At 66.3% G+C, this 56932-nt stretch carries 51 protein-coding genes (1 of these 51 cut by a window edge); 29 read left to right on the top strand and 22 right to left on the bottom strand.

The annotated features are described in order from the left end of the window. The 3 genes from O0K41_RS04630 to O0K41_RS04620 form a co-directional block, all read left to right on the top strand. Nucleotides 1-3787, top strand: partial view of an NAD-glutamate dehydrogenase domain-containing protein gene (locus O0K41_RS04630; protein ID WP_088436565.1) — the 3' portion only. Its footprint begins 1190 nt before the window's first position; the window shows 3787 of its 4977 coding nt (coding positions 1191-4977); its start codon lies beyond the left edge, outside the window; it ends in the stop codon at nucleotides 3785-3787. A gap of 291 nt (nucleotides 3788-4078) precedes the next feature. Then, nucleotides 4079-4852 carry an NAD kinase gene (locus O0K41_RS04625; protein ID WP_005410243.1) on the top strand — a complete coding sequence of 258 codons (774 nt, stop codon included), beginning with the start codon at nucleotides 4079-4081 and terminating at the stop codon, nucleotides 4850-4852. A 47-nt stretch (nucleotides 4853-4899) separates the two neighbouring features. After that, a complete protein-coding gene (locus O0K41_RS04620; protein WP_005410242.1) occupies nucleotides 4900-5844 on the top strand; it encodes a 5'-nucleotidase in 945 nt (314 codons plus the stop codon). A 180-nt stretch (nucleotides 5845-6024) separates the two neighbouring features. Here O0K41_RS04620 and O0K41_RS04615 read toward each other — a convergent pair whose 3' ends face one another. From O0K41_RS04615 to asnS, 11 genes are all read right to left on the bottom strand, one after another. Then, a complete protein-coding gene (locus O0K41_RS04615; RefSeq protein WP_049448993.1) occupies nucleotides 6025-6576 on the bottom strand; it encodes a DUF2939 domain-containing protein in 552 nt (183 codons plus the stop codon). Between the two features lie 55 nt (nucleotides 6577-6631). Continuing rightward, nucleotides 6632-7318, bottom strand: coding sequence for a DUF2461 domain-containing protein (locus O0K41_RS04610; RefSeq protein ID WP_005410240.1), 687 nt, complete (start codon nucleotides 7316-7318; stop codon nucleotides 6632-6634). After that, nucleotides 7315-8754: an exodeoxyribonuclease I gene (sbcB, locus tag O0K41_RS04605; protein ID WP_049403118.1), complete on the bottom strand. Its 1440-nt coding sequence runs from the start codon at nucleotides 8752-8754 to the stop codon at nucleotides 7315-7317. Before sbcB ends, O0K41_RS04610 begins: the two co-directional genes overlap by 4 nt. Further along, nucleotides 8754-10121: an NAD(P)/FAD-dependent oxidoreductase gene (locus O0K41_RS04600; protein ID WP_012480765.1), complete on the bottom strand. Its 1368-nt coding sequence runs from the start codon at nucleotides 10119-10121 to the stop codon at nucleotides 8754-8756. The genes sbcB and O0K41_RS04600 overlap by 1 nt, the downstream gene beginning before the upstream one ends. Nucleotides 10122-10152: 31 nt before the next feature. Continuing rightward, a complete protein-coding gene (gene kynU / locus O0K41_RS04595) occupies nucleotides 10153-11427 on the bottom strand; it encodes a kynureninase (RefSeq protein WP_012480764.1) in 1275 nt (424 codons plus the stop codon). 162 nt (nucleotides 11428-11589) lie between these two features. Then, nucleotides 11590-12111 carry a 3-hydroxyanthranilate 3,4-dioxygenase gene (locus O0K41_RS04590; RefSeq protein ID WP_005413911.1) on the bottom strand — a complete coding sequence of 174 codons (522 nt, stop codon included), beginning with the start codon at nucleotides 12109-12111 and terminating at the stop codon, nucleotides 11590-11592. A 20-nt stretch (nucleotides 12112-12131) separates the two neighbouring features. After that, nucleotides 12132-12794 carry a carbonate dehydratase gene (gene can, locus O0K41_RS04585; protein WP_005413910.1) on the bottom strand — a complete coding sequence of 221 codons (663 nt, stop codon included), beginning with the start codon at nucleotides 12792-12794 and terminating at the stop codon, nucleotides 12132-12134. A 74-nt stretch (nucleotides 12795-12868) separates the two neighbouring features. Then, nucleotides 12869-13507, bottom strand: a complete 639-nt coding sequence (locus O0K41_RS04580; RefSeq protein ID WP_049448997.1) for an FMN-binding negative transcriptional regulator — start codon at nucleotides 13505-13507, stop codon at nucleotides 12869-12871. 7 nt (nucleotides 13508-13514) lie between these two features. Further along, nucleotides 13515-13829, bottom strand: a complete 315-nt coding sequence (locus O0K41_RS04575) for a hypothetical protein (protein ID WP_006453002.1) — start codon at nucleotides 13827-13829, stop codon at nucleotides 13515-13517. 7 nt (nucleotides 13830-13836) lie between these two features. Then, nucleotides 13837-14136, bottom strand: a complete 300-nt coding sequence (locus O0K41_RS04570) for a hypothetical protein (protein WP_005410232.1) — start codon at nucleotides 14134-14136, stop codon at nucleotides 13837-13839. Between the two features lie 30 nt (nucleotides 14137-14166). Beyond that, nucleotides 14167-15561, bottom strand: a complete 1395-nt coding sequence (asnS, locus tag O0K41_RS04565) for an asparagine--tRNA ligase (protein WP_005410231.1) — start codon at nucleotides 15559-15561, stop codon at nucleotides 14167-14169. A 128-nt stretch (nucleotides 15562-15689) separates the two neighbouring features. Here asnS and O0K41_RS04560 point away from each other — a divergent pair, with 128 nt between their 5' ends. From O0K41_RS04560 to rplI, 5 genes are all read left to right on the top strand, one after another. Next, a complete protein-coding gene (locus O0K41_RS04560) occupies nucleotides 15690-16028 on the top strand; it encodes an iron-sulfur cluster assembly accessory protein (RefSeq protein WP_005410230.1) in 339 nt (112 codons plus the stop codon). Between the two features lie 66 nt (nucleotides 16029-16094). Continuing rightward, a complete protein-coding gene (locus O0K41_RS04555; RefSeq protein ID WP_164222184.1) occupies nucleotides 16095-16637 on the top strand; it encodes a CbrC family protein in 543 nt (180 codons plus the stop codon). Between the two features lie 168 nt (nucleotides 16638-16805). After that, nucleotides 16806-17243 (top strand): 30S ribosomal protein S6, encoded by a 438-nt coding sequence (gene rpsF / locus O0K41_RS04550; RefSeq protein ID WP_006452997.1) that lies wholly within the window; start codon nucleotides 16806-16808, stop codon nucleotides 17241-17243. 11 nt (nucleotides 17244-17254) lie between these two features. Continuing rightward, nucleotides 17255-17485 carry a 30S ribosomal protein S18 gene (gene rpsR, locus O0K41_RS04545; RefSeq protein WP_002804494.1) on the top strand — a complete coding sequence of 77 codons (231 nt, stop codon included), beginning with the start codon at nucleotides 17255-17257 and terminating at the stop codon, nucleotides 17483-17485. A gap of 105 nt (nucleotides 17486-17590) precedes the next feature. Continuing rightward, nucleotides 17591-18040 carry a 50S ribosomal protein L9 gene (gene rplI / locus O0K41_RS04540; RefSeq protein WP_005410227.1) on the top strand — a complete coding sequence of 150 codons (450 nt, stop codon included), beginning with the start codon at nucleotides 17591-17593 and terminating at the stop codon, nucleotides 18038-18040. Between the two features lie 130 nt (nucleotides 18041-18170). On the opposite strand, the gene O0K41_RS04535 is transcribed toward rplI, so the two are convergent. Next, complete coding sequence (locus O0K41_RS04535; protein ID WP_164222186.1) at nucleotides 18171-18605, bottom strand: hypothetical protein; 435 nt, start codon at nucleotides 18603-18605, stop codon at nucleotides 18171-18173. Nucleotides 18606-18614: 9 nt separating this feature from the next. Beyond that, nucleotides 18615-19223: a DUF1963 domain-containing protein gene (locus O0K41_RS04530; RefSeq protein ID WP_108270220.1), complete on the bottom strand. Its 609-nt coding sequence runs from the start codon at nucleotides 19221-19223 to the stop codon at nucleotides 18615-18617. A gap of 311 nt (nucleotides 19224-19534) precedes the next feature. On the opposite strand from O0K41_RS04530, the gene smc reads away from it, so the two are divergent. Both smc and zipA read left to right on the top strand, forming a co-directional pair. Then, entirely contained in the window at nucleotides 19535-23038 is a 3504-nt protein-coding gene (gene smc, locus O0K41_RS04525) for a chromosome segregation protein SMC (RefSeq protein ID WP_123958806.1), read from the top strand. Nucleotides 23039-23084: 46 nt separating this feature from the next. Beyond that, nucleotides 23085-23825, top strand: a complete 741-nt coding sequence (gene zipA, locus O0K41_RS04520; protein WP_005410225.1) for a cell division protein ZipA — start codon at nucleotides 23085-23087, stop codon at nucleotides 23823-23825. A 95-nt stretch (nucleotides 23826-23920) separates the two neighbouring features. Here zipA and O0K41_RS04515 read toward each other — a convergent pair whose 3' ends face one another. Further along, complete coding sequence (locus O0K41_RS04515; RefSeq protein WP_164222188.1) at nucleotides 23921-25045, bottom strand: pyridoxal phosphate-dependent aminotransferase; 1125 nt, start codon at nucleotides 25043-25045, stop codon at nucleotides 23921-23923. A gap of 294 nt (nucleotides 25046-25339) precedes the next feature. Here O0K41_RS04515 and ligA point away from each other — a divergent pair, with 294 nt between their 5' ends. The 7 genes from ligA to O0K41_RS04480 all read left to right on the top strand — a co-directional run bounded on the left by ligA (nucleotide 25340) and on the right by O0K41_RS04480 (nucleotide 36870). Then, nucleotides 25340-27811 carry an NAD-dependent DNA ligase LigA gene (ligA, locus tag O0K41_RS04510; RefSeq protein WP_172711800.1) on the top strand — a complete coding sequence of 824 codons (2472 nt, stop codon included), beginning with the start codon at nucleotides 25340-25342 and terminating at the stop codon, nucleotides 27809-27811. 49 nt (nucleotides 27812-27860) lie between these two features. Then, nucleotides 27861-28346 (top strand): GNAT family N-acetyltransferase, encoded by a 486-nt coding sequence (locus O0K41_RS04505; RefSeq protein WP_005413904.1) that lies wholly within the window; start codon nucleotides 27861-27863, stop codon nucleotides 28344-28346. Further along, nucleotides 28343-29299, top strand: coding sequence for an EF-P lysine aminoacylase EpmA (gene epmA / locus O0K41_RS04500; RefSeq protein ID WP_164222190.1), 957 nt, complete (start codon nucleotides 28343-28345; stop codon nucleotides 29297-29299). Before O0K41_RS04505 ends, epmA begins: the two co-directional genes overlap by 4 nt. Nucleotides 29300-29437: 138 nt before the next feature. Continuing rightward, nucleotides 29438-30166 (top strand): DUF3011 domain-containing protein, encoded by a 729-nt coding sequence (locus O0K41_RS04495; protein WP_164222192.1) that lies wholly within the window; start codon nucleotides 29438-29440, stop codon nucleotides 30164-30166. Between the two features lie 46 nt (nucleotides 30167-30212). Further along, nucleotides 30213-31277 carry an S-methyl-5-thioribose-1-phosphate isomerase gene (gene mtnA / locus O0K41_RS04490; RefSeq protein WP_049449007.1) on the top strand — a complete coding sequence of 355 codons (1065 nt, stop codon included), beginning with the start codon at nucleotides 30213-30215 and terminating at the stop codon, nucleotides 31275-31277. Nucleotides 31278-31495: 218 nt separating this feature from the next. Then, nucleotides 31496-34210 (top strand): DNA gyrase subunit A, encoded by a 2715-nt coding sequence (gyrA, locus tag O0K41_RS04485; RefSeq protein WP_088436572.1) that lies wholly within the window; start codon nucleotides 31496-31498, stop codon nucleotides 34208-34210. Between the two features lie 131 nt (nucleotides 34211-34341). Beyond that, entirely contained in the window at nucleotides 34342-36870 is a 2529-nt protein-coding gene (locus O0K41_RS04480; protein WP_088436573.1) for a membrane-bound PQQ-dependent dehydrogenase, glucose/quinate/shikimate family, read from the top strand. A 43-nt stretch (nucleotides 36871-36913) separates the two neighbouring features. On the opposite strand, the gene O0K41_RS04475 is transcribed toward O0K41_RS04480, so the two are convergent. Next, nucleotides 36914-37903, bottom strand: coding sequence for a zinc-dependent alcohol dehydrogenase family protein (locus tag O0K41_RS04475; protein WP_005413898.1), 990 nt, complete (start codon nucleotides 37901-37903; stop codon nucleotides 36914-36916). Nucleotides 37904-38022: 119 nt separating this feature from the next. On the opposite strand from O0K41_RS04475, the gene O0K41_RS04470 reads away from it, so the two are divergent. The 3 genes from O0K41_RS04470 to O0K41_RS04460 all read left to right on the top strand — a co-directional run bounded on the left by O0K41_RS04470 (nucleotide 38023) and on the right by O0K41_RS04460 (nucleotide 40975). Then, nucleotides 38023-38928: a LysR family transcriptional regulator gene (locus tag O0K41_RS04470; RefSeq protein ID WP_164222194.1), complete on the top strand. Its 906-nt coding sequence runs from the start codon at nucleotides 38023-38025 to the stop codon at nucleotides 38926-38928. 48 nt (nucleotides 38929-38976) lie between these two features. Beyond that, nucleotides 38977-39480 (top strand): DUF4952 domain-containing protein, encoded by a 504-nt coding sequence (locus O0K41_RS04465; RefSeq protein ID WP_239503562.1) that lies wholly within the window; start codon nucleotides 38977-38979, stop codon nucleotides 39478-39480. A gap of 64 nt (nucleotides 39481-39544) precedes the next feature. Next, complete coding sequence (locus O0K41_RS04460; protein WP_164222196.1) at nucleotides 39545-40975, top strand: serine hydrolase domain-containing protein; 1431 nt, start codon at nucleotides 39545-39547, stop codon at nucleotides 40973-40975. Between the two features lie 16 nt (nucleotides 40976-40991). On the opposite strand, the gene O0K41_RS04455 is transcribed toward O0K41_RS04460, so the two are convergent. Continuing rightward, nucleotides 40992-41384 (bottom strand): DUF3037 domain-containing protein, encoded by a 393-nt coding sequence (locus O0K41_RS04455; protein ID WP_005413894.1) that lies wholly within the window; start codon nucleotides 41382-41384, stop codon nucleotides 40992-40994. Beyond that, nucleotides 41362-42138 carry a HipA family kinase gene (locus O0K41_RS04450; RefSeq protein ID WP_164255479.1) on the bottom strand — a complete coding sequence of 259 codons (777 nt, stop codon included), beginning with the start codon at nucleotides 42136-42138 and terminating at the stop codon, nucleotides 41362-41364. Before O0K41_RS04450 ends, O0K41_RS04455 begins: the two co-directional genes overlap by 23 nt. Before the next feature lie 239 nt (nucleotides 42139-42377). On the opposite strand from O0K41_RS04450, the gene O0K41_RS04445 reads away from it, so the two are divergent. From O0K41_RS04445 to O0K41_RS04435, 3 genes are all read left to right on the top strand, one after another. Next, complete coding sequence (locus O0K41_RS04445) at nucleotides 42378-42707, top strand: hypothetical protein (protein WP_005413891.1); 330 nt, start codon at nucleotides 42378-42380, stop codon at nucleotides 42705-42707. A 167-nt stretch (nucleotides 42708-42874) separates the two neighbouring features. Next, the gene (locus O0K41_RS04440) at nucleotides 42875-45337 is read left to right on the top strand and encodes a prolyl oligopeptidase family serine peptidase (RefSeq protein ID WP_164222200.1); all 2463 of its coding nucleotides are present in this window, start codon (nucleotides 42875-42877) and stop codon (nucleotides 45335-45337) included. Between the two features lie 190 nt (nucleotides 45338-45527). Then, nucleotides 45528-45848 carry a hypothetical protein gene (locus O0K41_RS04435; RefSeq protein WP_005410210.1) on the top strand — a complete coding sequence of 107 codons (321 nt, stop codon included), beginning with the start codon at nucleotides 45528-45530 and terminating at the stop codon, nucleotides 45846-45848. 10 nt (nucleotides 45849-45858) lie between these two features. On the opposite strand, the gene O0K41_RS04430 is transcribed toward O0K41_RS04435, so the two are convergent. Next, nucleotides 45859-46842, bottom strand: coding sequence for a hypothetical protein (locus O0K41_RS04430; protein ID WP_024957218.1), 984 nt, complete (start codon nucleotides 46840-46842; stop codon nucleotides 45859-45861). Between the two features lie 138 nt (nucleotides 46843-46980). Between O0K41_RS04430 and O0K41_RS04425 the strand changes: the two genes are divergently transcribed. Together O0K41_RS04425 and O0K41_RS04420 are read left to right on the top strand one after the other, a co-directional pair. Continuing rightward, nucleotides 46981-47946, top strand: coding sequence for a DUF2268 domain-containing putative Zn-dependent protease (locus O0K41_RS04425; RefSeq protein WP_049449019.1), 966 nt, complete (start codon nucleotides 46981-46983; stop codon nucleotides 47944-47946). Between the two features lie 49 nt (nucleotides 47947-47995). After that, on the top strand, nucleotides 47996-48787 hold the full coding sequence (locus O0K41_RS04420) for an SGNH/GDSL hydrolase family protein (RefSeq protein ID WP_088436576.1): 792 nt from the start codon (nucleotides 47996-47998) through the stop codon (nucleotides 48785-48787). A gap of 105 nt (nucleotides 48788-48892) precedes the next feature. Here the strand turns inward: O0K41_RS04420 and O0K41_RS04415 are convergent, their stop codons facing one another. Further along, complete coding sequence (locus O0K41_RS04415; RefSeq protein WP_164222202.1) at nucleotides 48893-49438, bottom strand: thioesterase family protein; 546 nt, start codon at nucleotides 49436-49438, stop codon at nucleotides 48893-48895. Nucleotides 49439-49507: 69 nt separating this feature from the next. Here O0K41_RS04415 and O0K41_RS04410 point away from each other — a divergent pair, with 69 nt between their 5' ends. Continuing rightward, the gene (locus O0K41_RS04410) at nucleotides 49508-50083 is read left to right on the top strand and encodes a TetR/AcrR family transcriptional regulator (protein WP_065183680.1); all 576 of its coding nucleotides are present in this window, start codon (nucleotides 49508-49510) and stop codon (nucleotides 50081-50083) included. Between the two features lie 34 nt (nucleotides 50084-50117). On the opposite strand, the gene O0K41_RS04405 is transcribed toward O0K41_RS04410, so the two are convergent. Then, nucleotides 50118-50429, bottom strand: coding sequence for a hypothetical protein (locus O0K41_RS04405; RefSeq protein ID WP_237398654.1), 312 nt, complete (start codon nucleotides 50427-50429; stop codon nucleotides 50118-50120). A gap of 314 nt (nucleotides 50430-50743) precedes the next feature. Here O0K41_RS04405 and O0K41_RS04400 point away from each other — a divergent pair, with 314 nt between their 5' ends. Genes O0K41_RS04400 through O0K41_RS04390 form a run of 3 tightly spaced genes read left to right on the top strand, consistent with a single transcriptional unit; the run spans nucleotide 50744 to nucleotide 53051 of the window. Beyond that, nucleotides 50744-51649: an energy transducer TonB gene (locus tag O0K41_RS04400; protein ID WP_239503563.1), complete on the top strand. Its 906-nt coding sequence runs from the start codon at nucleotides 50744-50746 to the stop codon at nucleotides 51647-51649. Next, complete coding sequence (locus O0K41_RS04395; protein ID WP_164222204.1) at nucleotides 51649-52584, top strand: hypothetical protein; 936 nt, start codon at nucleotides 51649-51651, stop codon at nucleotides 52582-52584. Before O0K41_RS04400 ends, O0K41_RS04395 begins: the two co-directional genes overlap by 1 nt. Then, entirely contained in the window at nucleotides 52533-53051 is a 519-nt protein-coding gene (locus O0K41_RS04390; protein ID WP_164222206.1) for a hypothetical protein, read from the top strand. Before O0K41_RS04395 ends, O0K41_RS04390 begins: the two co-directional genes overlap by 52 nt. A gap of 46 nt (nucleotides 53052-53097) precedes the next feature. Here O0K41_RS04390 and O0K41_RS04385 read toward each other — a convergent pair whose 3' ends face one another. After that, nucleotides 53098-55209 carry a TonB-dependent receptor gene (locus O0K41_RS04385; RefSeq protein ID WP_164222208.1) on the bottom strand — a complete coding sequence of 704 codons (2112 nt, stop codon included), beginning with the start codon at nucleotides 55207-55209 and terminating at the stop codon, nucleotides 53098-53100. A gap of 193 nt (nucleotides 55210-55402) precedes the next feature. Further along, nucleotides 55403-56839 carry a serine hydrolase domain-containing protein gene (locus O0K41_RS04380; protein WP_164222209.1) on the bottom strand — a complete coding sequence of 479 codons (1437 nt, stop codon included), beginning with the start codon at nucleotides 56837-56839 and terminating at the stop codon, nucleotides 55403-55405. Between the last annotated feature and the right edge of the window lie 93 nt (nucleotides 56840-56932).

Here is a 56932-nt window from a genome sequence, read left to right as displayed (position 1 = left end):
GGACGAACTGTTCCGCACCGCGATGGGCGTGCTGGGCCTGCAGGAACGCGTGCGCAGCCGCCTGTTCCTGCGCCGCGACAAGTACAGCCGTTTCATCTCCGCGCTGGTCTACCTGCCGCGCGAGCGCTTCAACACCGACGTGCGCCTGCGCATCGAAGCGATGCTGAGGGACGCGCTGCACGGCGAGTACGTCGACAGCTCGGTGGTGCTGGGCGAATCGCCGCTGGCCCAGGTGCACCTGATCGTGCGCCCGAAGCCGGGTGAAATGCTCGACGTTGATACCGCCGAACTGGAGCAGAAGCTGGCCCAGGTCCTGCGCAACTGGCAGGACGACCTGCGCGAAGCGCTGGTGGCCCGCCACGGCGAGACCGAAGGCCTGCGCATCGCCGCCCGCATCGGCAAGGCGCTGCCGGCCGGTTACATCGAAGACAACAGCACGGCTGTTGCGGCCAACGATGTCAGCCAGCTTGATGCCCTGACCGGCCCGGACGACCTGCGCCTGAGCCTGCAGGCCGTGCCGCGCGAAAGCGGTGATGGCCTGCGCCTGAAGCTGTATCGCCAGCTGGACGACATCCCGCTGTCGGACGCGCTGCCGATGATGGAAAACATGGGCCTGCGCGTGATCGCCGAGCGTCCGTACCGCCTGTCGGTCGACAACGCCCCGGTGTACGTGCAGGACTTCGAGGTCGAATCGACCGCCGGCGCGATCGATGCCGCCAGCGTCGATGAAGCCTTCGGCGAGACCTTTGCCCGCGTCTGGCACGGCGATGCCGAGAACGACGGCTTCAACCGCCTGGTGCTGGCTGCCGGCCTGCACTGGCGCCAGGTCGCCATGCTGCGTGGCTACTGCAAGTACCTGCTGCAGACCGGCGTGCCGTTCTCGCAGGCCTACGTGGAAGGCACCTTCGCGCGCTACCCGCTGCTGGCCCGACTGCTGGTCGAGCTGTTCGAAGCGCGCTTCGATCCGGCTACCGGCCACGAGAGCAAGGACGACATCGCCGCCGGCCAGGCCCAGCTGAAGGCCCACTTCGATGTGCTGGCTGCTGGCGACGACGCCACCCTGAAGGTGCTCAAGACCGTGGTCGACGCCCGCAAGGGTGACCGCGACGCGCAGATGCAGGCCGCGCGCGATGCGCTGCTGAAGCTGATGGACCGTGTGTCCAGCCTGGACGAGGACCGCATCCTGCGCTCGTTCATGGGCGTGATCGACGCGACCCTGCGCACCAGCTACTACCAGACCGATGCCAACGGCCAGCACGGCCATGTCATCAGCTTCAAGTTTGATTCGGCGCTGGTGCCGGACCTGCCGAAGCCGCGCCCGTACCGCGAGATCTTCGTCTACGGCCCGCGCGTGGAAGGTACCCACCTGCGCTTCGGCGCGGTCGCCCGTGGTGGCCTGCGCTGGTCGGATCGTCGCGAAGACTTCCGTACCGAAGTGCTGGGCCTGGTCAAGGCACAGATGGTCAAGAACACCGTGATCGTGCCGGTCGGCGCGAAGGGCGGCTTCTTCGCCAAGACCCCGCCGGTGAACGGCGACCGCGACGCGATCTTCGCCAACGGCGTGGCCTGCTACAAGCTGTTCATCCAGGGCCTGCTGGACATCACCGACAACATCGTCAACAACAAGATCGTGCCGCCGGTGGATGTCGTGCGCCACGACATGGACGATCCGTACCTGGTGGTGGCCGCCGACAAGGGCACCGCGACCTTCTCCGACATCGCCAACGGCCTGGCCATCGCGCACGGCTTCTGGATGGGCGATGCGTTCGCCTCCGGTGGTTCGGTTGGCTATGACCACAAGGGCATGGGCATCACCGCACGCGGTGCGTGGGAATCGGTCAAGCGCCACTTCCGTGCGCTGGGCCGTGACAGCCAGACCCAGGACTTCACTGCGGTCGGCGTCGGCGACATGTCCGGCGACGTGTTCGGCAACGGCATGCTGCTGTCGCGCCACATCCGCCTGGTCGCTGCCTTCGACCACCGCCACATCTTCCTGGACCCGAACCCGGATGCGGCCACCACGTTCGTCGAACGTGAGCGCCTGTTCACCGTGCCGCGTTCGAGCTGGGCGGACTACGACGCCAAGCTGATCAGCAAGGGCGGCGGCGTATACCCGCGCAGCCTGAAGTCGATCGAGATCACCCCGCAGGTGCGTGAAGCGCTGGGCCTGGATGACAACGTCAAGGCGCTGTCGCCGAACGATCTGATGAGCGCGATCCTGAAGGCACCGGTCGACCTGCTGTGGAACGGCGGCATCGGTACCTACGTGAAGGCTGCCAGCGAGCAGCACAGCGATGTCGGCGACCGCGCCAACAACGCCCTGCGCGTGAACGGTGGCGAGCTGCGCTGCAAGGTGGTGGGCGAGGGCGGCAACCTGGGCATGACCCAGCTGGGCCGCATCGAAGCCGCCCAGGCCGGCGTGCTGCTCAACACCGACTTCATCGATAACTCGGCCGGTGTGGACACCTCCGACCACGAAGTCAACATCAAGATCCTGCTCAACGATGTGGTGCGGGCCAAGAAGCTGACCGTCGAGCAGCGCAACAAGCTGCTGGCCTCGATGACCGATGAAGTCGCCGAGCTGGTGCTCAATGACAACTACCGCCAGAACCAGGCGCTGAGCCTGATGGAGCGGATGGCGGTCAAGCGCCTGGGTTCCAAGCAGCACTTCATCCGTACCCTGGAACAGCAGGGCCTGCTGGATCGCCAGATCGAGTTCCTGCCGTCCGACGCCGAGCTGTCCCAGCGCAAGGCACGCGGCCAGGGCCTGACCCGCCCGGAACTGTCGGTGCTGCTGTCCTACTCGAAGCTGGTGGCGTTCGCCCAGCTGCTGGAATCGGACATCCCGGAAGATCCGTACCTGTCCAAGGAACTGCAGCGTTACTTCCCGACCCCGCTGCAGAAGAAGTACGCCGACGCGATGGAGCGTCACCGCCTGAAGCGCGAAATCATCGCCACGGCCGTGACCAACCAGACCATCAACCGCATGGGCGCCACCTTCCTGATGCGCATGCAGGAAGACACCGGCCGTTCCATCGCCGAAGTCGCCAAGGCCTACACCATCAGCCGCGAAACGCTGGATGCGCGCGCGCTGTGGGCGCAGATCGATGCACTCGACGGCAAGGTGCCGGAGTCGGTGCAGATCGACGCACTGGAAGTGATCTGGAAGCTGCAGCGTTCGTTCGTGCGTTGGCTGCTGTCGCGCCCGGGCGCGATGCCGGGCATCACCGAAGCGGTCAACCGCTACCAGGGTCCGTTCAACGACATCCGCGTTGCCTCGGGTGTGCTGCCGGATTCGCAGCGTCCGACCTACGAAGCCCTGGTGGCCGAGTGGAAGGAAAAGGGCCTGCCGTCCGCGCTGGCGCAGCAGCTGGCCGAACTGCACTTCCTGGAGCCGGCGTTCGACATCATCGAACTGGCCCGCACCCGCAAGCTGAAGCCGGTGGACGTGTCCAAGGTCCACTTCCGCCTGGGCGATGCCCTGCAGCTGCCGTGGCTGTTCGAGCAGGTCGATGCGCTGGAGGTCAACGGTCGTTGGCACGCCGTGGCACGTGGCGTGCTGCGTGACGAGCTGGCCGCCAACCACCGCAACCTGGCCGGCCAGGTGCTGGGCACCAAGGGCAGCAGCGCGGAAGCCAAGGTCGCAGCCTGGATGGGCCGTGACGACAACAGCCTGCGCTTCACCCTGGCGATGCTGGCCGAACTGGCCGAGCAGAAGACCCTGGACTACCCGACCGTTTCGGTCGCGGTGCAGCGCCTGGGCCAGCTGGCGGCACATGGCGCGTAAGTGAAGTAGTGCCAGGCCATGCCTGGCATGCGTGAACCGGAACGGCCCCGCGAAAGCGGGGCCGTTTTGTTTTTGCTTTCTCTTCTACGATCACTGACCCGACGCCGGCCGTGAACCTGCCAGGTGGATGACCGGCATATCCGCCGGGACCGTGAGCGCCATGGATGGCGCGATCGAGCCCCCAGGGATGGGTTTACGGCGTGTCCCGGCGGATATGCCGGTCATCTGCCCCACGGGGTCCAACTCCCGGCGCTCGGTTATGCTCTCCATCAAACCCACCCGGATCCACCGATGAGCGACACCCCCCGAATCGCTTTCCTGGCCAGCACCGCCGAGCCCGCGCAGATGGCCCGCGCGGCGATGATCTCGCGTTATGGCGATCACGCGCCGGAGCAGGCCGACGTGCTGTGCCCGCTGGGGGGCGACGGCTTCATGCTGCAGACCCTGCATCGGCATGGGCACCTGGGCAAGCCGGTGTTCGGCATGAAGCTGGGCACGGTCGGCTTCCTGATGAACCAGTACCGTGGAGACGACGACGTGCAGGCCCGCATCGCACGCGCAGAACCGGCCAACCTGCGCCCGCTGGAAATGGTGGCGCTGACCGAGTCCGGCACCAGTACCGGCTCGCTGGCCTACAACGACGTTTCGCTGCTGCGCCAGACCCGGCAGGCCGCGCATATCGGTATCGATCTGAACGGCCAGGAGCGCGTGGCCGAACTGATCGGCGACGGCGTGCTGGTGGCCACCCCGGCCGGCAGCACCGCCTACAACTATTCCGCGCATGGTCCGGTGCTGCCGCTGGGCTCGCACACCATCGCGCTGACGCCGTTGGCCCCGTACCGGCCGCGGCGCTGGCGCGGGGCGATCCTGAAGGCCGATACCGAAGTGCGCTTCCGCGTGCTCGATCCGTACAAGCGCCCGGTCAGCGTGACTGCTGATTCGCACGAGACCCGCGACGTGGTCGAGGTGACCATCCGTGAGTCGAAGGACCGCCGCGTGACCCTGCTGTTCGACCCGGAGCACAACCTGGAAGACCGGATCCTGAGCGAACAGTTCGTTTTTTGAGGACAATGGGCAGCCGGCCGTGCCGACCGCTTGAAGGACCCCCACCGATGGGCGACAACTCCCCCCGTTTGCTGACCGTCGCGGTGACCTCGCGCGCGCTGTTCGACCTCGAGGAAAGCCACGCGCTGTTCGAGAGCGATGGCGTGGCGGCCTATGCCGAATTCCAGCGCCAGCACGAGGACGATATCCTCGGCCCCGGCGTGGCCTTCCCGGTGGTGCGCAAGCTGCTGGCTTTGAACCAGGGGGCCAGCCCGGAGAATCCTCGCGTCGAGGTGATCCTGCTGTCGCGCAACTCGGCCGATACCGGCCTGCGCATCTTCAATTCGATCCAGCACTACGGCCTGGGCATCATCCGCGCAACGTTCACCGCCGGCGAGCCGACCTGGCCGTACGTGAAGCCGTTCGGCACCGACCTGTTCCTGTCGGCCAACCCGGAATCGGTGCGCAGCGCGCTGCGCCACGGCATCGCCGCGGCGACCATTCTGCCCAAGCCGCCTGGCGAAACCGCCGCCGCGGCGGCCGACCAGATCGATACCGGTCGCCCGGCCGGCCAGTTGCGCATCGCCTTCGACGGTGACGCAGTGATCTTCGGTGACGAGAGCGAGCGCATCTCACGCGAGCAGGGCGTGGAGGCGTTTGGCCGGCACGAGCGTGAACGGGCCCGCGAACCCCTCAGCGGCGGCCCATTCCGCGGTTTCCTGTCGGCCCTGCATACGCTGCAGGAAGTGTTCCCGGCCGGCGAGAGCGCGCCGATCCGCACTGCGCTGGTGACCGCACGCTCGGCACCGGCGCATGAGCGCGTAATCCGCACCCTGCGCGAGTGGGGAGTGCGCCTGGACGAAGCGCTGTTCCTCGGCGGCCGCCACAAGGGGCCGTTCCTGCAGGCGTTCGGTGCCGACATCTTCTTCGATGATTCGCAGCACAACATCGACAGTGCGCGCGAACACGTGGCCGCCGGCCACGTACCGCACGGTGTCGCCAACGAGGGGTGAGACCATGCCGGGTGGGTGCCAACCGTTGGTTGGCACTGCCATGCATCGACGCCCACCAAGGTGGGCATCTACCAGAGCGCTGTACCGCGGTAGTCGCCAACCTTGGTTGGCGCCGTCCTGGATCCATGCCCACCAAGGTGGGCACCTACCGAAAGCAGCACCGTCGAAGGGCATGACCCGTCACGGGGTGCCCGACATCCCCAACTGCAGATCCACCACCTTCCAGCGCAGGCCCTGCGGTTCCAGCACCACTTTCATCGGCGGCTGGTCGGGGCCGCGATCGACGTCGATCACGAAGCGGTCCAGCGCTTCGAAGTGATGCTCGGCGTTCTTCAATGGCCGTGCCGGCTCGGTCGCGCCGAAGGCATCACCGCCCTGCAGTTCATTGCGGCCGCGCTTCCACAGCACGTGGCCCTGCAGCATTGCGCCGATCCCGGTCGGGGTCACCATGGTTTCCACCGCTGCACCGCCGAGCTGGTCGCCGAGGCCGTAGAGCAGGGCGCCGAACGGGCTGGCCGCTACATCCGGGCCGGCCTGGCGTACCAGATAGTCGTTGAGCTGGGCGCGCAGGCTGCTGCGCACGCGAGGGAAATCGACATAGCGTTCCAGTCGCGCCGTGTCGCGTTCTTCGATGGCCTTGGACAGGCCATGCACGGCCATGTACGGGCCGCCGAACCACCACGCAGCCAAGGCCAGGACCAGCAGCACGGCCAGTGCAGTGAGCTTCTTCATGCTGTCCAGACTGCCGCAAGTGAGGCAGCCAGTGGTGAACGGCAGGTGATGCGGCTCAGAACTCCAGGTCCAGCGCCGCGCACAGGTAGTCAACGAACGGGCCGAGCCCAGCCAGGTCCTTGCCCAGCGTGGACAGCAGGCGCGGGCCGGTCATGGTGGCATCGTCCAGCGAGCGCCACATCACCCAGTTGCGGTGCTTGAGGTCGTCGATGAACTCGAAGTCGGCCGGGAAGCCACGCGGGGGCCGCACCAGCTTTTCGCTCTCCTCGAAATCGAAGCGTTTGCGCAGGGCCGGTGCATGCGCGGCGGCCTTCCAGCTGCCCGGATTGTCGAGGATGAAGTGGCGTACGCGGCGCTGGGTTTCCGGTTCCGGATGCCACAGGCCAGCGCCGACGAAACTCTCGCCCGGCTGCAGGTGCACGTAGAACGAGGGCGCGGCCACTTCGCGGCGGCGCTCATGGAACAGGCGTGCACCCTGCCAGGTCTTGTACGGCGACTTGTCGTTGGAAAAACGCGCGTCACGATGGATGCGGAACAGCGAACCACCGACGCCACGGGTATCGGCGCGGAAGTGCTCGCTGACCTCGGCCAGCGCCGGCTGCAGGTCGCCCAGCAGGCGCAGGAACGGCTGCCGCACGTGGTCTTCGTACTGCTGGCGGTGATCGTTGAACCAGGCCTTGTCGTTGTGCCGCGCAAGGCTGCGCAGGAACTTGAAGCTGGCGTCCGAGAAATAAGTGCTCACAGCGTCTCCTGCAGGTGCTGGCCCCAGTCGCGCAGCGATTGCAGCAGGGCCTGGCGCCGGGTGTCATCGGGCGCTTCGGCGGCCAGTGCATCCAGCTGCTGCTGGTACTGGGGCAGGTTGAGTTCGCCCAGGCCGCCGTCTCCGAGCAGGCGCTGGCGGCGGTAATCCTGCCAGCGCTGGCGTTCAGGCGGCGCGAGGCTGTCGGGATGATTGCGCGCGCGGTAGCGGAACAGCAGCTCCGGCAGGCGCGGGTCGCGGAAGCGACCTTCCAGCGCGGCCAGCTGCTCGGGCGCAGTGGTGCGTGCAAGCGCAAGCAGCGGCTTGTCACCGTTGCCGAGGAAGCCGTCGTACAGCGAGGCATCGACGTCGGCCACGGTGGCGGCGCGGGGCTGGTTGTAGACCTGCCGGGCCTTCTCGGCCAGCTGCGGGGCGAACGCGCGCAGGCGCTCCACCTTGGCTTCGATCGCAGCCACATCCAGGCCGAGGCGCGCGTGATCATCGGCACGCAGGTGGTTCCAGGCGATCAGCGCCGGCACCTTGTTCAGATGCACTTCCTTCAGAGGTACCCGTGCCGCGCCTTCGGGCAGCTCGCTGGCGCGCATGTACAGGCGCTGTGCGATCACCTCGGCCGGCAGTTCCAGCAGGTCGTCGATCTCGCCTTCCAGGTCGAATACGATCACCCGGTTGTTGATGGTCGGGTGCACGGCCAACGGCAGCACCGGTGCCGCGCACAGGCGGCTGGCCGGGTAGCGCATGGAAATGTGCAGCACCGGCTTCATCGCGGCCACGTCCAGCAGGCCGCCGACGAAACGCTTGTCGCGCAGCTTCAGGGCGTAGTCCCACAGGCGTGGTTGCGACTGCTTGAACAGCCGCGCCATGCCGATGGTGGCGCGCACGTCGGACAGTGCTTCGTGTGCATCGCCTTCGCGCACGTGGTTGGCCTCGGCCAGGTGCTCAAGTTTGAATGAGGTGGCGCCATCCTCGCGCAGCGGCCACTGGATGCCGTCCGGGCGCATCGCGCGCATCAGCCGCAGCATGTCCAGCAGGTCCCAGCGCGAATTGCCGTTGCGCCACTCGCGTTCGTACGGGTCGTGGAAGTTGCGGAACAGCCCGTAGCGGACGAACTCATCGTCGAAGCGCAGCGTGTTGTAGCCCAGCGCGCAGGTGCCGGGGCGCGACAGCTGCTCGTTGATGCGGTCGAAGGCCTCGGCCTCGCTGATGCCCTCGGCCAGTGCCTGCTGCGGGGTGATGCCGGTAACCAGGGTGGCCATCGGCGAGGGCAGCAGGTCATCGGCCGGGCGCACGAAGAAGCTGACCGGGGTGTCGATTTCGTTGAGATCGGCGTCGGTGCGGATGGCGGCGAACTGCGAGATGCGCGTGCGCCGCGGGTCCTGGCCGAAGGTTTCCAGATCGTAGAACAGGAAGCTGTCAGCCATCAGTGCGCGCCCTCCAGGACCGGCAGCTGCGCATGAATCTGCGCTTCCAGCGCGGCCCAGTCGATGTTGTCCAGTGAATCATGGCCGGTGGTGGCGGCCACCAGCATGTCGCGTTGCAGTTCGGTGCGGCGCAGCGCCTCGGCGTACGGCGTGTGCAGGAAGGTGACCATGGTGTAGTGCGGCACGAAGCGGGTCGGCCAGCGCCGCTGCAGTTCCTGTTCCAGTTCGCGCTGCAGCAGGAATGCAGGGTCGGCGACGCGGTCGCGCATTTCCAGGTAGTTCTCGAGCGCCATCTGCTGGATGGCACGTGCATTCGGCTTGCGCTCGGCTTCGAACGCGGCGAACGCACCTTCCAGATCATCGGCCTCCATCAGGTGGCGGGCCAGCGCAACGCAGTCCTCGAACGCGCAGTTCATGCCCTGGCCGTGGAACGGCACCATCGCATGCGCGGCGTCGCCGATCAGCACGGCACGGCCCTGCTGGTGCCAGCGATCGAGCGTCAGCGTGCCAAGCAGGCCCGGCGGGTGCTGTTCCCAGTCTGCGCGCAGGTTCGGGATCAGCGGCAGGGTGTCGGCGAACTCGCGCGCGAACAGCGCCTCGGCCTGCGCGCCGGTATTGATCGTGGCGAAGCTGGGATCGCCCTGGTTGGGCAGGAACAAAGTGACGGTGAAGGTGCCTTCGTGATTGGGCAGGGCGATGCACATGTAATGGCCGCGCGGCCAGATATGCAGCGCGTTGCGCTCGATGCGGAAGCTGCCATCGTCGGCCGGCGGAATTTCCAGCTCCTTGTAGGAGTGATCGAGGAACGCGATGTCCTCGCCCAGCGGCGCCCGCCGGTTCATCGCCGCGCGCAGGGCCGAGCCTGCACCATCGGCACCGATCAGGGTGTCGAAGCGGATGTCATGCGGACTGTCGTCGCGGTCGTCGATGAAGCGTGCGTAGCCGGCGTCGAAATCGACGGTGTGCAGGCGGCGGTGGAAGTGTACGGTCGCGCCAGCCTGTTCGGCCAGTTCCAGCAACGTGGTGTTGAGGTCGCTGCGATGGATCGACCAGATCACTTCGCTGTCGTCGCGGCCATAGCGCTGCAGCTGCGGTTCGCCTTCGCGCGGATGCACCATGCGTCCGCGCATCATCACCGCGCGCGCCATGACCTCGTCTTCCACACCGGCCTGGCGCAGCGCATTGCGCCCACGCTCGGCCAGCGCCAGGTTGATCGAGCGGCCGCTCTCGTAGTCGGCCACGCGTGGATCGCCACGGCGTTCGTACAGGGTGATGCGCCAGCCCTGGCGTGACAGCAGGATGGCCAGCAGCGACCCGGCGAGGCCGGCACCGATAATGCTCAACGAGCGGGAAGCATGTGCGATCAACGAACTGTCGAGCAGTAGGGGAGGGACCGGCTCAGAGGCCGGCCCAGGCTTCCACTTCCTCGACGAAGTGGTGCACGTCCAGATAGCGGTTGTAGAGCGGGGTGGGCGAGATGCGGATCACGTCCGGCTCGCGCCAGTCGCCGAGCACGCCGATGCCGCGCAGGTGCTCGAACAGCGCACGGCCGCGCTCGCGCCCACCGATCACGCGCAATGACAGCTGGCAGCCGCGGCGCTGCGGCTCGGCCGGGGTGATGATGTCGAGCACGCCGGACAGGCGTGCACGTACAAGCGCTTCGAGCATGCCGGTCAACGCCAGCGACTTGCTGCGCAGTGCCTCCATGCCGGCGCGCTCGAACAGGTCCAGCGACGCGCGCAGCGGCGCCAGGCCGAGGATCGGCGGATTGCTGAGCTGCCAGCCTTCGGCACCGATGGCGGGGGTGAACTGCGGTGCCATCTGGAAGCGGGTGGCTTCCTCATGGCCCCACCAGCCGGCAAAGCGCGGCAGCGTGGTGTCGCGGTGATGGCGCTCGTGCACGAACGCGCCGGCCACCGCACCCGGGCCGCTGTTGAGGTATTTGTAGTGGCACCACACGGCGAAATCGGGTGCGACGTCATGCAGGCGCAGCGGCAGGTTGCCGACCGAGTGCGCCAGGTCGAAGCCGATGCGCGCGCCCTGCAGGCGGGCAGCACGGGTGATTGCATCGAGGTCGAAGGCCTGGCCGGTGCGGTACTGCACGCCGGGCCACAGCACCAGTGCAAGGCGCGGACCGTGTTCGGCGATGGCGCGCTCGATCGCGGTGAGCGAGATCGTTCCGTTGGCTTCGTCCGGTTGCACTTCCACCAGGCACTCGGCGGGGTCGAACCCGTGGAAACGGATCTGCGCTTCGACCGCGTGTCGGTCGGTCGGGAACGCACCGGCTTCCATCAGGATCACCGGGCGCTGCGCGGTCGGTCGGTAGAAGCTGACCATCATCAGGTGCAGGTTCACGCTCAGCGTGTTCATCGCCACCACTTCGCTGGGCAGTGCACCGACCACGCGGGCCAGCTGCGCGCTCACCAGGCGGTGGTAGGACAGCCACTGCGTCGGGCCGGTGAAGTGGCCTTCCACCGCCAGCTCGCCCCATTGCTTCATCACTTCCTGCACCGCGGCCTGGGCGCCACGCGGCTGCAGGCCCAGCGAGTTGCCGACGAAGTAGGTCTGCTCGCCACCGCCATGGCGCGGAATCAGGAATTCGTTACGCAGCGGGCGCAGCGGATCGGCGGCGTCCAGGGCAATGGCGTGGGTGCGGCTGAGCAGGTCGGACATGGTCGGGCAACAGGCTGCAACGGGACCGCCAGTGTAGCGCCTGGGGCATGGCCCGGTAGACGCGGCCACGCTTCGAGCGCCGCGTTTTCTGGTAGTGGCCCACCTTGGTTGGCGCGCGTGGATCCATGCGCCCACCAAAGTGGGCGCCTACCGGTGTGGGCGTCAGCCCGCCGCCGGCACCGGCAGCGGATCCACGTGCCCGCACTGGCTGCAGGTACGCAGCTCCAGGCTGGCGTGATAGCGCGCGAACACCTTGGGCAGGTCGGTCTCGATGTTCTGCAGCGGGAAGAACTCTTCGTGCAGCTTGTGGTTGCAGCGTTCGCAATGCCAGATCACGCCGTCCTTCTCGTGCGGCAGGCGCTTGCGCTCGACCACCAGGCCGATGCCGCCGGGCGGGCGCCGCGGCGAGTGCGGCACCCTGGCCGGCAACAGGAAGATCTCGCCGGCGCGGATCGGAATGTCGCGCACCGCGCCGTCCTCCTGCACCTTCAGCACCATCTCGCCCTCGAGCTGGTAGAACCACTCCGGGCCTTCGTCGTAGTGATAGTCGGTGCGCGAATTCGGCCCGCCCACGACCATCACGATGAAGTCGCCGTTGTCGATCATCTTGTTGCCCACCGGCGGCTTCAGCAGGTGGCGGTTTTCTTCGATCCAGGCGTGCAGGTTGATCGGCGAGGCGAGCATGGTCGTGGTCCGTAGTGAGGTCAGTCGCGCCGGCCCTGGCGGGGCACGTAGGACAGTGCCTTTTCATAGGCTGGCTTCAGCTCTTCCGGTCCACCGACATCGATGCCCATTTCGCTGACCCGGCCGTTCTTCAGGCTGTAGACCCAGCCGTGCACCATCAGCTTCTGCCCGCGCGCCCAGGCGTCCTCGACGATGGTCGAACGGCACAGGTTGGCGACCTGCTCGATCACGTTCAGTTCGCACAGGCGGGCATGCTTCAGCTCGTCATCCTCGATCGCATCGAGGATGCCCTGGTGCTTCTGCACCACGTCGCCGACATGCCGCAGCCAGTTGTCGGCCAGGCCGACGCGGGTATTGTGCAGGCAGGCGTGCACGCCGCCGCAGCCGTAGTGGCCGACGATCAGGATGTGCTTCACCTTCAACTGGTCCACCGCGTACTGCACCACGCTCAGGCAGTTCAGGTCGGTGTGCGCGACCACGTTGGCGACGTTGCGGTGCACGAACACTTCACCCGGGGCCATGCCGATGATCTGGTTGGCCGGCACCCGCGAGTCGGAGCAGCCGATCCACAGGTATTCCGGATGCTGCTGCTTGGACAGCTGCTGGAAGAACTCAGGGTCTTCCTTGGCGATGCGGTCGGCCCAGTCGCGGTTGTTCTGCAGCAGGCGGTGGATGTCTTTCATGTGCGGTATCCCTGGCGTCGGGTGGGGGCAAGGCGCGGCCGTTCTGGTCGCGCCGTCGCGGGAAGCTGGGGTGATCAGCCGCTGGAGGCGGACTGTTCACGGTGCCAGCGCATCCACTGCGCCAGCTCATGGGAGGACGGGGAGGCGAGCGCTTCCAGTGCGGCGATCACGGCCTGCTGGTTGGCGTCGGGATGGTTCTGGCTGAGTTTCAGCTTCAGCTGCACGTGTTCCACCTGGAAGCGGAAGCCGACGATGGCGCGCAGCTCCGGGCCGTGTTCGGCGCGCGCGGCATCGAACCGCCAGGCCTGGCCGACGCTGGCTTCGAAGCGGTCGCTGATCGCGCCGACCAGTTCGGCCAGCGCATCAGCGTCGTCGAAGGTCTGCAGCTGGCCACGCAGCTCGGCAGCGGCGTAGTTCCAGGTGGGTACCCGCGCGGCGGGCTCCTTGTCCGGATACCAGCTGGCCGAGACGTAGCCGTGTGGGCCATCGACCAGTACCTTGGCCGCGCCGCTGTGGCGCGACTGCGGGTTGGCGCGGGCCCAGTGGCCGCGCAGTTCGATCTGGTCGCCGTCACGCCGGTACAGCACCGGCATCCGGGTCAGCTCCGGCAGGCCATCGCTGCCGGGGGTGAGCACGGTGACGAACGGGTCGCGCGCCAGCAGGCGGTCCAGCCAGAGCAGGTCGGTCTCGGCGAAGGCGCGCGGGGTGAACATGCAGGGGTCAGGCGCGCCCGCCCAGCGACTGGATCATGCGGCCACGCAGACCCTCGTCGCTGTCGGCCTGCGGCGGCTGCACTTCGTGCAGGCTGAAGCCGCGCACCAGTGCGTCCTCCTCGTCCAGGCCGTCGTACTCGACGAACTCGGCGTCGAACAACTGCGAACGGGCGGTGTCTTCGCTGTCGTAGCTCAGCGTGTTGCCATCGCTGTCGAGCACTTCGGCGGTGCCGGCCGGGCGAACGCGCAGGCGCGCCCAGATCAGGGTGTTGCCGAGGCTGGCCAGCCACCAGCTGTCGCGCGAGGCGGTGATGTCGTTCATGAGCGTATTACCAGAGCGAGGCCAGCCAGAGCAGGGCGGCCATGCCCAGTCCGGCCAGCAGGGTCAGCAGCGATACCCAGGCCGGTGTCGCCAGCCCGGACAGCGAGCGGTCCGGTTGCTGCCGATAGTCGCGGCGCAGCAGCCAGGCCAGGGCATCGGGCTTGAGGAAGGCGCCGCTGCCGAAGCGCGCGGCGAGCGCCGGATGGCGGTCGCGCACGTGCACCAGGGTCAGCGGCCAGAAGATCACGAAGGCACTGAACCCGGCCACTGCAACGCCGACGAAACAGAGGGCGAAGAACAGGGTCATGGGGGCAGTACCTCCGTGGTCGTATGGGGCTTAGAAGTCCGCGCTGCCCGGGGCGCGCGGGTAGGGGATCGCATCGCGGATGTTGGACAGCCCGCAGACGTACACCACCAGGCGCTCGAAGCCCAGGCCGAAGCCGGCGTGCGGCACCGAGCCATAGCGGCGGAAATCGCGGTACCAGCTGTAGTGTTCGCGATCCAGGCCGAACTGGGCCATGCGCGCGTCCAGCACGTCCAGGCGCTCTTCGCGCTGGCTGCCGCCGATGATCTCGCCGATGCCCGGGGCCAGCACGTCCATCGCGGCAACGGTCTTGCCGTCGTCGTTCAGGCGCATGTAGAAGGCCTTGATGTGCTCCGGATAGTTGGTCACCACCACCGGGCGGCCGACGTGTTCCTCGGTCAGCCAGCGCTCGTGCTCGGTCTGCAGGTCCAGGCCCCATTCGACCGGGAAGTCGAACTTCCTGCCGGACTTCTGCAGCAGGCTGACCGCGTCGGTGTAGTCGATGCGCTCGAACGGTGCGTTGATGAAGTCTTCCAGCTTGGTGATCGCGTTCTTGTCCACGCGCTCGGCGATGAAGGCCAGGTCGTCGCTGCGCTCGTTCAGCACCGCACGGAACAGATACTTCAGGAACTCTTCGGCCAGGCGTGCGTCTTCGGCCAGGTCGGCGAAGGCGATTTCCGGCTCGATCATCCAGAACTCCGCCAGGTGGCGGGTGGTGTGGCTGTTCTCGGCGCGGAAGGTCGGGCCGAAGGTGTAGACCTTGCTCAGCGCCAGGCAGTAGGCCTCGACATTCAGTTGGCCGGACACGGTCAGGAAGGTTTCCTTGCCGAAGAAGTCGCGGCTGAAATCGATCGCGCCCTTCTCATCGCGCGGCAGGTTCACCATGTCCAGGGTGGACACGCGGAACATCTGGCCGGCGCCTTCGGCGTCGGAGGTGGTGATGATCGGGGTGCTGATCCAGTTGAAGCCGTTCTCGTGGAAGAAACGGTGCACGGCCTGGGCCAGGCAGTTGCGGATGCGGGTGACCGCGCCGAACAGGTTGGTGCGCGGGCGCAGGTGCGCCACTTCGCGCAGGAACTCCGGCGACATCGGCTTGGGCTGGATCGGGTAGGTGAGCGGGTCTTCGACCCAGCCGACCACTTCCACTGCACTGGCCTGGATCTCGAACGACTGGCCCTTGCCCTGCGACTTCACCAGGGTGCCGGTGGCGATGACCGAGCAGCCGCTGGTCAGGCGCTTGATCTCGTCGAAGTTGGCCAGGCTGTCGCCGGCCACGACCTGGATCGGGGCGAAGCAGGAGCCGTCGCTCACATTCACGAAGGCCAGATTCGCTGAACCGCGCACCGTGCGCACCCATCCGCGTACCGTGACTTCGCCGCCTTCCGGGATCTTCCCGGCAAGCGCATGTTCAACGCTGACCACCGTCATGACTTGAATCCTCTGCTGATCGACTCGATCTGTGAACACGGGAGTTTACCGGTTGCAGCGTTCTGCTTGCGAGGCATTTTTCGCGGCAACGGCTCCTTATAATGCCCCCGTACCTCTGGAGTAGCCCCATGGCCGTCAGCCTGACCCCCATTGCCTTCGAGCGCGTGCAGCGCTTTGTCGCCCAGACCCCCGGTGCGCTGGGCCTGCGTTTCGGCGTGACCAAGACCGGTTGCTCCGGTTGGGGCCACATCACCGACCTGGCACGCGACGAGCGCGAGGGCGATACCGTGTTCGAGCAGGACGGCGTGAAGATCTATGTCGACGCCAAGAGCCTGGCGCTGGTGGACGGCACCGTGATCGACTTCGGCAAGCACGGCCTGAGCGAGACCTTCACGTTCAGCAACCCCAATGCCACCGCCGAGTGTGGCTGCGGCGAGAGCTTTACCACCGACGCCGACAAGGCCTGACGGCCCGGCGCGTCCCGGTAGCTGCCGACCTTGGTCGGCACGCTGGGCTTGGCAGGGACCCCACGGATGGAACGACCGGCTTTTACCTATCACCCCAATGCCTACGCCCTCTCATTCGAAGAGGTCGACGGAATCTGTGACTGCTGCGGCCAGCCGCGCACACTGCGCTACCGCGGACCGTTCTACACCCGCCTGCGCCCGGATTACCTTTGCCCGTGGTGTATCGCCGATGGCAGGGCTGCGGCCAGCTGCGAGGGTGAATTCACCGGCTGGAGCGATATTGAAGGGGTATCCCCGGATCCAGCCGACCCGCCGCCGACCATCGCCCGTGAGCTGCTGCTGGAGATCTGTGAGCGCACCCCGGGTTACTCGTCGTGGCAGCAATCGGTCTGGCTGAGCCACTGTGAACGGCCCTGTGCCTTCCTCGGCTTCGCCGGCAGCGACGATCTGCTGCCCATCCTCGACCAGGTCCGGCCCGATGTGGCGGCGGTCAATCCACGTGACGCCGACTGGGTGCTGGCGCACCTGAGCCGGGACGGGATGATGGTCGGCTGCCTGTTCCAGTGCCTGGAATGCGGCCAGCATCGCCTTCACGTCGATCTGGGCTGAATACGCTGGCGGGTTCAGGTTGTCCCGTGGCCGCCCGGTTGCCCGCCATCCCGATCTGCGCCATAATGCGCGGCTTCCTGCCTCCCTGGCGGGAATCCTTGCCCCACCGCGGTCTCAACGGCGGGGGGCTGTCCGGCCGCAAGGCCACATCCGAAAGGTAGAAAAAACATGAGTCGTCATTACGAAATCGTGTTCATGGTCCACCCGGACCAGAGCGAGCAGGTCCCGGCCATGATCGAGCGCTACAAGTCGCTGGTCGAGAACGGCAACGGCACCATCCACCGTCTGGAAGACTGGGGCCGCCGCCAGCTGGCGTACCCGATCCAGAACCTGGTGAAGGCCCACTACGTGCTGATGAACATCGAAGCCGACCAGGCCGTTCTGAACGAACTGACCGAAAGCTTCCGCTTCAACGACGCCGTGCTGCGCAACCTGGTCATCAAGCGTGACGAGGCTGACACCGAGCAGTCGCTGATCATGAAGAGCAAGGACGAGAAGGGTGACAAGCCGGAGCGCGGTGAGCGCCGTCGTCGTGACGACGAAGAAGGCGAGTCCACCACCACCGCTGACAACGAAGCCGGCGACGACGCCGCTTCCGCCGCCTAAGGAGCCTTCCCATGTCCAAGTTCTTCCGTCGCCGCAAGTTCTGCAAGTTCACGGCTGAAGGTGTGAAGGAGATCGACTACAAGGATCTCAACACCCTGCGCCAGTACCTGACCGAGAACGGCAAGATCGTGCCGAGCCGCGTCACCGGTACCAAGTCGAAGTACCAGCGTCAGCTGGCGACCGCCGTCAAGCGCGCTCGCTTCCTGGCCCTGATCCCGTACACCGACAACCACGACGTCTGATGCCCGGCGGGGCGGCCCGGTGCCGCCCCCGCTGTGCCAGCTATTCGGACAGCCTTTGTTGCGGGGCATCGCCTCGCTAACGAATAACTCATCTGGAGCAATACCATGCAGCTGATCCTCCTGCAGAAAGTCACCAACCTCGGCAACCTGGGCGACCTGGTCGACGTGAAGCCGGGCTACGGCCGTAACTTCCTCGTGCCGCAGGGCAAGGCCGTTCCGGCCACCGAGAGTAACAAGGCCGAGTTCGAAGCCAAGCGCGCCGAATACGAAGCCAAGGCCCAGGCCATCCACGCCGACGCTGAAGGCCGCAAGGCCAAGCTGGAAGGCGCGAGCGTGACCATCGCCGCCAACGCTTCGACCGAAGGCAAGCTGTACGGCTCGGTTGGCCCGCGCGACATCGCCGAGGCCTTCACCGCCGCCGGCCTGCCGCTGGAAAAGAGCGAAGTCATCCTGGGCGAAGGCGCCTTCCGCAACATCGGCGAATACGACGTGCTGGTCCACCTGCACGCCGACGTCGAGACCACCGTCAAGGTCGTCGTCGTCGCCGAAGCCTGATCCCGCGCCGCAAGGCCTGGCATCACCGCAGAACGGGCGCCCGCAAGGGTGCCCGTTTTGTTTTGGGCGATCGTCGGATATGTGGAGTCGAGCCATGCTTGACTTGCCGTCCGTCCTGCACCACTGCTTGCTAGACAGCCTCACCCAGGAAGTAGCGTTCGAAATCTGCAAGCGCATTGGCAACGTCCATCCGTAGTTGATCGGGTTGCAGAAGTTCTCCTGCGCGACGTGCGCGTTCGATCATCATGTCGATACAGGTCGCCATGTCTGCTGATACAACAGGTACGAGGGCGTTCCTGTCGATGGTTTTCCAGGGCTGGCAGGCGTAGATCATATCCATGGTCAGCAGCTGCCTTTTGAGAAACAGCTTCAAGCGGTCTGGTCCATCCGGTTCGAATGTCCAGATCGTCCCGGAGATCCGAAGAACGATTCCGAATTTGGTGATGGATCGAAGATAGTTCCCCTTCACATGACGCTCGAAGCAGATGTTCAGTTGTCTCTGGAGCGGGGCAAAAAGGGCGCCTGACGGCGGATCGCCATACTGGCCGCTGATCTGTATCTGCATGGGCGGCTCTCAAGTGGTCTGGATGACGAATCGACCGCAGTCCGTCGAAGGTGAGGGAATGTTGCGATCAAGCAACAGATAGCCCATTCCGCCGACCAGGATTCCTCGATGCGTCGGTGCTGCCCGGTTCAATCGGGAAGCGTTGATCTGGAGGATGAATTCCCGTCCATCAGCGCAATCGTCCTGAAGCCAAGCGGGAATTCCGCCGATCTTGGCGATTCCGTTCTCGACGTCATCCGGGATGGAGGCTGTGGCAGTGGTGATCAGGCGTGGGTCAAAAGGGGGCGCTGCGCTGTCTGCGCCGGGTTCGTGGGGCGCGTAAGCGATGACGCGTCCGCCAGTCAGTAGAGCGGTTTCGATATAGGCATCATCAAGAACGTCATAAGGCGTGAAGATCGACACGCAGAGGTGAGCTCTGATTGCGATCTTCGGGATGTGCGTTTGAATGAAGGGAGCAGGTAGGCTCGCAAGATGAAGCATTGGCTTCCCCTTGGCGTCGCAAGGCCAAGGAGTATCGGCGGGCAGGTACGGATCGCCTCCAAGAAAGGCGCGATCCAGGGCCTGGCCAAGGTGTTCAAACTTCAGCTCCTGATGGGGAGGCTGGCTAGGGCTATTCATTGGTCAATGTTGCAGCCTGGATCGATGGCTGGCTAGGCTGATCCTTGAAATGTACTTTAAAATCAAATATTTGGTTTCGGATTGAGGGGGCTTCACGGTCCTGAGGCGACATTCAAACGTGAAAGGGAGTGTGTGTATGGGCATTCTCGGCCGGTCATCCCGCCCGTGGAACATTCGCGCCGTTATACTCATTCCATTGTGTCACCCTTGGCTTCATTGAATTCTTTTGAAATCAATGGCTTGAGGTGCTGGCTGACCTGACATCCACAATGCGGACGCCCCCGGGGCGCCTGTTGGAACCCAATCACGCCATGCGTCTTTCCACGATCAAGCTCTCCGGCTTCAAGTCGTTCGTCGATCCGACCACCCTGCACCTGCCGACCAACATGACCGGCGTGGTGGGGCCCAATGGCTGCGGCAAGTCGAACATCATCGACGCCGTGCGCTGGGTCATGGGCGAGAGTTCGGCCAGCCGCCTGCGTGGCGACTCGCTGACCGACGTGATCTTCTCCGGGTCCAATGCCCGCAAGCCGGTGTCGCAGGCCACGGTCGAGCTGATCTTCGACAACTCCGACCACACGATTTCCGGTGAGTACGCCTCGTTCAACGAGATCTCGGTCAAGCGCACGGTCAGCCGCGACGGCACCAGCAACTATTACCTCAACGGCACCAAGTGCCGTCGCCGCGACATCACCGATCTGTTCCTCGGCACCGGTCTGGGCCCGCGCAGCTACTCGATCATCGAGCAGGGCATGATCAGCCAGATCATCGAGGCGCGCCCGGAAGACCTGCGCGTGTACCTGGAAGAGGCAGCCGGCATCTCCAAGTACAAGGAGCGCCGCAAGGAGACCGAGACCCGCATCCGCCACACCCGTGAGAACCTGGACCGGCTGGGTGACCTGCGCGACGAGATCAGCAAGCAGCTCGAACACCTCAAGCGCCAGGCCAAGCAGGCCGAGCAGTACCAGGCCCTGCAGGAAGAGCGCCGGATCAAGGATGCCGAGTGGAAGGCGCTGGAATTCCGTGGCCTCGATGGGCGCCTGTCGAAGCTGCGCGAAGGCCTCTCGCAGGAAGAGACCAAGCTGCAGCAGCTGATCGCCGATCAGCGCGACGCAGAGGCCCGCATCGAAACCTCGCGAGTGCGTCGCGAAGAGGCCGCCGATGCGCTCAACACCGCGCAGGCGGCGGTCTATCAGGTCGGCAGCACGCTGGCCCGCCTGGAGCAGCAGATCCAGCACCAGCGCGAGCTGTCGCAGCGCCTGCACAAGGCGCGCGACGAAACCCAGCAGGCCCTGGCCGAACTGGGGCAGCACATCAGTGGCGACGAGGCCAAGCTGAGGGTGCTGCGGGAGGCGGTAGAGGCCGCCACCCCGCAGCTGGAAGAACTGCAGGAAGAAAACGAGATAAAGCAGGAAAGCCTGCGCGAGGCTGAAGACCGGCTGGCCAGCTGGCAGCAGCGTTGGGAACAGCACACCTCGCAGAGTTCGGAAGCCTCGCGCGCCGGCGACGTCGAGCGCACGCGCGTGGACTACCTGGACAAGCAGATCCTCGATGCCGACCGGCGTCGTGAAGCCCTGGCCGCCGAGCGCGCCGGGCTGGACGTGGATGCGCTGGAAGAAGCCTTCGAGCAGCTGCACCTGCAGCACGACACGCAGAAGACCGCGCTGGATGAACTGAGCGAAGACGTCGAGCTGCGCAAGCAGGGCGTGGCGGCGGTGCAGGAACAGCAGCGCAATGGCCAGAACGAACTGGCCGAACTGCGCAAGCAGGCCAATGGCCTGCGCGGTCGCCTGGCTTCGCTGGAAACCCTGCAGCAGGCCGCGCTGGGCCAGGAGCAGGGTGCTGCCGTGGCCTGGCTGAAGGCGCGTGGGCTGGACTCGGCGGCGCGTGTCGGCGAACGCCTGGATGTCGATGCCGGTTGGGAAAACGCGGTGGAAAGCGCGCTAGGCCAGTTGATCGAAGGCGTGCTGGTCGATGACCCGGCCAGCCTGGTCGACGCGCTGGGCGAACTGGGCGAGGGCCACATTGCGCTGGTCGCCAACGATGGCGCGGACCTGAAGGTCGCGCCGACCTCGCTGGCTGCACGCGTGCGTGGCCCGGCAGCGATCCGGCGCCTGCTGGCGCACCTGCACGGTGCCAGGGATCTGTCCGAGGCCAAGGTGCTGCAGGCCAGCCTTCCGGAAGGCGATTCGATCATCACCCAGAGTGGCGAGCGCCTGGGCCAGGGCTGGCTGCGCGTATCGCGCTCCGGTGCCGCCGCGCAGGGCGCGCTGCTGCGCGAACGTGAGATCCAGGAACTGCGTGAGCAGATCGAGCAGCTGCAGGACCGCGAGGCCGAACTGGAAGAACAGCTGGCCGGCTTCCGAGAGCAGCTGCAGGCTGCCGAACAGCAGCGCGAAGACGCGCAGCGTGCGCTGTACCAGGCCCATCGCGCGGTGTCCGAACTGGCCGGCCAGCTGCAGGGCCAGCAGGGCAAGGTGGAGGCAGCGCGCACGCGCATCGATCGCATCGAAGGCGAGCTGAAGCAGCTGCAGGAAACCATTGAAGCCAACAACGAACAAGCGCGTGAAGCGCGCTCGCGGTTGGAGAACGCGGTCAGCAGCATGGGCGACCTGGAATCGACCCGGCAACGGCTGGAGGGCGAGCGCCGCCAGTTGACCGAGGCGCGCGACCTGGCTCGCGACGCCGCCCGTGCGGTACGCGAGCGCGCGCACTCGCTGGCCCTGACCCTGGAATCGCAGCGTGCGCAGCTGGCCTCGTTGAGCCAGGCGCTGGAGCGCATGGGCACCCAGCGCGGGCAGCTGGATTCGCGCCTGGGCGAGCTGCATTCGCAGCTGGACGAAGGGGATTCGCCGGTCGAAGCGCTGCAGGCCGAGCACCAGAATGCGCTGGAAGAGCGCGTGCGCGCTGATCGCGTGCTGACCGAGGCGCGAACGATGCTGGACGGCATCGACGCCGAGCTGCGCAACTACGAGCAGACCCGCCACCAGCGCGACGAACAGGCATTGGCCCAGCGTGAGCGTATTTCGCAGCGCAAGCTTGACCAGCAGGCGCTGGTGCTCAGCGCGGATACCCTGCAGGCGGCGGTGGAAAAGGCTGGTTTCGTGCTGCAGGACGTGCTCAATGCACTGCCCGAGGACGCCCGCCTGGGCGACTGGGAGCAGGCCGTGCACCAGATCGATGGCCGCATGCGCCGGCTGGAGCCGGTCAACCTGGCCGCGATCCACGAGTATGGCGAGGCCTCGCAGCGCTCGGACTACCTGGATTCGCAGCACGCCGACCTGACCACAGCGCTGGAAACCCTGGAAGATGCCATCCGCAAGATCGACCGCGAGACCCGCGGCCGCTTCAAGGACACTTTCGACCGTGTCAACGCCGGCGTGCAGGCGCTGTACCCGCGCCTGTTCGGTGGCGGCCACGCCTACCTGGAATTGACCGGTGAAGACCTGCTCGACACCGGCGTGACCATCATGGCGCGCCCACCGGGCAAGCGCGTGTCCAGCATCTCGCTGCTGTCCGGCGGCGAAAAGGCGATGACCGCAGTAGCGCTGGTGTTCGCCATCTTCCAGTTGAATCCGGCACCGTTCTGCCTGCTGGACGAGGTGGACGCACCGCTGGATGAAGCCAACGTCGGTCGCCTGGCCAACATGGTCAAGGAAATGAGCGAGAAGGTGCAGTTCCTGTTCGTCAGCCACAACAAGGCGACGATGGAGGCTGCGCACCAGCTGTCGGGCGTGACCATGCGCGAACCGGGTGTCAGCCGCCTGGTCAGCGTGGACCTGGAAGAAGCCGCACGATTGGCGGGCGCGGCCTGACGTGCCATCCTAATTACCTGAATGAACTAGCCGGAGAACCTATCGAATGTCCGACACGGCACTGTTGCGCATCGGCATCCTGGCCGCCGGCCTGCTGTTGATCGCTGCGATCTTCCTGTTTGGCCGTCCGAAGAAGAAGCCCCAGGGGCGTCGCGTGGAAAGCGCGGAACCGACCGGCGGCGAGCGTCGCGAGCCGGTGCTGGGCGATGATGGCGTCACTGTGGCCGATGGCCGCGTAGAGCCGGGCATGGGCTCGGAAGGCGAGCAGGCCGAGCTTGGCCTGGCCGACACCGACGCCGGCGCGGCCAGCGACCTTGGCAAGCGCGCCACCCAGGACTTCGACAAGATCGTGTCGCTGTTCGTGGCCGCTCGCGCCGGCGAACAGCTGCGTGGCGAAGACATCGTGGTGGCGGCGGAGAAGACCGGCCTGGTGTTCGGCCACATGAACGTGTTCCACCGACTGGTGGAAGGCCACCCCGAGCGCGGCCCGATCTTCTCGATGGCCAGCATCATGAAGCCGGGCAGCTTCGACATGGCCAACATCCGCGCCATGGAGACCCCGGCCATCGCCTTCTTCCTGACCCTGCCGGCGCCGCTGACCGCGCTGGATGCCTGGGAGAAGATGCTGCCCACCGTGCAGCGCATGGCCGAGCTGCTCGACGGCGTGGTGCTGGACGACAGCCGCAACGCTCTCGGCCGGCAGCGCATCGCGCACATCCGTGACGAACTGCGTGCCTATGATCGCCAGCACCAGGCGCCGCCGCTGACCAAGACCCCGCGCTGGTGAGCGCCATGGTGTGCCGACCAACGGTCGGCACCCATAACAGTAGATCCACGCCATGCGTGGATGGGGCGAACCAAGGTTCGCCCCCACCAACAGGGTCAGGCCGGTACGCCGGCGACCTTGGCAAATGCCCTGCGGAACGCGGCCATTTCATCTTCGGTGCCGACGGTCACGCGCACGCGCTGTGGCCAGATCGGCCAGCTGCGGCCGATGATCACGCCGTTGTCTGCCATCGCCTTGGCAAAGGCGGCACCGTCGCGCTGCACATCCACCACGAAGCAGTTCGCTTCCGACGGCACGCAGCTGAAACCACGCTTGCCCAGCCACCCGACGGTGGCCTGCCGCACCTTGGCATTCTGCAGGCGCCGCTGCGCGATCAACTGAGGATCCTGCAGGCTGGCCAGTGCCGCGGCCAGTGCTGGCACGGGTAGCGGGTTGTCGCCCAGGCTGGCCAGTTCGCGCAGGCGGTCGGGATGCGCGGCCGCCACGCCCAGGCGCAGGCCGGCCATGCCATACAGTTTGGAGAACGTGCGCAACACGATCAGGTCATCGCGCTGCGCCACCTGCGCGATCAGGCTCGGCTGCTCGCTGTACTGCAGGTAGGCCTCGTCGACCAGTACGCGGGTGGACGCAGGCTTGTGGGCCAGCAGCCAGGCGAGCTCATCCGGCGGGCTGATCGAGCCGGTCGGGTTGTTCGGGTTGCACACATACAGCAGGCCGGTCGAGCGCGCGTGTGCGGCGGCCACCATCGCGCGCAGGTCATGTGCGCCATCGTTGCGCAGCGGCACCTTGTGCACGTATGCGCCGTGTGCGGCGGCGACCTCGCCCAGCGTCTCGAACGTCGGGTCGGCGACTACCAGTCCCGCCTGCGGGCCGGTCCACAGCACGGCGGCTCGGTTCAGCGGTTCGCTGGAGCCCGGATAAAGCCGCACGTGATCAGCCGGAATGTGGGCCTGTTCGATGAAGGCGTCGCGCACCTGACCGGCCAGTGCGAAACGGTAGCGGCCGCAACCGGCGATGCTGTCGCGTGCCGCCTGCTGGGCTGCGGCCGAGGGGCCGTAGGGGCATTCGTTGAAGTTCAGCAGTACCGCGCCCTCGGCGGGGGCGGGGGCGGCGGCCGTCGCGGGTTGGGCATGGCCGAGTTGCGGCAGCCCGCTGCCGGCGACGGCGAGGCCGGCACCGGCCAGTTTCAGGAAGCGTCGACGGGAAGCGGGCAGGGGCACGGGCAGGATTCCGAAGGGCAGACCGTCGCACGCTAGCGCCGGTGAGGGTGGGCGGCAAGCTGCTTTTTGTGGCGTCGAGCCATGCAGATGTGCCAACCAAGGTTGTCACCTACCGGAATGAGGGAGAAGGTTGGCAACGGAGCGGGGGAGAAGGTTGGCACCAGCGGGAGTGAAGGTTGGCACCTGCCGGAGCGGGGAGTGCCCGTCGAGCACGCTCGACGCTGCAAAGGCGGCGGCGTTACAGGGCCTGACGGCTGGGCGCGGTAGAATCCCCGGCCATCCCAGAACCACCGGATCCCGATGAGCCCCAGCCCCGCCGAACGCGCCGAAGACCTTCGCCGGCAGATCGCCCAGGCCAACCGCGCCTACCACGAGCTGGACGCGCCGGAGATCCCCGACGTCGACTACGACCGGATGGTACGCGAGCTGGAAGCGCTGGAGCGCGAGCACCCGGAACTGGCCCGTGCCGACAGCCCGACCCAGCAGGTCGGTGCGCGCCCCTCTGGCCGCTTCCCGGAAGTGCGCCACGCGGTACCGATGTTGTCGCTGTCCAATGCCTTCAGCGACGAGGAAGTGGCCGATTTCGTGCGCCGCATCGATGAGCGCCTGGGCCGCCGCAGCCTGCGGTTCTCGGCCGAGCCGAAGATGGACGGCCTGGCGATCAGCCTGCGCTACGAGGACGGTCATTTCGTGCTTGGCGCGACCCGTGGCGATGGCAGTACCGGCGAGGACGTGACCGCCAACCTGCGCGAAATCGGTGACATTCCCAAGCGCCTGCACGGCAAGGACTGGCCGGATGTGCTGGAGGTGCGCGGCGAGGTCTACATGGCCCGCGCCGACTTCGAGGCCTACAACGAACGTGCGCGCCTGCAGGGCGGCAAGGTGCTGGCCAATCCGCGCAACGCGGCGGCCGGTTCGCTGCGCCAGCTCGACCCGAAGATCAGTGCGCAGCGCAGGCTGAGTTTCTTCGCCTACGGCACCGGCGAAGTGCAGGGCGGCGAGCTGCCGGACACCCATTCGGGCACCCTGGCCCAGCTCGGCGCCTGGGGCTTCCCGGTCAGTGAGCTGTGCAAAGTGGTGGAGGGCACCGACGGCCTGCTCGGTTACTACCGCACTATCGGTGAACGCCGCGACGGCCTGCCGTTTGATATCGATGGCGTGGTCTACAAGCTGGATGACCGGGCGGGTCAGCAGGCGATGGGCTTCGTCTCCCGTGCGCCGCGCTGGGCCATCGCGCACAAGTTCCCCGCGCAGGAACAGAGCACCACGGTGGAGGCGATCGAGATCCAGATCGGCCGCACCGGTGCTGCCACGCCGGTCGCGCGACTGGCGCCGGTGGCTGTGGCCGGCGTGATCGTGTCCAACGCCACGTTGCACAATGCCGACCAGATCGCGCGCCTCGATGTGCGCGTCGGCGACAGTGTGATCGTGCGCCGCGCTGGCGACGTGATTCCCGAGGTGGTCAGCGTCATTCTCGACCGCCGCCCGCAGGGCACCACGCCGTGGCAGATGCCGACGCGTTGCCCGGTGTGCGGCTCGGAGATCGTGCGTGAGGAGGGGGCGGCGGCGTGGCGTTGTTCGGGCGAACTGTCCTGCCCGGCGCAGCGCAAGGAAGCCATTGCCCATTTCGCCTCGCGCCGCGCCATGGACATCGACGGTCTCGGCGACAAGTACATCGAAACCCTGGTGGACGCGGGCATCGTCAAGAGCGTGGCCGACCTGTACCGGCTCAGCCGCGATACGCTGCTGCACCTGAAGCTGGTGCTGGACGCCGAGGAGCCGTCGGCGCTGGCAGCGGCGCTGAAGCTGCACCTTCCCGCCGAGGGCAGTGGTGCGGTGCTCAATGCGGTGCTCAAGCTGGACGGCAACGATCCGGGCTGGCGCGCGCAGGCGCTGGCGCAGCCGGCCAGCTTCGAATGGAACACGAAGAAGATCGCCACCAAGTGGGCCGACAACCTGATCGCAGCGATCGACGCCAGCCGTGCGGCCACGCTGGAGCGCGTGCTGTTCGCGCTTGGCATCGAGCACGTGGGCGAGAGCACGGCCAAGGCGCTGGCGCAGTGGTTCGGTGACCTGGAGCTGATCCGCCACCTGCCGTGGCCGTTGTTCAAGCGTGTGCCGGACATCGGTGGCGAAGTGGCGCGTTCGCTTGGTCACTTCTTCGAGCAGCAGGGCAACCAGCAGGCCATCGATGACCTGCTGCAGGTCGGGCAGGTGCGTATCAGCGACGTGCATGCGCCCAGTGCCAAGCTGCGCGACGGGCTGGATCTGGCGCAGTTGCTGGTTGAGTCGGAGATCCCCGGCATCACCCGCCTGCGCGCCGAAAAGCTGGTGGCTGCGCTTCCCGGCGCACAGGCGGTGCTCGATGCCGAGCATGGCCAGTTCGTCAACGCCGGCCTGCCCGATGACACCGCGCGCGGTCTGGCCGAATGGCTGGACGCTGATGGCCACGGTGCGATGCTGTTGGCCGCCGAGAACGCGATGCGGGAGATCCTGGCCAAGGCGCCGGCGCTGGCCGAGATCGTGGCGGGTCCGCTGGATGGGCAGACCGTGGTGCTGACCGGCACCCTGGCCCAGCTCACCCGCGATGCCGCCAAGGAACGCCTGGAAGCGCTGGGTGCCAAGGTCTCCGGCAGTGTGTCGAAGAAGACCAGCTTCGTGGTGGCCGGTACCGAGGCCGGCTCCAAGCTGGACAAGGCACAGTCGCTGGGCGTGCCGGTGTGGGATGAGGACCGCCTGCTGGCCTATCTTGCCGAACACGAATGATGACGCCGCCGGGTGCCCGGCACCCGGCATGAAGCACAAAGGAACACCGATGCAGACTGCCCCACTGGATTTCCGCCTGGCCACCCGTGCCGACGAAGAACTGTTGATCGCGTTGATGCGCGAGTTCTATGCCGAAGACAGGATCGACTTCGACGACGCGCGCGTGCGTCGCGGCGTGGATGCGCTGCTGGCCGACCCACGCAACGGCGAAGTGCTGCTGTGGCTGGACGAGGCGGCCGAGGTGGTCGGCTATGCAGTGATCGCGATGGGCTTCAGCCTGGAGCAGGGCGGCCACTTCATGCTGCTGGACGAGTTGTACCTGAGCCATCGTGCGCGTGGTCGCGGCCGCGGCAAGCAGGCGCTGGCCATCTGCGAACAGCGGGCACGGGGCCGCGGCGTAAGCCGCCTGCGCCTGGAAGTGAACCACCACAACGAGCTGGCCCGTCGCCTCTATCTGGCGAGCGGTTACATCGATGACACCCGCGATCTGCTGACCCTGCCGCTGGACCACCCGCGCCCGGAGGGCATCCTGTGAGCGAGGCCCTGCTGCGCGCGCTGCAGCAGCGCGCCGCGCTCAATGCGCTGGTCCGCCGCTTCTTCGCCGAACGCGATGTGCTGGAAGTGGAAACGCCGATCCTGTCGGTGGCCGGCAACACCGAGCCGAACATCGACAGCTTCCATACCGATTTCACCGGCCATGGCGATGCCGGCGGACGCCGCCGCTGGCTGCGCACCTCGCCGGAGTATCCGCTCAAGCGCCTGTTGGCGGCGGGCGTGGGTGACTGTTACGAACTGGGCCGGGTGTTCCGCAATGGCGAGGCGGGCGGCCGCCACAACCCGGAATTCACCATGCTGGAGTGGTACCGGGTTGGCTGGGATCATCATCGCCTGGTGCAGGAGACCGCCGAGCTGGTCGGCCAGGCGCTGGCGCTGGTCGGGCGCAGTGCGACCCTGCGCGTGCTGAGCTACCGCGAGCTGTTCCAGCAGCATGTGGGCGTTGACCCGTTCAAGGCCGATGAGGCTGCATTGCGGGCCGCGCTGGGTGATGTGCACATCGATCCGGTCGGTTTGACCCGCGACGACTGGCTGGACCTGTTGATGACCCATCGCATCCAGCCGCAGTTTGATGACACCGTCATGACCGTGGTCCATGACTGGCCGTCCAGCCAGGCGGCGCTTGCGCGCATCCGTGCCGGTACACCACCCCTGGCCGAGCGTTTCGAGTTGTACCTGGGCGCGGTGGAGCTGGCCAACGGCTATCACGAACTGAACGACGCCCACGAGCAGCGCGCGCGCTTCCAGCGTGACCTGCAGCGACGACATGAACGTGGCCAGGTGCAGCCGGCGCTGGACGAGGCGCTGCTGGCCGCGCTGCCATCGATGCCGGCGTGCGCGGGCGTGGCGGTGGGGGTCGATCGCCTCCTGATGGCGATGAACCGCACGCCGCGCATTGCCGACGTGCTGGCCTACGACTTTGCCCACGCATGAGTGACGTGCGTTCCTGAACGTCAAAGACTGAACGGAATTCCGCGATTCCGCGCTTGCTTCGGTAAGCAGGATGATGCTCTTATCACGGCAGATGCCGGACACTGGCACGCAGTTCATCCATTCCTGCTGGGGAAGGCTTTGGTCAAGTGGTTTGCGGTTGTCGCTGCACCGGTTTACTCCATCGCGCTCTGGGGTGCCTGGCTACCGTCATCGGCATCTGCCCAGCAGGCCGGCTACGACGGTGAAGTGGTGACCTGCGAATCACGCGATATGGGGTGGGTGCATTGCGATATCGATGTCAGCAGCGGCGTCGACCTGGTGCGCCAGCTTTCCAACAGCAGCTGCATCCGTGGCAGCGAATGGGGCACCGACCGCAGTGGCGTGTGGGTCACGCTGGGCTGCCGCGCCGAGTTCCGCGCACGCCGCGCTGCGGGTGCCGCGCCGGTAGCCAGCGAGGGCAAGCGCCTGGTCCGTCGCGTGGTGCGTTGTGAATCCAATGGTCGCCCGCAGAGCTGCCCGGTGCGCCTGGATGGCGCGCCAGTACGCCTGCTGCGCCAACTGTCGGCGCTGCCATGCCGCGAAGGGCAGGGCTGGGGCTACAAGCGCAATGAAGTCTGGACCAGCCGCGGTTGCCAGGGGGATTTCGAAGTGGCTGACGAGGACGGCCGATTCGTTGACGTACCACGCCGGCTGACCTGTGAATCGAAGTCGAAGAAGCGCCGTTTCTGCGGCGCCAGCATCTCGGTCGGTGCCGCCGTCTCCGAGCAGCTGTCCAGCACGCCGTGCGAGGAAGGCAGTACCTGGGGCTGGAGCCGCAACGGCATCTGGGTGGACGGTGGCTGCCGCGCCGAGTTCTCGGTGAATTGAGCCGGGCGAGCTCCAACCCCGGGGGGCGTGGCCCTACAATGGGCCCATGAACACTGCCTCCGACATCGACTACGCCCGTTACGACCATATCCGTCCGATCCTGTGGACCGGCGATGCCCTGCAACTGCTGGACCAGCGCAAGCTGCCGTTCGTGGTCGAGCATGTGGTCTGCCATGACAGCGACGACGTGGCTGCGGCCATCCACGCGTTGACCGTGCGCGGTGCGCCGGCCATCGGCATCGCCGCCGCCTGGGGCGTGGTGCTGGCCGCACGTGACGTGCAGGCCGCAGACGGTGCGCACGCGCTGCAGCAGCTGGAACCGGCGCTGCAGCGTCTGAACGCTTCGCGTCCGACCGCCGTCAATCTGGCCTGGGCGCTGGCGCGCATGCGCCGTTGCCTGAATGCCGCCGGTGCTGACTGGAAGGCGAAGCTGGAGGCCGAAGCGCAGGCCATCGCCGAGGAAGACCTGGCCGCCAATCGCCACATGGGCGCGCTGGGCGCAGGCCTGATCGAAGCCGGCAGCGGCGTGCTGACCCACTGCAACACCGGCTCGCTGGCCACCGCCGGCTTCGGCACCGCGCTGGGCGTGATCCGCGCCGGCATGGCCCAGCACCGCATTGCCCGCGTGTTCGCTGGCGAGACCCGTCCGTGGCTGCAGGGCGCGCGCCTGACCGTGTGGGAGCTGCAGCAGGATGGCATTGACGCCACGCTGATCGCCGATTCAGCCGCCTCGCACCTGATGAAGACCGGCGCTGTGCAGTGGGTGATCGTCGGTGCCGACCGCATCTGCGCCAACGGCGATACCGCCAACAAGATCGGGACTTACCAGCTGGCCATCGCCGCCCGCCATCACGGCGTGAAGTTCATGGTCGTGGCGCCGTCCTCGACGGTGGACATGGAGACCGTGGACGGCAGCCAGATCGAGATCGAGCAGCGCGATCCGGGCGAGCTGTACGGCGTGGGCGGCACCCGCACGGTGGCAGAGGGCATCGCTGCCTGGAACCCGGTATTCGACGTCACCCCGGGTGAGCTGATCGACGCCATCGTGACCGAGCGCGGCGTGATCCTGAACCCGACCCCGGAGAACATGCGCGCCGCCTTCGGCGGCTGACGCGCGGGGGGAGGGGCCGCGTGACCTCCGCCCCCGGTGGTGCCGGCCGCGGGCCGGCAACCCCCTAAGTTCCTGATTTGTGCAGGTAAAATACCCGTAAAGGGAGGCGGAAAACGGCCTGTTGTGGTAATATCCGCAGGTTGAATCGAGGTTCCGGCACGACCCCCTCCCGCAGGGGGCTGCGCCGGACTGGACCGCTACCAGACAACGGAACCCGAATGGCAGAAACCGCCAAGGAAATCATCCAGGTCAACCTGGAAGACGAGATGCGCAAGAGCTACCTCGATTACGCCATGAGCGTGATCGTGGGCCGCGCGCTCCCGGATGCGCGCGACGGCCTCAAGCCGGTGCATCGCCGCGTGCTGTTCGCGATGAATGAACTCAACGCGCACAGCAACAAGCCCTACTTCAAGTCGGCGCGTATCGTCGGTGACGTCATCGGTAAGTACCACCCGCATGGCGATCAGTCGGTATACGACACGCTGGTGCGCCTGGCACAGCCGTTCTCGCTGCGTTACATGCTGGTCGATGGCCAGGGTAACTTCGGCTCCATCGATGGCGACTCCGCCGCGGCAATGCGATACACCGAAGCGCGCATGTCGCGCCTGGCGCATGAGCTGATGGCGGACATCGACAAGGAAACCGTCGATTTCCAGCCCAACTACGACGAAAAGGAACTGGAGCCGACGGTCATGCCGACCCGGTTCCCGAACCTGCTGGTCAACGGTTCGGCCGGTATCGCGGTGGGCATGGCGACCAACATCCCGCCGCACAACCTGAGCGAATCGATCAACGCCTGCATCGCGCTGATCGACAACCCGGAAATCGACGTCGACGGCCTGATGGAGTACATCCCGGGCCCGGATTTCCCGACCGCCGGCATCATCAACGGCACCGCCGGCATCGTCGCCGGCTACCGCACCGGCCGTGGCCGCGTGCGCATCCGTGCCAAGGCCGATATCGAAGTGGCCGACAACGGCCGCGAATCGATCATCGTCACTGAAATTCCTTACCAGGTGAACAAGGCGCGTCTGATCGAGAAGATCGCCGAGCTGGTCAAGGAAAAGAAGATCGAAGGCATCAGCGAGCTGCGCGATGAGTCCGACAAGGACGGCATGCGCATCTACATCGAGATCAAGCGCGGTGAATCTGCCGAGGTTGTGCTTAACAACCTGTACCAGCAGACGCAGATGGAATCGGTGTTCGGCATCAACATGGTGGCGCTGGTCGATGGCCGCCCGCAGTTGATGAACCTCAAGCAGATGCTGGAGGCGTTCGTCCGCCACCGTCGCGAAGTGGTCACCCGCCGTACCGTGTTCGAGCTGCGCAAGGCGCGCGCCCGTGCCCACGTGCTGGAAGGCCTGACCGTCGCGCTGGCCAACATCGACGAGATGATCGAACTGATCAAGACCTCGCCGAACCCGAACGAAGCACGCGAGCGCATGCTGGCCCGCGTGTGGGAGCCGGGCCTGGTCGGTGCGATGCTGGGTGCCGCCGGCGCCGAAGCCTCGCGCCCGGAAGACCTGCCCAAGGGCGTGGGCCTGATCGAGGGCGGCTACCAGCTGACCGAGATCCAGGCCACCCAGATCCTGGAAATGCGCCTGCACCGCCTGACCGGGCTGGAGCAGGACCGCCTGACCGATGAGTACAAGCAGCTGCTGGAAGTGATCGCCGGGCTGATCCACATCCTGGAAGATCCCGACCGCCTGCTGCAGGTGATCCGCGAAGAGCTGGTCAGTGTGAAGGCCGAATTCGGCGACGAGCGTCGTACCGAGATCCGCCACAGCGAAGAAGACCTGGACATCCTCGACCTGATCGCGCCGGAAGACGTGGTGGTCACCGTGTCGCATGCCGGTTACGTGAAGCGCCAGCCGGTGAGCGTGTACCGCGCGCAGCGCCGTGGTGGTCGTGGCCGTAGTGCGGCGGCGACCAAGGAAGAGGATTTCATCGAGCAGCTGTGGCTGGTCAACACGCATGACACGCTGCTGACCTTCACCAGTTCGGGCAAGGTGTTCTGGCTGCCGGTCTACCAGCTGCCGGAAGCGGGCTCCAACGCCCGCGGCCGTCCGATCATCAACTGGATCCCGCTGGAACCGGGTGAACGCGTGCAGGCCGTACTGCCGGTGCGCGATTACGCCGATGGCCAGTTCGTGTTCTTCGCCACCAAGAACGGTACGGTCAAGAAGACCCCGCTGGGTGAGTTCGCCTTCCGTCTGGCGCGCGGCAAGATCGCGATCAACCTGGACGAGGGCGACGCGCTGGTCGGCGTCGGCCTGACCGACGGCCAGCGCGACATCCTGCTGTTCGCTTCCAACGGCAAGACCGTGCGCTTCGGCGAGGACAAGGTCCGCTCGATGGGCCGTACCGCCACCGGCGTGCGGGGCATCAAGATGCCGGCCGGCGAGGAAGTGGTCAGCCTGATCGTGGCCGAAAGTGCCGGTGGCATCGAGGACGAGAACGAGGACGACAGCGGTGTCGAGGAAGCCGTCGGCAATGGCGATGCGGTGATCGAAGGCGCCGACGACGCCAGCGTTCAGTACATCCTGACCGCCACCGAGAACGGCTATGGCAAGCGCACCCCGCTGCCGGACTATCCGCGCAAGGGCCGTGGCACCCAGGGCGTGATCGGCATCCAGACCACCGAGCGCAATGGCAAGCTGGTCGCCGCGGTGCTGATGGGCTCCAGCGACGAAGTCCTGCTGATCTCCGATGGTGGCACCCTGGTGCGTACGCGTGGCTCGGAAATCAGCCGCGTCGGCCGCAACACGCAGGGCGTGACCCTGATCCGCCTCTCCAAGGACGAGAAGCTGCAGGCGGTGGAGCGCATGGATGCCTCGATCGACGAGGACGAGGACGAGGTGGCTGCCGCCGCCCCGGCCACGACCGACGGCGCACCGGCTGCTGCCAGCAGCGAGGACGCCGCGCAGGAGTGATCCTGCCGCGAGCCTGAGGTACCCGACGACGCCGGCCCTGTGCCGGCGTCGTCGTATCCGGGTGCCACGCATACGCGCGCGCTTCACGCAGGCGGTGGGATAACGGCGCATGCTGCCCCCGGAGATCGACGATGTCCGCCACGCCGCAGTCCGCTCCTGCTCCCGTCCGCGCCTCCCGGCATCCCCTCGTCACCGTGCTGTCGCTGCTGCTGGTCGTGCTCGGCCTGGTCATCGGTGGCCTCGGTGGGTGGCTGCTCAGCCTGGGTGGCTCGGCGTACTACGCCATCGCCGGGCTCGGCCTGCTGGCCAGCGGAATCCTGTTGTTCGGCAACCGCCGCAGCGGCGCGCTGCTGTATGCGCTGGTGTTCGTCGGCACGCTGCTATGGACCTGGTGGGAATCGGGCAGCGACTACTGGCGCTGGGTACCGCGGCTCGGGCTGGTGACTGCGCTCGGCATCGTGCTGGCGCTGCTGGCGCCGACACTGCGCGAGCCGGTTTCAAAACGCCTGTCGCGCAGCGTGGCGGGCGTACTGATGCTTGTGTTCGTGGCCGCCTTCGGCCTGGCTTTCGCGCCGCATGGTGAAGTGGATGGGCATCAGCCGTTCCCGGAAGGCGCGGTCAGCGCCGGACTGGAACCTACGCGCGATACCACGGGCCTGCAGCCGGCTGACCAGCCCGCCGAGGGCGACTGGCCGGCGTGGGGCCGCAGCAATGCGGGTACCCGCTATTCGCCACTGCAGCAGATCACCCCGGCCAATGTGGCCACGCTGCAGCCGGCCTGGCAGTTCCGTACCGGCGATATGCCGAAGAAGCGCTGGGGCGCGGAAACCACGCCGCTGAAGATCGGCGATCGGCTGTACCTGTGCACCGCGCGCAACCGCCTGATCGCGCTTGATGCTGGCAGCGGCAAGGAACTGTGGCGGTTCGATCCAAAGGTGAAGGATGCCTCGATTCCCTATACCGCTGCCTGTCGTGGTGTGAGTTATTACGAACAGCCCAGCACGCCGACCCTTGCCGACGCGGCATTGGCCGATGTTGCCGCTGATCTGGCGTTGCCGGAACCGCCTCCCAGCGTCACCCGCAGCGCTGCACCGGGCAGTCGACCGGCGTGCTGGGCGCGCATCATTGAAGGCACGCTGGACGGTCGCATCATCGCGGTGGACGCGGACAGCGGCCGCCCCTGCGCCAACTTCGGCAACAACGGCCAGGTCGACATCACCCTGGGCATGGGCGAGGTGCCACCGGGCTACGTGTCGATCAACTCGCCGCCGGCCATCGTGCGCGGCGTGATCGTGACCGGCCACCAGGTGCTGGACGGGCAGCGCCGCGATGCGCCGTCGGGCGTGATCCAGGCGTACGACGCCATCACCGGCAAGCTGCGCTGGGCGTGGGACATGGACCAGCCCGAGCGCAGCGGTCTGCCGCCGCGCGAGCAGACCTACACGCGGGGCACGCCCAACATGTGGACCACCGCCACCGGTGATGAGGCGCTGGGCCTGGTCTACCTGCCGCTGGGCAATGCCGCGGGCGATTACTGGAGTGGCTCGCGCACGGAGAACCAGAACCGCTACGCGACCTCGCTGGTGGCGATCGACGTGGCCACCGGCAAGCCGGTCTGGCATTTCCAGGCGGTGCGCAAGGATGTGTGGGACTACGACCTGGGTTCGCAGGCCAGCCTGATCGACTACCCGACGGCGGCGGGCAAGGTGCCGGCGATCCTGCTGCCGACCAAGCAAGGTGACATGTACATCCTCGATCGCCGCAACGGCCAGCTCCTGACTGCCGCCGAAGAGCGCAAGGTGCCGGTCGGCGGCGTCGAACCCGAGCAGCGTTCTCCCACCCAGCTGTTTTCGCTGTACCACACGCTGCGCCGCGAACATGACCTGACCGAGCGTGACATGTGGGGCATCACCCCGATTGACCAGCTGGTCTGCCGCATCCAGTTCCGCAAGGCGTACTACGAAGGGTTCTACACGCCGCCGAGCAGCGAGCGACATTCCATCGAGTATCCCGGCTACAACGGCGGCTCGGACTGGGGCAGCGTGTCCATCGATACGCGCCGCGGCGTGATCGTGGCCAACTACAACGACATGCCCAACTACAACCGGCTGGTGCCACGCGCGGAGGCCGACCGGCTGGGCTGGCTGCCGCGCGAGAAGGTCTGGTTCGAGAAGGGCGGTGCCGAAGGCGCGGGCGACCCGCAGGTGGGTACGCCCTACGCCATCCAGGTCAACGCCGGCTGGCGGCTGCCGTTCACTGGCCTGCTGTGCAAGCAGCCGCCCTATGGCGGTATCCGTGCCATCGACCTGCGCACCGGCAAACTGCTGTGGGACCGTCCGTTTGGCAGTGCGCGCGGCAACGGACCGTTCGGCATCCGTTCCGGCCTGCCGATCGAGATCGGCACGCCGAACAACGGCGGTTCGGTAGTGACCGCCAGCGGCCTGATCTTCATCGCCGCCGCCACCGATGACCTGCTGCGCGCCATCGACCTGAAGACCGGCAAGGAGCTTTGGCACGCCAAGCTGCCTGCCGGCGGCCAGGCCAACCCGATGGTGTACGAGCAGGGCGGGCGCCAGTACGTGGTGATCATGGCCGGCGGCCACCATTTCATGGAAACCCCGAACGGCGATTACGTGATGGCGTTTGCGTTGCCGAGGTAACCGCAATGGGGGCGGTGGGCCGCCTCCATTGCACGACACGGGATTACACCGTGACCACCACCTTGCCGATTTGCTCGTTCGATTCCAGGTAACGGTGTGCTTCCTGGATCTGCGCAAACGGGAACACCTTGGCAATTTTCGGCGCCAGCGTGCCCTTGTCCAGGCCATCGACGATGAATGCCTTGGCACGGGCCAACGCGGCATCGTCGGAGACGATTTCCGAGTACAGATAGCCCTTCAGCGTCAGCGACTTGCCCAGCACATTGAACAACGGGAACGGCGTGGGTTCACTGCTCAGCGCGCCGTATTCCAGCAGGATGCCGCCACGCGCCATCGCTTCGGTCAGCGGAACGAACTGCGGGCCACCGATTGGATCGAACACCACGCGGGCACCGGCACCGCTGGTGATGCGTGCCACTTCGGCCACCAGATCCTGCTCCTGGGTGGCGATGACGTGGGCGGCGCCGGCATCGAGCAACGCCTGGCGCTTGCCCGGGCCACGGGTGACCGCGATCGGCGTGGCGCCCACCGCGTTGGCGATCTGGATCGCGGCTAGGCCGACGCTGCTGCTGGCAGCGGTGATGATGACGAAATCCCCGGCGGCCAGATGTGCCTGTTGCAGCAGCGCGCCCCAAGCGGTGACGTACTGCATCCACACCGCGGCCGCCGTTTCGAAGCCCAGTGCCTGCGGATGCTTGACCACCAGTTGCGCGGGCACGTTGGCCAGCTCGCCATAGGTGCCCCAGCGCGCGATGTCCAGCGGCGGTATCACGCTGACCGCATCGCCTGCAGCGAAGCCGCTCACCGCACTGCCGATGGCTTCGACCACGCCGGCCGCTTCGTAGCCCAGCCGGCTGGGGAACTGCGCTTCCTGCAGATAGGCGCCGTTGCGGAACATCACCTCGGCGCGGTTCAGGCCGATCGCCTTGACCCGGATCTGGACTTCGTCGGCGGAGGGGGCGGGAACGTCGATATCGTCGATGCGCAGCACATCGGCGGTGCCATATTCGTGGATGCGGACAACCTGGCTCATGGGGGGCTCCGAGAAAGGGCCGACGAGGGCGCCGGCGAAAGGGTGACCGCTACTGTGCGCGTAGTCTGCAACCAGAATAAGGGGTAATCTGGCGTTTCATTGAAAAGCAATTTTTTGCAATGGACCTGATCGTTCCCCTGCGGACCTTCGCCAAGGTGGCCGAGGTCGGCTCCTTCGCCGCCGCTGCCGAGGCATTGGACGTGTCGCCGCAGCTGGTCGGCAAGCACATCCAAGCGCTGGAGCAGCATCTGGGCGTGCGCCTGCTCAACCGCACCACGCGAAAGCAGAGCCTGACCGACTTCGGCCAGGCCTACTTGGCGCGGGCGCGGGTGATCCTGGAGGAAGTGGAGGGCGCCGAGGAATTGGCGGAAGTGGCGCGTGGACGGCCGATGGGGCGCCTGCGCATCAGCGCGCCGGTCACCTTCGGCGTGCACGCGCTCGGCCCGGCGGTGGTGGCTTACATGCAGCAGTACCCGGATGTGCAGGTCGATCTGAACCTGTCCAACAGCCTGGTGGACATCGTCGAGGACGGCTACGACCTGGTGTTCCGTACCGGTGACCTGGCCGACAGCGGGCTGGTGGCACGGCGGCTGGGGCCGTATCCGCTGGTCCTGTGTGCCTCGCCGGACTATTTGGCTTCGCGCCCGGCCATCACCCATCCCAATGATCTGAGCCGGCACGAGTGCCTGGGCTTCGCGCATTCGATCATCCGCACGCGCTGGAGTTTCCGCGATGCCGATGGCAGCGTGCTTACCGTCCCGGTGTCCAGCCGCTTCATGGTCAACCAGGCCGAGCCGCTGCTGACAGCGGCCGTGGGTGGTCTGGGGTTGATCCTGCAGCCCTACGAAATGCTTGCCGCTGCGCTGGCACGTGGTGAACTGGTGGAAGTGCTGCCGGACCATGTGCCGGTATCGACCTGGATCAACCTGGTGTATCCGCGCGACCGCCAGCTGACCCCCAAGCTGCGCAGCTTCCTGGACTTCTGCGTGGCGCGTTTCACTGAGCAGTCGATGGCACGGCGATAGCGTGGCATCGATCAGTATTCCCGTGTTCCCATGCGAAGGACTCGCCCCGTGATCTCTCTCCCGTTGCCGCAGCATGCCACCCGCTTCCTGCTGCTGGCGTCCTTTTCCAGCGCCAGCGTGCTTGCGCAGCAGATACCTGCGCAGGCGTTGGCCGAGTGGGAGGTGCAAGGGCGCACGGACGGCCTGGCGCGACCTGATATCGAATGCCAGGATTTCCTGCAGGCGATGGGCCGGAAGCCTCCGGGACTGCAGTATGTAGGTTGCAGCCAGGATGACGCGTCCTACATCAAACCCATGGAAGCCCACTATCGTGTTTCAGGTGCCCAGGCGGCGCAGGTGGAAGCCTATCTGCGCGAGACATTTGGCATGCCTGCATTGCGCTACGTCTGTTGCGGCTGGAGCAATGGCGCGCCGTACTACTGGCGCGACGGCCCGGATACGGTGCGGTATCAGATCGGCATGGGGGTGGAGTCGCTGCCGTACGAACGGGACGAATGGCCGCGCATCGAGGCATTCAACGTCACCGTCGAGGTGTTGCGGCAGAGTCCCTAGCGTGGATGCGGCGGGCCGATCCATCGTCTAGGATGCGCCCAGGGATACCCGCAAAGGAATTGCCATGAAGGCTGTTGGACGCCTGTTTCTCTGCAATGCGTTGGCCTGTTTGATCCTGGGTGCCACGTCGGCGTTTCCGGCAGTTGGCGCAGCATCTTCCGAGCGCGAACATCCACGTGCGCAGGATGCCATCGATGACTGGCTTGCGGCCTTCAATGCAGGCAGCCTCGAGGGGTTGCAGGCATTTGCCGACAGATATGCGAAGCAGGAGGGCAGCACTCCCAAGGACTATCTCGAGTTCCGCGAGAGCACCGGCCCGCTGAACGTGCTGGAAACACTCGAGCGCGCGCCCAGCCAGGCGAAGCTGCTGGTAATGGGCCAGCTGAGCGAACGTGCGATGTGGGTGACGGCGGTCATGGACCCGGCCAACCCGTCGCACGTGAAGCAGTTCCAGATCGAGGGCACTGATACGCCGGACAAGTACAAGCCGGAACGGGTTGCTGTGCCCGCGCTGATGGCCGATGCCACAGCAAAACTGGAGGCGCTGCGGGCTCAGGACGCGCTGTCGGGTGCATTGCAGGTGGCACGGAACGGCAAGGTGCCGCTGGACTGGCGCGGTGGCGAGGCCGATCGTACCGCTGGCATTCCAGTGGGCGTGGATACGCAGTTCCGCCTTGCGTCCTCCAACAAGATGTTCACTGCAGTGGCCATCCTGCAGCTGATGCAGGAGGGCAAGCTCAGCCTTGATGACACGATAGGCAAGTTCCTGCCGGACTATCCGAACAGGGTGGTAGCCAACAGCGTGACCGTACGCCATCTGCTGTCACATACCAGCGGTCTGGGTGATTTCTTCGGCGACGATTTCGAGCAGTATTCCGCGTCGTTGAAGACGCTGGATGACTACGTGCAGCGCTTTGCCAAGGATGCGCCGCAGTTCACGCCGGGCAGCCAGGACAGCTACTCCAACTATGGCTTCATCGTATTGGGGCGCATCATCGAAGCGGTTTCGGGGCAGTCGTACTACGCCTATGTGGACGAGCACATCCTGCGCCCGGCGGGCATGACCGGCACCGGCTTCGAGCCGGAATCAGTGAACGTCCCGCAGCGAGCCGTCGCCTACTCGAAGAAGGATGGGCAATGGGTCCGTGAAACGAAGTCGCTGCCCTGGCGCGGCATGTCAGCCGGTGGTGGCTACAGCACGGTGGCCGACATGGTGAAATTCGCCGGGGCACTGCAAAGCGGAAAGCTGGTCTCGCCCGCATTGCTGAAGCAGGCCACCACCGCGCAGAACCACAAGGGCTGGTATGGATTCGGCTTCGTGGTGCAGGGCGAGGGCAGGGAACACCAGTATGGCCATGAAGGCGGTGCGCCCGGATCGAACAGTGCCATCGTGGTGATGCCCGCACTGGGCTATGTGATCGTTGGCCTGGCCAATGTCGATCCGGATGCGATCGGCAACGTGGTCAACTACATCGCGCGTAGAGTGCCGCTGTGAACGCGGCAGGTGCCGGTCATTCCGGTACCCGCACCATCTTCGTCATCAAGTGTTCCACCACACCCGCAGGGTCCGCCGTGCGGCCCACATGCGTGCTCGACATCTGCACGATCGAGCTGCGCTTGGCGGTAAGGAAGTGGAAGCGGGCACGCGCGGGCAGTTGCGCGATCGGCCCGGCGCTGGCGTCGCCGCGGCAGATGGCCACGATCGCATCCAGCCATGGTTGCAGCGCCTCCTGGTCCAACGCCGGCGCGAAGGCACGCAGGCGCGCAGGATCGATCTCGATGGCCGCTTCCAGATGGCGCGCGCCAGGGCAGGAGACGATCACCCCGACGTTGATGAACTCCTCGCGTTCCACCCGCGGTACCACGCGGATGACCGCATAGTCATACGTGTGCAGCGTGGGCACGGATGGCCTCCTGCACGAACACCGCACGCACTTTCAGGCGGTGCTTGAGATAATCGATGTAACCCTGGCGGTAGGCTTGGGCGCTGTCGAACGCCGGCTCGTTGACCAGCCAGCTGTCCGGCACCAGGCCGACGATGCGTTCGATCTCGGCATCGGTCAGGCGCGCGGCCAGCTCGGCATCCACCTCGGCGATGCGACTGGCGAACGACAGCAGCACATGATCGCGGATCAACACGAACGGCTTTTCGCAGGCATCGCCGGCGTTGGCCCAGTCGTGATGGAAGTACATGGCCGCACCGTGGTCGATCAGGTACAGCTTTCGATGCCATACCATCAGGTTGGGGTTGCGGGTGGTGCGATCGACATTGCTGGTGAACGCATCGAACCAGACGATGCGCGAGGCGAGGTCTGGATCCACCGGCATTGCCGCCGGATCGTAATTGATCGCGCCGGGCAGATAGTCCAGGCCCAGGTTCAGGCCCTCGCTGGCGCGGATCAGCTCCTGGATTTCCGGGTCGGGCTCGGTGCGGGCGAACTCGCGGTCCAGCTCGACGAACAGGATTTCCGGAATCGGCAGGCCCAGCGTGCGTGCCATCTCGCCGGCGATCAGCTCGGCGATCAACGCTTTCGGGCCCTGGCCGGCGCCACGGAACTTCAGCACGGCCATGCCGTCGTCGTCGGTCTCGACCACGGCCGGCAGGGAGCCACCTTCCCGCAAGGGCGTGATGTAGCGGAGGGCATGTACGGTGCGCATGCGTGCATTCTAGCGTGGGTGCAGGCGCAACCCTCTGACCGGCGGGGACCGATTTCGGCCTTCACCTGTCCCTTCCGCCTGCGATGGCAGCATCCTGCTGCAGGAACCCTTGGGTTCATGGGCGTACTGGCACTCTCGATGCAGAGGCTCCAGGCTGGGTACCTGCTCGGCTGCCAGCGACGCGCACTGCGAAGCGGAAACCTCATCCACGATGTCCTGCAGGCTACGGAGGTGCACCGATGAGCGACGAATTCACTCCCATTCTGCCGACCTTGGACGATGCCAAGGCGGAAGAAATGATCGGCAAGGTCGTACTGGTCGGGGTTACCCGCTATGGCGGCGACGGTCAGGTAAAGGGGCTGGAGCAGTACGCCGGCACGGTGCTGCGCATCAGCGCCGACGAGGGCGTGGTGCTGGCCGACGAGAATGATGGCCACGAGCGCTACCTGCCACCGATGCTGGACCAGTACCAACCAGCCGAACCCGGCGAGTACCGCATGCGCACCAGCGGCATGATCGTGGTCGACCCCGACTACCTGGCCACCTGGGACCTGCACGCGCAGCAGTAGTGCCAGGCCATGCCTGGCAGGTGCCGGCAGTTCCCCGGCACCTCCCGGAGCCGCACTTTGCCCCATCCGGCCACTAGTCCTTCCGGCCCATTCACGACAACCCCTGCGGTGCTAGATTCGGGTCCATGCCCGATTCCGGGCGCCCATTCACACCCCAGGGGATAAGGATGCTCATCCGTCGAACCTCTCTGGCAGCGGCGGTTGCCGTTGCCACCGTCGGCCTGCTGGCCGCTGGCCCGGCGCTTGCCGATTACGCGAAGCCGCCGGAACACCTGCTCAAGGTGTTGAAGGCACCGCCGCCGCCGGCGCCGAACGTGGCCCCGGGCGGCCAGCGCCTGCTGCTGACCACCGCGCAAACCTACCCGTCGATCAGCCGCGTCGCCCAGCCGTACCTGAAGCTGGCCGGCGTGCGCCTGGAGCCGAAGAACCGCAGCCGCCATGACACGCCCGGTGGCTACGGCATTCCGGCCTGCGTGGCCGACTTCACCCTGGTCGACATCGGCAGCGGCAAGGAAACCAAGGTCAACCTGCCGCAGGGCTGCGCCACCGGCGCGCTGTGGTCGGCCGATGGCAGCCATTTCGCCTTCCAGAATGCGGTTGATACCAGCGTGCAGCTGTGGGTGGGCGATGCGGCCACCGGGCAGGTGAAGCAGGTGCCGAATGTGCAGCTGAACCCGATCTTCGGCTACACCGTGCAGTGGCTGGGCGGCAGCCAGAACCTGCTGGTGAAACTCGTACCGGCCAACCAGGGCCCGGCACCTTCCAACGGCGGCGTACCGACCGGCCCGGATGCACAGGAGTCGCTGGGCAGCAGTGGCGAGAGCAGCACCTACGAGGCCCGCGACACGCTGACCAGCGTGCATGACGAGAAGCTGTTCGCTTATTACGGTGCCTCGCAGCTGGCCGTGGTCGATACCGCCGCCAACAGCGTGCGTCCGGTCGGGCAGCCGGCGCTGTTCAACGAAGTCAGCGCCGCACCCGATGGCGTGCACGTGCTGACCGAATCGATCAAGGCGCCGTACTCGCATGCGGTGACCTACCAGCGCTTCGCCAACGACGTGGCCGTGCTGGACATCGCCAGCGGCAAATCCACGCCGATTGCCAGCCTGCCGCTGGCCGATCGCGTACCGGTGCATGGCGTGCCGGAAGGCCCGCGTGGCTTCGACTGGCGTGCCACCGATCCAGCCACCCTGGTCTATGCCGAGGCACTGGACAAGGGCGACTGGAAGGTCAACGTGCCGCACCGCGACCGCGTGCTGATGCTGAAGGCCCCGTTCAACGGCAAGCCGACCGAAATCACCCGTACCGCGCAGCGATTTGAGGGCTTCGCGTGGACCGCCGATCCGGCCGTGGCGTTCCAGTACGAGAACGACGAGAACCGCCACTGGATGCAGACCCGCATCGTCGATGTGGACCAGCCGAAGAAGGAAGGCCGCCTGCTGTGGGACATGTCCAGCGACGAGCTGTATGGCAACCCCGGCAACCTGGTCTTTACCCGCCTGCCGAATGGCGCGCAGGTGGTGCGCCGTGAGGGCAACCATGTGTTCCTCAGCGGCCGTGGCGCGTCGCCGCAGGGCGACCGTCCGTTCCTGGACCGCCTGGACCTGGGCACCCTGAAGAGCGAGCGCCTGTTCCGCAGCAGTGCCGACGCCTACGAACAGTTCCTCGGTTTCAGCAGCACGCCGGGGCGCTACCTGACCTGGCACCAGTCGGTGATCGATCCGCCGAATGCCTTCATCCGCCAGCAGGGTGAGGCAGTGGCTGATGCGAAGGCCGGCGAGGCGCAGTTCGCGTCCACCGCGACCGCGCTGACCAAGCTGGTCGACCCGACCCCGGAAGTGCGCCAGATCAAGAAGCAGCTGGTGACCTACAAGCGTGCCGATGGCGTGGACCTGTCGTTCACCCTGTACACGCCGCCGGGCTACAAGGAAGGCCAGCGCGTGCCGGCGATCCTGTATGCGTACCCGGCCGACTTCGCCAATGCCGCGCAGGCCGGCCAGGTGTCCGGTTCGCAGCAGACCTTCACCCGTCTGCAGCCGTACCGCCTGATGCTGCTGGCCGGCTACGCGATCATCGACAACGCCTCGTTCCCGATCGTGGGTGACCCGAAGAACGCCTACGACACCTACCTGGAGCAGCTGGAAGCCGACGCCAAGGCGGCGGTGGACAAGGCCGTGGACATGGGCGTGGTCGACCGCAACCGCATCGGCGTGACCGGTCACAGCCACGGCGGCCTGATGACCGCCAACCTGATCGCGCACACCAAGCTGTTCAAGGCCGGCGTGGCGACCAGCGGTTCGTACAACAAGACCTTCACCCCGTTCGGCTTCCAGAACGAACGCCGCTCGGTCTGGCAGGCGCAGGACGTATACCTGAAGGCCTCGCCGTTCTTCTATGCCGACAAGATCAAGCTGCCGCTGCTGCTGGTCCACGGCGAGGACGACGCCAACCCGGGCACCGAGCCGTTCCAGTCGCGCAAGCTGTACCAGGCCATTCGTGGCAACGGCGGCACCACCCGCCTGGTGATGCTACCGAACGAACCGCACTGGTACACCGCGCTGGAGTCGAACGAGCAGCTGGTGTCGGAAATGCTGAACTGGTTCGACACCTACGTGAAGAACGCCAAGTGAGGGAACAGGAAGGCCACCTCCGGGTGGCCTTCCAGCATCCTGCTGTAGCGCCGAGCCCACGCTCGGCTGTAACCAGCCGCACGTGCTCTGCAATCAACTGTGGAGACTCGGTAACGACGTGTTACCGGCACATTCGCGTGCCACGCAGATGGGCTAGGCTGGCCCTGTGAGTTCGTCCCGGGTCGGTGCAATGAAAGCCATCGTTCTTGCTGCAACGTTGTCGTTGGTCCTGGTTTCAAACGCCCATGCCCAGTCGCTGCCCACCGAGCTGGCGCAGCTGGGGATCATCGCCGGCATGCCCTACGCCAAGGCCAAGCGCCTGCTGGATGCTGCGGGATGGCAGGTGAAGCCGGCGCAGGGCGCGCCGGAATCGCTGGAGGGCTTTCCGGAAGTGGGGTGCCAGAAGGGCGGGAAGCAGTGCGCGACGACCTTCGAGAAGGGTGAACAGCAGATTGCGGTGCGGCTGGGCACTACCCTGGCAGGGCAGCCGTTCGTGCAGAGCGCTGATTGAGCACCCGAGCTCACGCCAGCGGCAGGCGGTCCTGCGCATGCGCCAACCGGTCATGCAGTTCGCGCACGTGCTCGGCCTTGGCATGGATGCGCGTGGTATCACCGAAACTGCGCAGGTAGGCGCACGCGGCGAAGCCGGCACTCTTCTTTTCGTACTCGGCAATCCAGGCCAGGCGATCCGGGTTGTTGGCCTGCTCGGCTGACCACGCGGCCACCGGCGGACGGATGCGGTACCTCAGGCCAACGCGCCACGGCTTTGGTGTCAGGCGCGCACGGAAGCAGTGCTGCAGCCGGCACATGCGCGCGTACAGGGTGTCGGCGCCCAGCGTTCTGAAGAACGCCTGCAGCTGCTCGTCTTCGGGCAGGAACGTGGCGTGCATGGCCAGCACGCGCAATCCAGCCGGCGTGCGGTACGTACGCAGATGCCAGTCCGGATGCTGTTCGCTGAAGGCCGCGACCCGCTGCAGGGCCACGCCTTCGGCGCCACCGGCCGCGGCCAGGCGCCGCTTGCGCTGCATCAGCATCGCCGTGTTGACCAGCAGCACCGCTGCCACCCCCAGCACCAGTCCCACCAGCCAGTGCCAGAGCAGAGTGCCGATGACGGCGCCAGCGAACAGCAGCACTGCGGCGATGATTGCAGGCATCACGCAACCGGCAGGTGGCTGCGCATGATCTATGTCGGCGAACAGCACGTCCGGGGTGTTCAGGCACAGCGCACCGTAGCTGTTGCGTGTAATGATGACGTCGCCGTCGCGCTGCACGATCTGCTCGCGGATCGGCACGCCCTCCACGCCGTAGTTGCTGCGCACTTCGCGTCGCGGAAGCGCCTGCCCGGCGAGGATGGCATTGAGGGCTTCGTTGGCGCGGCGATCGGCGTGCACCTGCGCCTCGGCAGGGCCTTCGTCGGACCAGCCGAAGCGGCGCACGACCACCGGCCGGCCACGGAAACGGGCCTGCAGGCGGGCTTCGGCCCAGTACGCGGGAACGATCATCATCGTGCGGTGCTCCATCTTCCATGGCAGGTGCCGAAGCGAGTCTGGCACAGCGCCGGTGCGCCCGCATCCGCCTGCTGCAGTGGGCCGGGCGGAGTGATAGATTGCGCGCTTCGCATGCACTCCACCAAGGACGGAGCGATGTTCATGATCCTGCGCGGCCTGTTGGCCCTGGCCTGTGCCGGGGCGGTAGGCGTGGCCACCGCAGCGGTACCGGCAGGGCCGCAGATCCTCACCGAGGATGTCAGCCGTTTCTATGCACTTTATGACAGCGCCGGCGGTAAACCCAGCGTTGCGCAGCTGCGTGGATACCTGGCCGAGGGGTCGGCCGGCCTGGCCGAACTGGCCAAGTCGCGCCGGGTCACTCCCGAACGCATTGCCGAGTCCATCGCCAGCCAGCCCGAGCTGTATGCACAGGGACGAAACTGCCTGGCCGAACTGCCCGCGGTGAAGCAACGCCTGACGCAGGTGTTTTCCAACCTGCAGGCGATCTACCCGCAGACCCGGTTCCCACCGGTGACCATCGCGGTGGGCCGCGGCCGGCCGGTCGGGCTGACCTCGAAAAGCGGCGTGATCGTTGGTCTGGAAGCGCTGTGCGCGGCCGACTTCATGAATTCCAATGTGCAGGATCGCTTCGTGCATGTGATCGCACACGAATACGTGCACATCCAGCAGACCGGCCTGATCGACTTCGAGCCGGGTGACCCGCGCGCGACAGTGCTGCGTGTTTCGCTGGGCGAGGGCATCGCCGAATTCATCACCGAGCTGATTTCCGGCAACGTCGGCAATGGGCGTCACGCGGCCTGGACCCGTGGCCGGGAAGTGCATATCGAAAGCGCGTTCGCGCTGGATCTGGACAGCACCGATCTGTCGCCGTGGCTGTACAACTACAAGCCTGGCTCGCAGGAACCCTACGACCTGGGGTACTGGGTGGGTTACCGCATCGCCAAGGCCTATTACCTGCAGGCCAAGGACAAGCGTGATGCGGTGCGTGCGCTGATCCAGCAGGACAACCCGAAAACGATCCTGGCCGCCAGCGGCTGGACGCCGGGCATGTGGATGCCGGCGAAGGTGACCGGTGTGGCGGCGCGTACGGCTGCACGCTGAGCACAGGGCAGGGCGTTAGACTGCGCAAGATGATTTCAGGAGTACCCGCATGCGTGGACCTGTTGAGCTTGCCGCTGCAACCGTCGTGACGTTGGGCCTCGCGTTGGCTTCTCCGCTGGGTGCCGCCGAAGCCGTCGCAGTCAATCCGCTGCTGCAGACGCCCATCGACCAGTTGCGCCCCGACGAGGTTCGTTTCATGCAGCAGCGCCTGGCCGATTTTCCGGAGCTGCAGCGCTATCGTGATGCCAACGCGCAACTGCCTGCGGCAGTGCCGGGCCAGCCGCGCGTGGTGTTCTTCGGCGACTCGATCACCGAAGGCTGGGGTGCGGAAGGCAGCGCTGGATTCTTCCCCGGCAAGGGCTGGCTCAACCGTGGCATCAGTGGCCAGACCACGGCGCAGATGCTGGTGCGCTTCCCGCAGGACGTGCTGGCACTGAAGCCACAGGTGGTGGTGATCCTGGCCGGCACCAACGACATTGCCGGCAACACCGGCCCGTCCACGCAGGCGATGATCGAGGACAACCTGCACGCGATGGTGGACCTGGCGCGTGCACATGGCATCGCCGTGGTGCTGGCATCGGTGCTGCCGGTCAGCGATTACCCGTGGCTGCCGGGCACGGCACCTGCGCCCAAGGTGCGCGCATTGAACGCGGCATTGAAGCGCTATGCCGATGCACAGCAGCTGGTCTATCTGGACTACTACACGCCGATGGCCAATGCCGCCGGAGGGCTCGATCCGCAGCTGGCCGAGGATGGCGTGCATCCCACGGCGAAGGGCTATGCGGTGATGGCGCCGTTGGCCGAGGCAGCGGTCAAACGCGCGCTGGAGCATGGAAACTGATCACCAGCGGATCGGCTATGCCGATCGGGTGCGACATCCAACTGCAGCGCGGGCCGCCAGCGTCGCGGGGGAAATCACCCCATGCAGATAGCCGCCATCTGAAGCTCAGGCGTCGTCCTGCTTCAACGCCGCGTCGGCCGCCAGCAGCGCCTCGGCGGCTGCACTGAGCGGCGGCGAGGGCGGGGCAACCACGCCGATCGCTTCCATCATCTTAGGCATGCCCAGGAACTGGCGCGCGCGACGGTCGTAGATGCCGGTGACCAGCAGCGCACGGGTGGCGATCTTCTGCTCGGGCCCGATCAGCACGCGCTGCTCCATGATGCCGCGCGAGCCGACCCAGCCGACCAGGCGCGTTTCCAAGGTGAAGTGCTGGAACGGCTTCAGTTCGCGGCGGAACTGGATGGTGCCGGCGCCGACGATCGGCGCCCACTTCTCGCGCAGCGCCACCCGGCCCAGGCCCATGCGCAGGATCAGGTCCAGCCGGCCCAGATCGAAGATGTTCCAGTAGCGGCCGTTGGTCATGTGCAGGTTGCTGTCCAGGTCGTTGGGCAGTACCCGGAACTGCAGCCGCGAGACCCCGAACGGCGCCTCCAGCTTCGGCCGGAACAGGCTGCACAGCAGCAGGTGGAGCAGGCGGAACCAGAGATTCATGGTTATGACGACTGTTATAGAATCGCCGGTACGCTAATGTATGGCGACTGTCCTGGCAAGGAGCCTGCCGTGAGCCCGCGCCCCTCTGATGCGCCACAACGCGTGATTGATGCTGCGGCACAGATGCTGGCGCGCGTGGGTCTCAATGCCACCAGCATCCGTGAGGTGACCAAGCTGGCCGAGGCGCCGCTGGGTTCCACCTATCACCACTTTCCCGGCGGCAAGCAGGAGCTGCTGGCGCGCGCCACCCACATGGCTGGCGACAAGGTGGAGGCGCTTCTCGTTGAGTTGTTGAAGGGCGGGGCCGTGCAGGGCCTGCAGCAGTTCCTGGCGATGTGGCGCGAGCGCCTGCTGCGGTCCGGTTTCCGCGCGGGTTGTCCGGTGCTGGCCGCTGCCGTCGAAGAGCCGGTCGAGGCGGTTACCAGCCAACCGCGCGTGGCCGCCGCAGAGGTGTTCGTGCGCTGGCAGGGGCATCTGGCCGCAGCCTTCATTGCCGACGGCCACGAACCTGCGGCGGCGGATGGACTGGCCAGCCTGGTGATCGCCAGCGTGGAAGGCGCCGTGGCGATGTGCCGCGCACTGCAGGACATCGCCCCGTTCGACCAGGTGGCCGCGCAGTTGCTGAAGGCCGCCGCGCCTCCTTGATCCGGCTATACGTGTGCGGAAGACGCGCAGCAGGTCATCGGAAGATCATCAGGTAGCCCCAGCCGAGCACGATGGGCAGGAAGGCAGCGATGGCCGACGCGCCAACCCAACGCAGGTAGCTGCGGGAGGCGGGGGATCCCTGCCGCTTGAGGGCCCAGGCATGCGTCGGGAGCACCAGCAACGCCTGCACCGCAAAGGTGGCCACGGCGGCAAGCCATGCCACCAGGACGCCGAGGCAGCCATCGCTGAAGCAGCGGCTACCAAACCACGAACCCCAACCGGCGAGGCCAATCATTGGAACGAACATCACGAGCGCGGTGGCGCGGGTGAACTGGGAGGCGTGCATGCCGTGGCGCATAGCTCTTCTGGTGGAAAATCATAATCCAGCCGCCGGCGCGCGGGTACAAGGCCGGCGCCAGTGCGGCCTGTGGGTGATGGACCCACGGCCCCATCGCGCTAGAATCCGTCCACCACCGCCTACGCGTGCCCGGCAAGGATGTCCGCATGCAGTATCAGGTTTCTGAGGTCCCTGGCCGCAATGCCACGCGCCCGCTGGCGGCGGCATGAAGAACTCGCGCCATTTTTCCATCAGTGCATTGAAGTTGCCCAGAAGCCGCGGCAGTGAAGTCGTGCGTGCGGCTGGCCGCGCACGCGGTGGCCATGATCGTCGCGTTGACCGGCGCCACCGTTTCCTCTGTGCTTCCCTTTTCCAGGATCTTCATGCGACAGCGCATTGCACGGAAACGCGTCCTGGCCACAACGGTCGTTCTATCGATGGTTGCGGTCGTAGCGCTGCTGGCCAGCGTGCGCCCGCAGTGGCGGCGGGAAGTCGGCCCGCCGCCGATCAATCTGGGAACGGCACGGATGCAGGCCGAAGTGATGGCAGAGCTCATCGACCTGCGACCGACACCGCCAGGAAAGCCGCCGGTTCCACCGACTCCAATGAAGGGAGTCTCCTCCCCGATGCTGGCCGGTAACAGTGGGTTCGTGACCGCAGCGGTGCGGTTGGAAGACGTCGCGCCAGCACCCTTCGAGCCGCCCAGCTGGGAGCCCGACATTCCATTCGCTGTGATGGAATGGACTGCGCCTTCCTGCGGTGAAGGATATCCCGCCCCGGTCTGCCAGGTTCGTCACAGCGTGGTCGAGTGGCGCGATGATGACAGTGCGGCGTCCTTTCAACTGCAGCGGCATCTGGAGTCGATGCTGCAGGTTGCGAACCGCCGGGCTTCACGGGTACCCGATCTCGCGTTCGAGCTTGCACACGTGCGGGCGCAACGGATGACGTGGGACGAGCTTCAGCAACGGCGCGCGCGCGGTATCGAGGGATGCACGGGTGGCCCGGGCAATCCGGATCTGGGCGTTGTCTATCTGCAGCGTCCTGTGTTCAGCCTGGACGGGAACTGGGCAATGGCATCGGTCGCCTCGGATCTGTGCAGTGGAGGAACGGCGATGCGTGTCCTCTACCTTCTGCATCGCAGGAAGGGCGGCTGGGAGCGTATTCGAGTGGAGCCTGTCCGCCATATGGGCGTTGGACACGGCCTGTGGCCCGCGTTGGCGGAGTCGTGATGACAGATACCTCGTTCAAGCCAGACCGTGACTGCCGACAACGGATCACCTGGCGACGCATTGCGTCGCTGGCGGCGGCGCTGTCGGCCTTGGCGCTCATGGCCGGGATCTGCAGCCTGCGCCCGAGGTGGCAGCAGGAGATCGGTCGGCTACCGATCAACCTGGGAACAGCGCAGATGCAGGCGGAGGCGATGGCGCTGGCGATCCGGCAGAGCCCCCCATTCCCCCCTCCACCCCCACCAGTGCCGCAGCCAACGCCAGTTCTGCCATCGTCGCTGAGCGAGGTGCCCAGCGCACCGCAGACACCGTCCACGCGCGTTGATCAATGGCGCTCGCAGGAACAGCCGCAGTTGACCGACCCGGTGGGGGAGGACATCTACGTGATGGAGCAGACCTTGCCCTATTGCTGGCCGGGCAGCAGTGCCTCCATCTGCCAGGAGGTGGACGATCTGGTCCTGCCGCTGGACGATTGGTGGTCGCCGGACATCCATGCGCTGCGGTTGCAGCTGCAGCCGGACCTGGTTCCCGCCAATCGCCGGTCCACGCCAGTGCCTGCGGCCGCATTGGCCGGTGCGCAGCGGATGGACGGCGCGGGGCTTCGAGCGCTGTGGGAGCAGGGGTGCGGGGCAACGGTGCATGGGCCGACTCGGACATACGACCACGTCGCCTATCTGACCCGGCCTGTTTTCAGCGTCGATGGGCAGTGGGCTATGATTGCGGTCGCCTGGGATTCGTGTCCCGACGATTTCGTCTACCGGGAGCTTGTCGTGCTGCATCGGGAACAAGGACGCTGGATGGCCGAACCCGGAACGGGGTCTGGGCGGCGTATGGGACGGCCGCATACTGCGGCCCTGGACGTACAACCACTGACGAGGAAGAGCGCATGGATGTCGCTGCACGCAGGAACAGGACGTTGTTTCGTTGGATCATGGTGACGCTGCTGGCGGTACTGATGCCGTTTGCAGCGCTGGCGCAGCCCGGAGCCCGGCAGGCCGATGGCGCCGAAGCCGCCACTGCCGCGGAAGAGGCGCGATGCCGCGCCTGCAGCTATGAGCGTATCGGGCACAAGGTCGATATCGGGCTGGTTGCACTGGTGTCGCTGCTGGTGGTGGGCCTGCTGGTAGCGGCGTCCCGCGAGTGGGGCACCACCTCGCAGCGCTGGACCTGCCGCACGCTGGCTCTGTTGCTGATGGGTGTCGGTGTGGCATTGCTGTGGTGGGCTGGCAGCGTCGTCTACCTGGGCTACAACCCGTGGCAGGAAATGGCCGCCCCTGTCGATGGTTCGCTTACCTCGACACTGCTCAACACCTCACCGAAGTGGCTGGCGGCGCTGGCGTTGATTGGTTTCGCACCTTCCATCTGGAAGCGCAGCGAGCGCCTGCCGGCCTGGCGTATCGGCTGATCCTGGAACGACGGCGCCGGATCACACCCGGCGCCGCCTGCGGTCATCAGTCAAACCGCAAACGCACACCAGCGTAGATGCCACGGCCTTCGCCTGGCGTCGAGCGGGCAATATCCCTGCCTGCGTCGTCGTAGCCCGGCGTGACCGTGGCGGCGTAGTGGCGGTTGCCGAGGTTGCGCATCTCCGCCCAGGCCTGCCAGCGGCCACCGGGTGCGTCGTAGCCGATGCGGCTGCCGAAGATTACATGGCTGTCAGCCCAGTAGCTGTTGGCGTAGTCGACGGCGATGCGCGAGGCGTATTCGGTATTGAGCGCGGCGTACAGGCCGGATGCATGATCGAAGCGCAGCTCGGCCTGGTAGGCGTGGCGCGGCAGGCCGGGCAGGCGGTTGCTGCCGAAACGCGCGTCGTGGCGATAGCGGAAATCGCTGAAGGTATACGCCTGGCGCAGCGACAGGCGGCCCGGTGCAGCCTGCCACAGCGTGCTGTCCAATCCGGCCTCGATGCCGCGGTGAACGGTGGGGCTGGCGTTGTTCTCGGCGATGAACAGGTTCGGCACCGGTTGCAGTTCGACGCTCAGCAGTTCGTGGTTCACGTGAGCGTAGTAGCCGGTCAGTTCCCAGCGGCCCAGCGCGGCGTCACCGCGCGCGCCCAGTTCCAGCGTGGTGGCGGTCTGGTTCTGCATCGGCACCGGCGCGCGCTGGCGGCCGCTGGACGGGCCATTGCCCGGCCCGAAGTACTGGTTCGAGCCCCAGATCATCGACCACGGATGTGGCGCCTCCACCGAGCGGCTGAGGTTGCCGAACCACTGGGTCTGGGCGCTGTGCTGCCAAGTGAAGCCCAGTCGCGGCGCATAGTCCCAGTCGTGGTCGCGCAGGCGGCCACCGCTGCTTGGCCAGGTCACCTGCACATCGCGGCGGGTGTTGATCAGCGCCAGCCCGGTCTGCATGCGCAGACGGTCGTTCAACGCCAGGGTGTTGCTGACGTGCAGCGTGCTGTCGGTGCCGTGGTGCCGGAAGTCACGCGTGCGCGTACCGGCGGCATAGCCGTTGCTGGCAAAGCGCAGCGACTCGCGCACATCGGCGTCCAGATCGTGGGTGACGCGCAGGCCGACCGTGGTCTCGCTGTCCAGGCCGAACAGCCGATGGCGGCGGCGGTAGTCCAGCGTGGCGTTGAGGTTGGCGTAGTCCAGCTGCTGCCGGTACAGGCTCTCGTTCAAGTCCATCGGGTACTTGTGATAGACCAGCCCGGCCTGCAACGAGGAGTCCTCATCGATCTGCAGCGTGGTGACGTTGCCCACCCAGGTGCTGCCCGGCTGCGGGCGACGTGCATCGATGGCCAGGTTGGCCGCATTCGCGGCACGCGGATCGTTGCGGATCTGATCGCGGGTCAGGCGGCCGGGCGTTTCATGATTGGTTTCGCGATAGCGCACAAAGAAGCGCGTCTGCAGGTCGGGCGTGATCTGCCATCCCACATTCGCCATCGCACCCTTGCCGTCGCCGCGCGCATGACGCTGGTAACCGTCGAATTCGGTATCGGTGTAGGCCAGGAAGTAGTCGACATCACCACTGACGTCGCCCCAGCTGATGCCGCGCTTCTGGTAGCCACGGCTGCCGGCTTCGTAGTGCAGCTGCACGCCCGCCGAATCACGACCGCTGCGGCTGACGTAGTCGATGGCACCACCCAGCGCCAACGCACCGCGCTCGAAGCCGTTGGCGCCGCGCAGGACTTCCACGCGCGACAGCCACAGCGGTTCCAGCAGCTCGTAGGGCGTGCCCCCCGGGCCGGTCAGTGGCAGGCCGTCGATCGACACCGCAATACCCGAGGCGTGCGCGCCCGGGCCCCGGTTGATGCCCGAGCCACGGATCGAGATCTTGGTGCCCTCATTACCCGGCGACTGCGCGCTGATACCCGGCTGGTAGGCCAGCACATCGGCGCTGGTGGACAGTCGGCTGTCGGCCTTGGCCACGTCGATCAGGTTGCTGGCGCCGGGCACGCGCTTCAGCGCCTCGCGCGCCTGCGCGCTGGCATCGGCGGCAGCGGTGACCTGCACGGCATCCAGCGTGGTGGCCTGTGGGGCCGCAGCGGCGGTGGAAGAGAGGCCGAGGGAAACGGCCAGGAACAGCAGCGAGGGGGTGGGGCGGTACGACGAGAGCGACATGCGGGAATGCTGTAAACCACCAAAGTGGCGCGCAAGTTAATAGGTCGGCGGCGTCACGTCACCCGTCGCTCACGTATGGCCGCCCGCAACATCCATGTAGAGCCGAGTCCATGCTCGGCTATCGCGCGCAGCGCGGGTCTCCTGAGATCGCAACGAAGAGCAGCCGAGCATGGGCTCGGCTCTGCAGCAGGGTTTAGGGCGAGGGCTTCGCCAGCGCCTTGGCCTTCGCGTACAGCGCCTTGGCAATCTCTGCATCGCCCAATGCCGCATGGCACTCGGCCAGGCTGTCCCACGCGTTGGCCGAATCCGGATACAACTCGGCGTTGAGCGCGAACACTTTCAGTGCCTTGCTGGCACCCAGACTCTCGCGGATGGCATAGCCATCGGCATTGATCGCACGTTCCAGTTCATCGGTGGGAACGCCATTGCTGTCGCGCAGCCAGCTACGCATTCGCGGTTTCGCATCGGTGCTGTCATCCAGCGCATAGCCGATCAGCCGCTCGGACAGCACAGCGTGCGGAAACTCCCCGGGCGCAACCACCGCCATCGTGCTCTCCACCAGCGTGCTGGACCAGACATTGCGGGCGCTGCCGTTGGTCAGGTACACGAACATCCAGTAGCCACTGGCCAGCGTGCCCTTGTAGGCCAGCCGGGCACGTACGCGGGTGCCGCCGTCATGGCCGACCTGGGTGTAGTCGTCGCTTCGGGTGGTGTCCCAACCGGTGGAGAAGAAATTGCTGCCGCCACCGCTCAGTTTCTGCGGCTGCCAGAGCTTTTCCAGGGTCGCCGTGCGCACCAGCTTTCCGCTCGCCAGCGCCTGCAGGAAACGGTTCATGTCGCCCACGGTGGTCTGCAGATCGGCATGGCCCCAGCCGTAGTCCGGCCAGGCATCTTCATTGGCCGGCTGCAGCTGGCCGTCCTTGCCGGTGTAAGGCACCGCCGCGCGCTTGGCTGGCACGCTGGCAACGCCCCACGAGGTGCTGGTCATCTTCAGCGGTTGCAGGATGCGTTCGCGAGCGATGGCCGGGTAGGGCTTGCGGTAGTGCGCTTGCAGCAACGCCGTCAGCACCAGGTAGTTGGCCTGGGTGTACTGCACGCGGCTGCCGGTGGCGAACTGCATCGGTGTCGCGCCGGCTACCTTCAGTGCAGCGCCAAGGTCAGGGGCTACACCGGGGTAGCCCTTGCTGACCCAACGGTTGTCGACACGATCGTAGTACTCGCCGATACCCGAGCTGTGGTTGAGGAAATCGCGCACGTGGATTGCCTGCCATGCTGCAGGCAGGTCCGGCACATAGCGGCTGGCCGGTGCATCCAGATCCACCTTGCCCTGGTCGACCAACTGCATCACCAGCGTGCTGGTCAGCAGCTTGGCCATCGACTGCGCGGCGAAGATGGTCTCGACGGTGGCGGGCGCATGGGTAGCGGGATCACGTTCACCGCTGGCGCCCTGGTACAGCACCTGACCGTTGTGGGCGACCAGTACCGCCTGGCCGGCGATGCCGTAGCGTTCGCGGTTGGTCTGCAGTTGGGTGCTGAGCTGCTTGGAAAGATCGCCGGCAGTTTCAAGCGCCGAAACGGGTGGGATCGCAAACAGCGTGCAGAGCAATGCAACGGCCAGGGTGCGGTACATCGCGGTGATCCATCAGCGGTGATGGCGCATGTTGGTCACGTCGGAAGAGCGGGTCAAGGGCACCGATTCCCGCATCAGGGAGAGCCGGGGGGG

The sequence above is a fragment of the Stenotrophomonas sp. Sm2128 genome, from assembly GCF_030985535.1.
Lineage (GTDB): Bacteria > Pseudomonadota > Gammaproteobacteria > Xanthomonadales > Xanthomonadaceae > Stenotrophomonas > Stenotrophomonas maltophilia.
This window is presented reverse-complemented; position numbering and strand designations above follow the sequence as displayed.

Coding starts and splice junctions, on each gene's coding strand:
- O0K41_RS04395 (WP_164222204.1), top strand. CDS start 51,649: ATGACAGATACCTCGTTCAAGCCAGACCGTGACTGCCGACAACGGATC.
- O0K41_RS04445 (WP_005413891.1), top strand. CDS start 42,378: ATGAGCGACGAATTCACTCCCATTCTGCCGACCTTGGACGATGCCAAG.
- rplI (WP_005410227.1), top strand. CDS start 17,591: ATGCAGCTGATCCTCCTGCAGAAAGTCACCAACCTCGGCAACCTGGGC.
- smc (WP_123958806.1), top strand. CDS start 19,535: ATGCGTCTTTCCACGATCAAGCTCTCCGGCTTCAAGTCGTTCGTCGAT.
- kynU (WP_012480764.1), bottom strand. CDS start 11,427: ATGTCCGACCTGCTCAGCCGCACCCACGCCATTGCCCTGGACGCCGCC.
- O0K41_RS04405 (WP_237398654.1), bottom strand. CDS start 50,429: ATGCACGCCTCCCAGTTCACCCGCGCCACCGCGCTCGTGATGTTCGTT.
- mtnA (WP_049449007.1), top strand. CDS start 30,213: ATGAACACTGCCTCCGACATCGACTACGCCCGTTACGACCATATCCGT.
- O0K41_RS04380 (WP_164222209.1), bottom strand. CDS start 56,839: ATGTACCGCACCCTGGCCGTTGCATTGCTCTGCACGCTGTTTGCGATC.
- O0K41_RS04440 (WP_164222200.1), top strand. CDS start 42,875: ATGCTCATCCGTCGAACCTCTCTGGCAGCGGCGGTTGCCGTTGCCACC.
- O0K41_RS04480 (WP_088436573.1), top strand. CDS start 34,342: ATGTCCGCCACGCCGCAGTCCGCTCCTGCTCCCGTCCGCGCCTCCCGG.
- O0K41_RS04415 (WP_164222202.1), bottom strand. CDS start 49,438: ATGAATCTCTGGTTCCGCCTGCTCCACCTGCTGCTGTGCAGCCTGTTC.
- O0K41_RS04470 (WP_164222194.1), top strand. CDS start 38,023: ATGGACCTGATCGTTCCCCTGCGGACCTTCGCCAAGGTGGCCGAGGTC.
- O0K41_RS04460 (WP_164222196.1), top strand. CDS start 39,545: ATGAAGGCTGTTGGACGCCTGTTTCTCTGCAATGCGTTGGCCTGTTTG.
- can (WP_005413910.1), bottom strand. CDS start 12,794: ATGAAAGACATCCACCGCCTGCTGCAGAACAACCGCGACTGGGCCGAC.
- O0K41_RS04535 (WP_164222186.1), bottom strand. CDS start 18,605: ATGCAGATACAGATCAGCGGCCAGTATGGCGATCCGCCGTCAGGCGCC.
- sbcB (WP_049403118.1), bottom strand. CDS start 8,754: ATGGCTGACAGCTTCCTGTTCTACGATCTGGAAACCTTCGGCCAGGAC.
- O0K41_RS04530 (WP_108270220.1), bottom strand. CDS start 19,223: ATGAATAGCCCTAGCCAGCCTCCCCATCAGGAGCTGAAGTTTGAACAC.
- O0K41_RS04475 (WP_005413898.1), bottom strand. CDS start 37,903: ATGAGCCAGGTTGTCCGCATCCACGAATATGGCACCGCCGATGTGCTG.
- gyrA (WP_088436572.1), top strand. CDS start 31,496: ATGGCAGAAACCGCCAAGGAAATCATCCAGGTCAACCTGGAAGACGAG.
- O0K41_RS04555 (WP_164222184.1), top strand. CDS start 16,095: ATGGAACGACCGGCTTTTACCTATCACCCCAATGCCTACGCCCTCTCA.
- O0K41_RS04620 (WP_005410242.1), top strand. CDS start 4,900: ATGGGCGACAACTCCCCCCGTTTGCTGACCGTCGCGGTGACCTCGCGC.
- rpsF (WP_006452997.1), top strand. CDS start 16,806: ATGAGTCGTCATTACGAAATCGTGTTCATGGTCCACCCGGACCAGAGC.
- O0K41_RS04425 (WP_049449019.1), top strand. CDS start 46,981: ATGTTCATGATCCTGCGCGGCCTGTTGGCCCTGGCCTGTGCCGGGGCG.
- O0K41_RS04420 (WP_088436576.1), top strand. CDS start 47,996: ATGCGTGGACCTGTTGAGCTTGCCGCTGCAACCGTCGTGACGTTGGGC.
- O0K41_RS04385 (WP_164222208.1), bottom strand. CDS start 55,209: ATGTCGCTCTCGTCGTACCGCCCCACCCCCTCGCTGCTGTTCCTGGCC.
- asnS (WP_005410231.1), bottom strand. CDS start 15,561: ATGACGGTGGTCAGCGTTGAACATGCGCTTGCCGGGAAGATCCCGGAA.
- O0K41_RS04580 (WP_049448997.1), bottom strand. CDS start 13,507: ATGTTCACCCCGCGCGCCTTCGCCGAGACCGACCTGCTCTGGCTGGAC.
- O0K41_RS04570 (WP_005410232.1), bottom strand. CDS start 14,136: ATGACCCTGTTCTTCGCCCTCTGTTTCGTCGGCGTTGCAGTGGCCGGG.
- O0K41_RS04430 (WP_024957218.1), bottom strand. CDS start 46,842: ATGATGATCGTTCCCGCGTACTGGGCCGAAGCCCGCCTGCAGGCCCGT.
- O0K41_RS04615 (WP_049448993.1), bottom strand. CDS start 6,576: ATGAAGAAGCTCACTGCACTGGCCGTGCTGCTGGTCCTGGCCTTGGCT.
- zipA (WP_005410225.1), top strand. CDS start 23,085: ATGTCCGACACGGCACTGTTGCGCATCGGCATCCTGGCCGCCGGCCTG.
- rpsR (WP_002804494.1), top strand. CDS start 17,255: ATGTCCAAGTTCTTCCGTCGCCGCAAGTTCTGCAAGTTCACGGCTGAA.
- O0K41_RS04390 (WP_164222206.1), top strand. CDS start 52,533: ATGGATGTCGCTGCACGCAGGAACAGGACGTTGTTTCGTTGGATCATG.
- O0K41_RS04590 (WP_005413911.1), bottom strand. CDS start 12,111: ATGCTCGCCTCGCCGATCAACCTGCACGCCTGGATCGAAGAAAACCGC.
- O0K41_RS04625 (WP_005410243.1), top strand. CDS start 4,079: ATGAGCGACACCCCCCGAATCGCTTTCCTGGCCAGCACCGCCGAGCCC.
- O0K41_RS04450 (WP_164255479.1), bottom strand. CDS start 42,138: ATGCGCACCGTACATGCCCTCCGCTACATCACGCCCTTGCGGGAAGGT.
- O0K41_RS04505 (WP_005413904.1), top strand. CDS start 27,861: ATGCAGACTGCCCCACTGGATTTCCGCCTGGCCACCCGTGCCGACGAA.
- O0K41_RS04560 (WP_005410230.1), top strand. CDS start 15,690: ATGGCCGTCAGCCTGACCCCCATTGCCTTCGAGCGCGTGCAGCGCTTT.
- O0K41_RS04435 (WP_005410210.1), top strand. CDS start 45,528: ATGAAAGCCATCGTTCTTGCTGCAACGTTGTCGTTGGTCCTGGTTTCA.
- O0K41_RS04400 (WP_239503563.1), top strand. CDS start 50,744: ATGATCGTCGCGTTGACCGGCGCCACCGTTTCCTCTGTGCTTCCCTTT.
- O0K41_RS04575 (WP_006453002.1), bottom strand. CDS start 13,829: ATGAACGACATCACCGCCTCGCGCGACAGCTGGTGGCTGGCCAGCCTC.